Genomic DNA, 49,151 nt, shown 5'->3' on the forward strand with positions numbered 1-49,151 from the left:
GCCTTTGCCAGCGACGTGCCGCGTCGCCGCAGCGAACTGAAGGCGGCGCTGGACGGCGGCGACCTGGAGGCGGCGGCGCGCCTGCTGCACGGGCTGTGCGGCAGCGCCAGCTATCTGGGCGCGTCCGAGCTGCACCGCCTGTGCGGCGAGTTGGAGCGCGCCGCCAATGCCGGCGACATGACAGCCTTGCGCGCCGCGCTGCCGGACCTGATGCAAATGCTGGACAGGTTCGAGGCCGAATCCGCCTGAACCGGGCGCCGCATGGGCAAGGTTATAATCAAACATCTGCAATGGCGGCGTGGAGAATTCGATGAAGGTGCTGGTAGTCGATGACGATGTCGTGGCGCGCATGGTGCTGATGCATCTGGTCGACAGTTCAGGCAGTTTCGAGATTTTTGAGGCCGAGGATGGCGAGGACGCCTGGCGCCAGCTCGAAGACGGCCTGCGCCCGGCGATCACCTTCTGCGACCTGCGCATGCCGCGCCTTTCGGGCATGGAGCTGCTCGAACGGGTCAGGGCCGATGCGCGCCTGGCCGGCATGCCGTTCGTGCTGGTTTCGGCGGCCAGGGAGCGCGAGACGATGGAGGAGGCCACCAGCATGGGCGCCGACGGCTACATCGTCAAGCCGTTTCAGCCCGACCAGGTGCGCGGCCACCTTGCTGCGCTGGTGGGCGTGGGCTGTGTCGACGAACCGCCGGCGGCGACCGTGCTGCGCCTCGGGATCGATTCGTCGCGGCTGGTGCTGTACCTCGGTGGACTGCACAAGCAACTGGTGGCGGCGGGGCCGGAAATCGAGCAGTTGCTGGCCTGTGCCGATGTCGAGACGGCGCGCACGCGTCTTGCGCGCCTGCGCGAAGGCTGCCGGACACTCGGGCTGACCTGTGCCGCGCAGGGTTTCGCCGCGCTCGAAGGCCTGGCGCCGTCGGCGCTGGACGCGGCGCAGGTCGAACGCGCGCTTGACACCGCACGCCATGCGACACTGCTCCAGGGCGAGCGTGCACGCACGGTTCCTGCGGTATCGTAAGCCTTGTCGGGAATGCCCTTGCTGCCCAGTTAGTTTGAATTTAAAGTAGTTGTGAAGTTGCCGATCGTGAGGCTGACACCATTTACCGGGGTGACCATGACCCGTTCGACCGCAGCAGCACTAACCCCCTCGGCCTACGAGGACGGCTTCGCCCGCGCCAACCTGCCGCCGGCGGACCAGTGGCCGGAATTCCTGTTCGAACTGCCGGAGCTGAAATATCCGCTGCAGCTCAACGCCGCCGGCACCTTGCTGGACGGCGCGCTGGCCGCCGGCTGGGGCGAGCGTACCGCGCTGCTGGGCGCAAACGGGTCCTGGACCTACCGCCAACTGCACCAGCAGGCCGACCGCATCGCGCACGTGCTGCGGCAGGACCTGGGCCTTGTTACCGGCAACCGCGTGCTGCTGCGCGGCGCCAACTGCCCGATGATGGCCGCCTGCATCCTCGCCGTGATCAAGGCCGGCTGCATCGCGGTGCCGACCATGCCGCTGCTGCGCGCGCGCGAGCTCTCCGCCATCATCGACAAAGCGCAGGTGAATGCGGTGCTGTGCGCGGCCGGCCTGCGCGCCGAACTGGACGCCCTGGCGGGCAACTGCCCGCGGCTGCTTTCCTTTGACGACGCCAGCGACCCGCAAGGGCTGGAAGCGCGCATGGCGCGCCACGACGCGCAGTTCGAGACCGTCGCGACCGCCCTCGACGACGTATGCCTGATCAGCTTCACCTCGGGCACCACCGGCGTGCCAAAGGGCACGATGCACTTTCACCGTGACCTGCTGGCGATCTGCGACTGCTTCCCGCGCTCCACGCTGCGCCAGCAAGCCGACGACATCGTCATCGGCACGCCGCCGCTGGCGTTCACGTTCGGCCTGGGCGGGCTGCTGCTGTTCCCGCTGCGCGTTGGCGCGTCGAGCGTGCTGCTCGAAAAGCTCGCGCCCGAGACGCTGCTGGCCGCGATCGAACAGCGCCGCGCGACCGTCTGCTTCACCGCGCCCACCTTCTACCGGCAGATGGCGTCGCTGGCCGCGCGCTTTGACCTGTCGAGCCTCACCCGCGCCGTGTCGGCAGGCGAAGCGCTGCCGGTCGCCACGCGCGAGTTATGGCAGGCGGCGGCCGGCGTGCCGCTGATCGACGGGATCGGCGCCACCGAGATGCTGCACATCTTCATTTCCTCCGCCGGCGACGCAGTCCGTCCCGGCGCCACCGGCAAGCCGATCCCCGGCTACCGCGCCTGCATCCTGGACAAGGAAGGCAAGCCGGTCGGGCCGGGCGTGAGCGGGCGGCTCGCAGTCAAGGGGCCGACCGGCTGCCGCTACCTCGCCGACCCGCGCCAGCGCGACTACGTGGTGGACGGCTGGAACCTGACCGGCGACGCCTACGAGATGGACGCCGACGGCTATTTCCACTACCGCTCGCGCACCGACGACATGATCATCTCGGCCGGCTACAACATCGCCGGGGTCGAGGTCGAGGAGGTGTTGCTGCGCCATCCGGCCGTTGCCGAGTGCGGCGTGGTCGGGCGTGCCGACGAAGAACGCGGGCAGGTGGTCGAGGCCCATGTCGTGCTCAAGGACGGCTGCGAGCCCGGCGCGGAGCTTGCTACGCAGCTGCAGGAGTTCGTCAAGCGGCAGATCGCGCCGTACAAGTACCCGCGCTCGATCCGGTTCTGCGACAAATTGCCGCGTACCGAAACCGGCAAGCTGCAGCGCTTCAAGCTGCGCGAGGCCTGACGCCATAATCTGAACGACCGCATCGGGCAGTGATCAAAGCTCATGGCGATGCGCTGGACAGCGCGTGCGCCAAGGTTTTCACGATGGATACGGTTTGGATGGAATGGCTATGGCAAATGGGGAAATACCGGACGCAGCGGCGATCGGTGGCCAGACACCAGGCGGCAATATCGAGCGTCGATTCGCGGCGCTCGAAGCCGTGTTGCCGACCTTGATTGCCAAGGCAGATCTTGCCGACTTGCGCGCCGAAATGCGCGTGCAAACCGAACAGTTGCGCTCCCAGAACGAGCAGTTGCGTACCGAGATGCGGGCGGAGAACGAAAAACTGCGGGCCGAAATGCAGATGCAGGCGCAGCGCCTGGTGGGCAGCACGTCCAAATGGATGGCGGCGACCGTCCTGGGCCTGATCATCGCTTTTGCGGCTTTCTTCCTCGTCCTTGGCAACTTGCTCTTGACCGCGCCGCTCCCGGCTGAATCCGACCAGTCCGATATGCGCCAGCCGACGAGCATCTCGTTTTCCGTACATGGAAAATCAATCGCACACATCGTGCGGGTCATTCGAACGGTTGGCCCAGGAAAATAGCGCTTTCCTTCACGCGCTGGATTCAGCCCGGCGAACGGCCGTTGTTCGGATGGTCATCCAAGCATTTCACCAGATGTACTGGCGTCCGTTGTATTATTTCCGTTCAATAATCCGTTAGGAATTGCAATGCGATTTTTCCCGGTTCGCGCAACACTCGCGATTCTGCTCGCGCTCGCGGCGCCCGTAGTGTTGGGCGCACAAAGCGGGTCCTCGCAGAAGACGAGCGATTTGACCACTGTCGGTTCGCTGTCGGAACTGCCAGTCGACATCCTCGATGAACTTGGCGGTGTTGCCGCAATTGCCGACATCGGCGGCAATTTCAATCCGACCTGCGTGTCGCAGCCAGGCGTGCCGAATAGTCGTCTGGTGCGCGCTGCCATCAGTCCAAAGTTGGCGCAAATCACCGTCGAGCATGGTGGAATCGTCCGTTACGTCGAGACGCTGGAATTCAGAAAGCGCGCCGGCAAGTGGAAACTTGCGCAGCAGGCGAACGAAGCAGGGCGCTGAATGGAATGCGGTCAGAATAACAAAAGGAAGGGCCATGAAGAGAGCAATCCAACTGGCTGTCATAACTTGCCTGGCCGGTAGTGCCGGTGCCCAGGAAATTAAGCCGTATCAGGCGCAGGAAATAAAGCCGTACCGGGCCCAGGAGATCAAGCCTTACCAAGCGCAGGAGGTCAAGCCTTCTCGTCCAGCCAGCGAACCGCCCGGGCGCTCGGAGCGGCAGGGGGCCGCGGGCATGGCCGAGTTGATGGGGGCGTGGCAGTCCAGTGTTAGCGGGGCAGTGTGGACGTCGCCGTCATCGGTGCCCGGCTTTGACACGCTGCACATTTCGCCAGGCGCGCTGGCCGGGCTGCTGGTGATCTACCCGAATGGCACCTACATTTGGAATTCGTACGGGGGGAAGAAGGGACGCTGGACGCGCTCCGATAAGTCAGACTATCCGCTGGTGCTCGAGGATACAGTTGAGAACAAGCGTTGGTATGTCGGGTTGGACCAACGGACGCAGCGTCTCTACATTTGGGATGGCAACGCGATCTCGTATACCGCCAGGCGTCCTGCACAACAGTAAGAGAATAGTCTGGTAAGACAGTAATGCAGGTCGGGTCAAACGGCATAAGCGAATTTGACCTGACCTGCGACGCTCCTATCAAGCATCAACTGTAGCCTGTGCCGCTTGCCTTTCAGTGACATCGATTCGCGGCTCCCGGCGTTTGGACCGCGGTGCGGCCGGCAGCGCCCGTTCGCGCGCAACCAGTGCTGCAACCCGCGTTCCTGCCTGCGTCAGCGAGCTCGACGCCGATTGGTCGAGTTTGAACATGCCGACGGTTTGTGCGAGCGTTATGGCTTGGTCCTGCATGGCTTCAGCGGCCGCGGCCGCCTCTTCGACGAGCGCTGCATTCTGTTGCGTCACTTGATCCATCTGGGTGATCGCCTTGTTGACCTCCTCGATGCCGGCGCTCTGCTCCTGGCTGGCTTCGGCGATCTCGGCCATGATTTCCGTAACACGCTTGATGCTTACGACGATTTGATCCATCGTCGTACCAGCTTCGCTCACCAGCTTGCTGCCATCGTCAACCTTGTTGACCGAGTCATCGATCAACCCCTTGATTTCCTTGGCTGCAGCCGCCGAGCGCTGCGCCAGATTGCGCACCTCGCTTGCGACGACGGCGAAGCCGCGCCCTTGTTCACCCGCCCGCGCCGCTTCGACCGCTGCGTTCAGGGCCAAAATATTGGTCTGGAACGCAATGCCATCAATCACGCTGATGATGTCGGCGATTTTTCGCGACGCTTCGTTGATCGAACCCATGGTATCGACCACCTTGGATACCACATCGCCACCCTTGGTCGCCACGCTTGACGCCGCGATGGCCAGTTGATTGGCCTGGCGCGCATTGTCCGTGTTGCGCTTGACGGCCGAGGTAAGCTCTTCCATGGACGAGGCAGTTTCTTCCAGCGAAGACGCCTGCTGCTCGGTTCGTGACGACAAGTCCTGATTGCCCGACGCGATCTGGGACGCTGCGGTCGAGATCAGTTCCACGCCCGAGCGAGTCTGGCTGATGGTCTTGAACAGGTTGCTATTCATCTGCTGCAGCGCTCGCTGCAATTGTCCCATTTCGTCGTTGGAGGTAATCGTGATGTGGCTCGTCAAGTCTCCGGCTGCGACGGTCTCGGCGGTGGTCACGGCCACTTGCAGCGGTTGAACGATTGAACGGGTAATCAGGAAGGAAAATCCAATGCCGATGAGCGTTGCGAGTGAGCCCAGCGCTGCCATGATGACGAAAGCTTGCCGGGAAGTCGCGCTCAGCTCTTCGCCGCTTTTCTTCATTGTCGCTTCCTGGTACTCCACCATATTCTTCAGCGCGGCCAGGTAGGCGCCTTGCGTTTTGTACTTCTCGCCGTACAGTACGTTTACCGCTTCGTCAAATTTATTGGCTAATCCGAGCTGGACCACCTCATCAGTAAAACTCAGGTAGGCGGCGCGCGTTTCAGTCATCAGTTTGAACAGTTCACGTTCCTGTTCGGTTCGAATGCCATTTTCGATCACCTTGATCAAGTCCCCCATCTGCGCGATGTCCTTGTCGAGCGCAGCCTTGTTGGAGGCGAGCGATTTTTCGTCGGACCTGAGAATGATGTTTCGGACGACGCGCGCAATGTCAATGCTGAGATATGAAAGGGTCTGCGTTGCAGCCGCCTTCGGGTACACCACATTGATGGTTTCGCTTCCGGCTTTTTCCTGACTTTGCAGGCGAGTGATGCCGACAAAGCAGATCAGCATGATAAATACAATGACGACGCCGAATGCCAGCGCCAGCCGTGATCCGCATTTCAGATTTTTCATGGGCTTATAATTCTCAAGTGATCAGGTGGACAGTGCTTCGAGATTCAGTCGGATGACATGGACATGTCATTACGCTTGTGCTTACAAAACCGCCTCGCCCCAGCGCCACCGGGTTAGGGTTCGTGGCTGTGCGAGCTTAATAGGACGGAAATATAGTAGGTATTTCCCTACAGCACAATTCCAAATGCCAAATTTATTGCTTTTCAGTAAAAACAATAGGTAGAAGGAACCATTCAATTCCTCGAGGATTATCGAAGACTCGACTTAATGTTGGTGGAATAGCAAGTAATCCTTCAAGGATTCCTGCGGCGATGAAAGAAGGGTAGTGGGGCGCAAGAACGGCCGGCTATCTCCGCACCAAAGTTCAAGTGACATCGATGAGATGTCAGGACAGGCAGTTTCCCGTTGGGTAAGCTATGATTGTCGTTACAACTTTATTGTTATCTTCGCATCGACGTTCTACTTGCAAACGGCTGTTGCTGTCCAGACACTAGGGTAACCCACTGCCTTAGTCTCCCTAAGCTGCACGACACACTCACTGAACTTCGGATCGATCTGTTCCCACCTGTCAATTGTCCCGCTGGTTGCCTGATCCTTTGGGCTCAACTCATTGCCCCCGTACACGCAAACGAGCCATTTTTGGTCGTGGAGGAAGTTGAACCCTATGTCGAGACCGCCCTTCACCTTCCTAATGTCCGGTACCATTTCCTGTTGGGCATACAGTTCACCGCTTACCATGTAGGCGTTCGACAGGCTGGTCCCTTGAATACGACCTATAATTTTACGGTTTGACGATTCATCAGAAACAGTTATGTTCTTGGTCGGGTATCGGTCGGGGCATTTGAGCACGCCTGCATAGGCTGTTGATGACAGCACGAGAGCTGCAAATAAAAAGCTTCTCATGGCACCAGCACGACATAGAACTCGTCGGCCCTGTTAGAAGGTGTATCAAACCTTGGGAACTTTTGCTTGAATGCGGGGGTAAGGATAGCCATTCCTCGCTCACCGGTTTTTTTCCGCTGCCATTGGTGGTCTGGTCCTCATTCCAGCATTACCGGGGGCGGAAGCGCTTTGCCTTTGCAAGTGGCGATAGCTGTCCACCCACTCGCGCCTCTGTTGTTGGCCTTTTTCTCCCTGATCTCCAAATCGCAAACATCGATGAAGCGGTCCAGCCGCATCCACCAGTTGCGGCCACCGATAACCTGTGCGCCGCTGATGGCCGTTCCATTGACGCGTTTCCCGCCGTACTGGCACACGAGCCACCTGGGCGCTTCCTCGGGAAAGTTGTAGTGAATGTCCGTGCCACCTTTGATCTGTTCAATGTCCCCGTGCATCACACCGTTGCCATGGAGTTCACCAAGGTACATCGTGGCGTTGGACAGGTGAACGGCAGGTATTGCCTTGCTGGGATAGTAGTCTGGACACTTGTAGACCTGCGCAACGGCGGTAGCGCAGGAAAGCATTAAGGCTACGATTATCAATGGTTTCATGGCACGACCACCACGTAGAAATCGTCTGCCCGATTAGATGGGGTGTTGAATTGCGGGTATTGCGATGGTAGGGGGCAAGTACGGATTGTTGCTTAGGTGTGCCTAGGGAACGTTGGCGGCTATCAATACAACCAATGAGTGGAATCAACGGCGTAAGTACTGAAGCTTAGGCGAATAAATAGCATTACTAGGCAACGGTAGCGATTGGAAGGAACGATAGGGGGAAGGGAAAGCTACCGAATCAGGTTTTAGCCTGTGCCACCGCTGGACGTTCAGTAAATAGCTAATATTGACGTAAGTCGTTGAACGTGAAGGGAGTTTCGTAGAGGATTTGGTCCCCCCGACTGGAATCGAACCAGTATCCCACGCTTAGGAGGCATGTGCACTATCCATTGTGCTACGGGGAGGACGCTCGCGCCGCGCGAGGCGGGCACAACGCAGGCAGGGGCCTGCAGTTCGGCGATCGGTCCCTGCACTGGGGCAGGCCGGTATCGTGAACAGACCGCAATTATAGCCGAGGATTGTGCCGGGAATGGAAGTCCCGCCCGTTCACTCGGTACAATGATCGTTTCTTTTCAATTTTTGGACTTGGCCGCACGCATTGGGTGCGCGGCCGGCCCATGTTTTAGACCTCATTATGGCAGTCATATCCCTCACGTCCGCGCAACTCGCGTTCGGCCACGTCGCGTTGCTCGACCATGCCGATTTTTCCCTCGAAGCCGGCGAACGCGTCGGCCTGATCGGCCGTAACGGCACCGGCAAGTCGTCGCTGCTCAAGATTATCTCCGGCCGTTCGCGCCTGGATGACGGCCTGCTCGTCATGCAGCAAGGCTTGAAGATCGCTTATGTTGAACAGGAACCGGCGTTCAATCCCGATGACACCGTGTTCGATGCGGTCGCCGCCGGCATGGGCGAACAGCAGGCGATGCTGGCCGAATACGAATCGCTGACCGGGCAATTTGGCCAGGGCAGGGACGAGGCCGTCATGGAGCGCATGCACGTGCTGCAGGCCAAGCTCGATGCGTGCGACGGCTGGCAACTTTCCAACAAGGTCGCGACCACGCTGGACCGGCTTGGCCTGGATCGCGATGCGAAGATGGGATCGCTGTCGGGCGGCATGCAAAAGCGGGTGGCGCTGGCGGTGGCGCTGGTGGCCAGCCCGGACGTGCTGCTGCTCGACGAGCCGACCAACCACCTCGATTTCAAGTCGATCATGTGGCTCGAGGGCCTGCTGCGCGAATTTCGCGGCTCGCTGCTGTTCATCACCCACGATCGCAGCTTCCTCGACAACGTCGCGACCCGCATCGTCGAACTGGACCGCGGCAATCTGCTGTCTTTCCCCGGTAACTTCAGCAAGTACCAGGAGCGCAAGCGCGAGCTGCTGGCGGTCGAGGAAGTCGAGAACGCGAAGTTCGACAAGTTCCTGGCGCAGGAAGAGGTGTGGATCCGCAAGGGCGTGGAGGCGCGCCGCACCCGTAACGAGGGCCGCGTGCGGCGCCTGGAGGCGCTGCGCGAACAGCGCGTGGCACGGCGCGAGCAGCAAGGCCAGATCAGGCTCGACGTGGCCACCGGCGAGCGCTCCGGCAAGATTGTCGCGGAACTGGAGAACGTGTCCAAGAGCTTCGGCGACAAGGTCGTGGTCAAGGACTTTTCCACGATCATTATGCGTGGCGACAAGGTCGGGCTGATCGGTCCGAATGGCGCCGGCAAGACCACTTTGCTCAAGATTATCCTCGGCGAGGAAACCGCCGACAGCGGCACGGTGCGCCTCGGCACCAGGCTGAACGTGGCCTATTTCGACCAGATGCGCGCCCAGCTCAATGAGGAAGCGAGCCTGGCCGATACCATCTCGCCCGGCAGCGACTGGGTCGAGATCAATGGCCAGCGCAAGCACGTGATGAGCTACCTGGGCGACTTCCTGTTCGCGCCCGAGCGTGCGCGCTCGCCGGTCAAGTCGCTTTCCGGCGGCGAGCGCAACCGGCTGTTGCTGGCGCGCCTGTTCGCCAAGCCGGCCAACTGCCTGGTGCTGGACGAGCCGACCAACGACCTGGACATCGATACGCTCGAGCTGCTCGAGGAATTGCTGGAGGATTACACCGGAACCGTGTTCCTGGTCAGCCACGACCGCACCTTCCTCGACAACGTGGTGACCCAGGTGATCGTTGCTGAGGATCAAGGACTGTGGCGCGAATACGTCGGCGGCTACAGCGACTGGGAGCGCGTCAAGGCTGCGGCTCCGGCACCAGTGAAGAGCGTGGCCACGCCGCCCAAGGCGAGCCCGGCCAAAAGCGGGGATATGTCATCTACCGCACAGAACGCATCTGGCAAAAAGGTAAAGTTGAGCTACAAGGAACAGCGTGAGCTGGAGGCGTTGCCCCAGCTCATTGCAACCCTGGAAGAGGAGCAGTCGGCGATCACGGCCCAGCTGAACTCGCCCGACTTCTACAAGACCGACCCCGCCGAGGCGGCGCGCATCAGCGCACGCTATGCCGAGATCGATGACTTGTTGCTCGATGCCCTGGAGCGCTGGGAGCGCTTCGAGGCGCGCGCCAGGGGAGAGTAGCGCATGAAATAAGGTAAGCAGGCCAGGCGCCTGCGGAAGGGCCGAGGATGGAGAGCCATGACAAAACATGACGAACCGCGAATCGTATCGGCCCCCGTAGCCGGCGCACCAGTCGAAGGCCCATTGCTGGGGCGCGCCGCCTGGGTGCGCGTCCTGCCGTTCGTTACCTACGTATTCTTCATTGTCGCCGCGGACGTGCTCGAACGTCTCGGCCTGTCCAGCGCCGATCTGCGCTGGCTGTATCCCATCAAGATCGCAGCGGTCGCGCTGCTGCTCGCCCTGTTCTGGCGACACTACACGGAACTCAAGCTTAGCCTGCCCGGGCCCAGGGTGGCGCTGGTCGCCGCCGCGGCCGGGGTCGCCGTCCTGGTCCTGTGGATCTCCCTCAATGCCGATTGGATGATCGTCGGCTCACCCTCCGGATTCGACCCCCGCAACGATGGCCAGCTCGACTGGGCCTGGATCGCCGTGCGCCTTGCCGGCGCGGCCCTTGTCGTGCCCGTGATGGAAGAACTGTTCTGGCGCTCGTTCCTGATGCGTTCGTTCGAAGCCGCTGATTTCCAAAGTGTTGACCCAGCGCAAGCAGGACTAAAGAGTTTGGTGGCCACAATCGTCCTGTTCGGGTTTGAACACAATTTGTGGCTTGCCGGCATGGTTGCCGGCGCAGTGTACAGCGCGCTGTATATGCGCCACCGCACGCTCTGGTCGCCGATCCTGGCGCATGCTGTGACCAATGGGTTACTGGGCATCTGGGTCATCGCGACAGGCAGCTGGTCGTATTGGTGATTTCCCGTTCAGAGAAAGACTAAGAAAAACTATGTTCAATTCTCGCCTGCACCCTCTGGCCCTGTTGATCGGGGCGTTTTGTTCCGCCGCCTGGGCGGGTCCGAATGACGCCCTGCACGTGTATGGCGGCGTCGGCTTGGCCCATGACGACAACCTGTTGCGTGTCCCTGACAACCAACCGGCCTTCGACAACACCCGCGGCGATTGGTGGAAGATGGCCGAGGTCGGCCTGCTGTTCGACAAGACCTACAGCCGCCAGCGCATCGAGGCGGTGGCCAAGCTGTCCAAGGTCAAGTTCAACCACTTCAAGCAGCTTGACTACGACGGCAAGGACGCGCAGGCGACCTGGCACTGGCAGCTCGGCAATCACCTGGAAGGCAAGCTGGGGGCGCTGTACAACCAGGTGCTCGCGCCGTACACCGATTTCCACAGCAGCGAGCGCAACCTGCGCACGGAGCGCAAGGAATTCTTCGACGGCGCCTGGCGCTTCCACCCCAGCTGGCGCGCCCGCGCCGGGGCATCCACCGACAAGTACACCTACGAGGCGTCGAGCCAGCGCTTCAACGACCGCACCGAGGATACCTACGAACTGGAGGGCGACTACCTGCCCGCGAGCGGCAGCACGGTCGGCCTGGTGCTGCGCAAGATCAAGGGGCGCTATCCGAACCGGCGCCCGATCGGGCAGGTGTTCGTGACCGACGACTTCACCCAAAATGAGGTCAAGGCGCGTGTGAGGTGGCTGGCCACCGGCGCCACCGAGATCGAGGCGCTGGCCGGCTGGGCGCGGCGCGACCAGCCCTCGTTCGGCGCGCCCACGAGCGGCTTTAACGGCCGCGTCGGCGCGAGTTACAAGCCGCGCGGCAAGGTCCGCTACAACGCCGCGCTCTGGCGCGACTTTGCCCCGATCGAGAGCTCGCTCGTGAGCTATACCCTGAACAAGGGCGCCAGCATCGGCGCGAGCTGGGAAGCCACCGGCAAGATCACGGTCGACGCCAACGCGATCTACGAGCGCCGCCACTACAACGCGCGGCTCGCGCTCCCCAGTTCCGGCGAACTGACCGACGCGATTCGCTCGGCCAGCCTGCAGGCGAAGTGGGCGGTGCGCCCGGCGATCCAGCTTTCGGCCGGTTTCGTGCACCAGTCGCGCACCGGCTCGGTGACGCTTGGCACCGGCAGCTTCAAGTCGAACAGCATCGCGTTCAACGCCAGCGCGCAGTTTTAAAGAGCGACCATGACCGTCAACGATATCCCGCTGATCTCCTTCTTCCAGCGCGTCCTGGACCCGCTGATCATCATGGGCACGCTGTACGTGTCCTCGATGGTGTTCGAGGAGCCGTTCTCGGGATATTCGCTGGTGCTGATGATCCTGGCCTTCTTCATCTCGTCGGCCGTCTACCAGCACATCGACCCCTACCGCACCTGGCGCAGCGGGCGCATGCTGGCGTACGCGCGCGACACCGTGTTCGGCTGGTGCGTGACGATCGCGGTGCTGCTGTTCCTTGGCTCGGCGAGCGGCCTCAAATACTATTACAACGAACGGGTGGTGCTGGCGTGGTTCGTCTCGGTGCCGGTGATCCTGCTGTTCTCGCACATCGCGGTGCGGCGCGCGGCGATCCATCCGTCCAAGGCCACCGAGGTGCGCTCGGTGCTGGTGGTGGGCGCCAACGACGTGGGCGTCAAGTTCGCGCGCATCTGCGACCAGCATCCGAACCTGTTCATGCAGGTGCGCGGTTTTTTCGACGACCGCGCCGACGGCCGCCATCCGCGCCACCTGCCGCATCCGATGCTGGGCAAGATGAACGATATCGCGGCCTACGTGCGCGAGCACAACATCAAGATGATCTTCATCAGCCAGCCGATCTCGGCGCAGCCGCGCATCCGGCGCCTGATCGATGAAATGCAGGACACCACCGCCTCGGTCTACTTCCTGCCCGACGTGTACATCTTCGACCTGATGCAGGCGCGCTTTGACAACGTGGGCGGCATGCCGGTCATCGCGATCTGCGAGACCCCGTTCATGGGCCTGAACAGCACCATCAAGCGCGCCAGCGACATCGTGGTGGCCAGCGCGATCCTGATCCTCCTGGCGCCGCTGATGCTGGCGGTCGCGCTGGCGGTCAAGTTCACTTCGCCCGGACCGGTCATCTTCCGCCAGCGCCGCTACGGCCTGTACGGCGAAAAAATCATCGTCTACAAGTTCCGCTCGATGACGGTGGCCGAGGACGGCGACACCGTGGTCCAGGCCAGGAAGAACGACCAGCGGGTGACCAGCATCGGCGGCTTCCTGCGCCGGACCTCGCTCGACGAATTGCCGCAGTTTATCAACGTCTTGCAGGGGAGGATGAGCATCGTGGGGCCGCGGCCGCATGCGGTCGCGCATAACGAGCAGTATCGCAAGTTGATCAAGGGCTACATGCTGCGCCACAAGGTCAAGCCGGGCATCACCGGATGGGCACAGGTCAATGGCCTGCGTGGCGAAACGGCTACGCTCGACAAGATGGAAGCGCGCATCCAGTACGACCTGGATTACCTGCGCAACTGGTCCCTCTGGCTGGACCTGTGGATCATCCTGAAAACCGTCAAAGTGGTTCTAACGCGCGAGAACGCGCACTGAAAATCATGAAACTGCGCCACGTCCTAGAGCTCTTAAGGCCGCCTTAAACCCGGCCGTTCAATCGAAGCGCCGCTTGCAGGTCGGGTCAGGCTGCGTAGAATAATTGCTGAGTTTGCAACTTTTTGAACGGGGGATGATCGACCCGCGCCCCCGGTCCAACAGGAAAACAACATGAAGAAAGCACTGATTACAGGGGTTACCGGACAGGACGGCTCCTACCTTGCCGAGCTGTTGTTGGCCAAGGGGTACGAGGTGCATGGCATCAAGCGCCGCGCCTCCCTGTTCAACACCGAGCGCATCGATCACATCTACCAGGATCCGCATGCCGCCAACCAGAACTTCTTCTTGCATTACGGCGACCTGACCGACACCTCGAACCTGACGCGCATCCTGCAGCAGGTCCAGCCGGACGAGGTGTACAACCTGGGCGCGATGAGCCATGTCGCGGTGTCGTTCGAGTCGCCCGAGTACACCGCCGACGTCGACGCCGTCGGCACCCTGCGCCTGCTGGAGGCGATCCGCTTTTTGGGCCTGGAGAAAAAGACCCGCTTTTACCAGGCCTCGACCTCCGAGCTGTATGGCATGGTGCAGGAAATCCCACAGCGCGAGACCACGCCGTTCTATCCCCGCAGTCCGTACGCGGTGGCCAAGTTGTACGCCTACTGGATCACGGTGAACTACCGCGAAGCCTACGGCATGTATTGCTGCAACGGCATCCTGTTCAACCACGAATCGCCGCGCCGTGGCGAGACCTTCGTCACCCGCAAGATCACGCGCGCGCTCGCCAACATCGCGCAGGGCCTCGAGCAGCAGCTGTACCTGGGCAACCTCGATGCGCTGCGCGACTGGGGCCATGCGCGCGACTACGTGCAGATGCAGTGGCTGATGCTGCAGCAGGACGCGCCGGAAGACTATGTGATCGCCACCGGCCGCCAGTACTCGGTGCGCCAGTTCGTCGAGATCGCCGCGCGCGAACTGGGCATCGAACTGGCCTGGCAGGGCAGCGGCGTGAACGAGCGCGGCCTGGTGGCGGCGGTGCGCGGCGACAAGGCGCCCGGCGTGGCCGTGGGCCAGCCGGTGGTGGCGGTCGATCCGCAGTACTTCCGCCCGACCGAGGTCGAGACCCTGCTGGGCGATCCGGGCAAGGCCCGCGAAAAGCTCGGCTGGGAGCCCACAACCAGCTTCGAGACGATGGTGCAGGAGATGGTGGCGCATGACCTGGACACGGCGCGCCGCCACAAGCTGCTCAAATCCCATGGTTATGACGTTGCAATTTCATTGGAGTGACGTTTTGAATACCCAGCCCCGCATCTACGTCGCCGGCCACCGCGGCCTGGTCGGCTCGGCCATTGTGCGCACCCTGCGTGCCCAAGGCCACACCAACATCGTGACGCGCACCCATGCCGAACTGGAACTGACCGACCAGGCCCAGGTGCGCGAGTTCTTCCGCTCTGAGCGCATCGACCAGGTCTACCTGGCCGCGGCCAAGGTGGGAGGAATTCACGCCAACAACACTTACCCGGCCGAATTTATATACGACAACATGATGGTGCAGGCCAATGTTGTGCACGAGGCCTGGCGCGCCGGAGTGCAGCGGCTGCTGTTCCTGGGCTCGTCGTGCATCTATCCGCGCCTGGCCGCGCAGCCGATCCGCGAGGAATACCTGATGAGCGGCATGCTCGAGCCCACCAACGAGCCGTACGCGATGGCCAAGATCGCCGGCATCAAGCTGTGCGAAAGCTACAACCGCCAGTACGGCACCGATTACCGCAGCGTGATGCCGACCAACCTGTACGGCCCGGGCGACAACTACCACCCGGAGAACAGCCATGTGATCCCGGCCCTGGTGCGGCGCTTCCACGAGGCCAAGGCCAGCGGCGCGCCCGAGGTGGTGATCTGGGGCAGCGGCAAGCCGATGCGCGAGTTCCTGTATGTCGACGACATGGCCGCGGCCAGCGTCTACGTGATGGAGCTGCCGCGCGCGGTGTACGAGGCCAACACCGATCCGATGCATACGCACATCAACGTCGGCACCGGCGAGGACGTGACGATCGGCGAGCTGGCGCGCCTGGTGAGCGAGGTGGTCGGCTACCACGGCCGCATCGTGTTCGACACCAGCAAGCCGGACGGCACGCCGCGCAAGCTGCTCGACGTGTCCAAGCTCAAGGCGCTCGGCTGGACCGCGAGCACCCCGCTGCCGGAAGGACTGCGGCGCGCCTACGCGGCGTTTCTCGACCGCGCGCCGGAAGAGGCGGCCGCATGAAGCGAGCTCTGCCGCACTGTTAGCTGTCGAACAGATACGGTAACGCGTGCATCCCAGAATGGTGCATGTCGGGGGCGCCGGACCGGGCGGCGCCAGGTCTGATCGGCAACACCACCAATAACAACGCGGCCCGGCCGCACCACCCAACGTCCGAGGTAATTATCTTGAACAACTTCCATCCGGCAGCCAAGACGACACCCACAATTCCCTCCATGCGCACGGGAGCGGCGCTGGTCCTGCTCGCGCTGCTGCTGAGCGCGTGCGGCAACAAAGCCAAGGAAGCCAAGCCCGGGCAAGCACTGGCCAGCGTCAACGGCAGCGAAGTCACGGTCTTGCAGCTGAACGAAGAGCTGCAGCGCGCCGGCGTGCCGGCCTCGCAGCAGGACGCGGCCAGCAAGCAATTGCTGCAGGCGCTGATCGACCGCCAGCTGCTGGTGCGCGAGGCGGAAAAGGAAAAACTCGACCGCGACCCGAAGGTGATGCAGGCGGTCGACCGCGCCCGTGACCTGATCGTCGCCCAGGCCTACATCCAGAAGCGCCTGGGCGGCATGCAGCGTCCCGGCGCCGCCGAGGTGGAGGAGTACTTCAACAAGCACCCCGAGTTCTTCACCAACCGCAAGCAGTTCAACATGAACGAGCTGGTCATCGCCGCCAGCGACATGACCCCGGACCTCAAGGCCGCCGCCGACGGCGCCAGGTCGCTCGAGGAGGTGGCGGTGTGGCTTGACACCCACAAGGTCAAGCACGGCCGCACCCAGGTCACGCGCAGCACGGCCGACCTGAACCCGGAACTGTCGCAAAAGCTGCTGGCGATGCCGAAGGGACAGATATTCATCGTCAAGGAGGGCGAGCGCGCCATGCTCATTTCGATCGCCGAGGTCAAGGATGCCCCGGTCTCGCTGGAGGTGGCCGCGCCGCAGATCGAGCAGTTCCTGGTCAACCAGAAGAGCAAGGAGCTGGCCGCCGCCGAAGTCAAGCGCCTGCGCCAGGGCGCCAAGATCGACTACATCAACAAGTCGCTGGCGCCGGATGCGGCCGCGGCCGCGACCCCGGCCACGGCCAGCCCGGCAGCAGTGGCGCCGGCCGCCGCGGCATCCGACGACGCCGACAAGGCCGCACTCGAGCGCGGCGTGGCCGGCCTCAAATAACAAGTTCGCAACAAGCACAAAGACGGGAGCAAATATGAAACGACTGGTACTTTGGATGATGGCGGCCGTGCTGGCCATGACGGTGCACGCGGCAGGCGCGGCTGAGATCTTGCTCGGGCCGGGCGATGTGGTCAAGTTGTCGGTGTACGGCAGTCCCGACTTGTCGATCGAGACCCGGGTGTCCGAGGGCGGGCAGATCACCGTTCCGCTGCTGGGCCAGGTCGCGGTCTCCGGGCTGTCGGTCGCCGCGGCGGAAAAGAAGGTGGGCGACCTCCTGGAAAAGGGCGGCTACCTGAAGAAGGCCCAGGTCAACATGCTGATCACCACGCTTAACAGCCAGCAGGTGTCGGTGCTGGGCCAGGTCAACCGGCCGGGGCGCTACCCGGTGGACGGCAAGCGCAAGGTGCTCGACCTGCTGGCGATGGCGGGCGGCATCTCGTCCGAGGGCGGCGACATGGTCAGCCTGGTGCGCACCCGCAACGGCACCACCACCCGCGAGACGATCGACGTGATCGACATGGTGCGCAAGGGTGAGCTGAACCGCGACTACGAAGTGTCCGGCGGCGATGTCATCTTTGTCGAGCGCGCCCCGCGCGCCTACGTGATGGGCGAGGTGCAGCGCCCGGGACCGTTCCGCATCGAACGCGGGATGACGGTGCAGCAGGCGGTGTCGGCCGGCGGCGGCCTGACCCCGCGCGGCAGCAACACCCGCATGCGCATCACGCGCCACGATGCCAGCGGCCGCGCGGTCACGATCGACGCTGCGGCCAGCGACCTGGTCCAGGTGGACGACGTGATCACCGTGCGCGAGAGTTGGTTCTAAGCTTGCCAAGGGAGTGCCATGAACGCCCATCAATTCCTGCAGATATTGCGAGCGCGCAAAAAGATCATTCTGTCGATCCTCCTTGCAACGGTCTTGCTGACCCTCGGCTTCTCGTTGTTGCAGCCCAAGACCTACAAGGCCACCGCCTCGGTGCTGCTGAACTACAAGGGAGTGGACCCGCTGACCGGCCTGACCATGCCCGGCCAGCTGCTGCCCGGCTACATGGCGACCCAGATCGACATCATCAGCAGCAAGAACGTGGCCGGGCGCGTGGTCGACACGCTGCACCTGGCCGGGAGCCCGGCGGTGCTGCAGCAGTTCCAGGCCGCCACCGAAGGGCGCGGCAACGTGCGCGACTGGCTGGCCGACCTGTTGCTCAAGAAGCTGGAGATCGTGCCCTCGCGCGAATCGTCGGTGGTCGAGATCAGCTTCAAGGGCGCCGATCCCGGCTTCGCGGCGGCGGTGGTCAACGCGTTTGCCGACCAGTACCAGAAGGTCACGGTGCAGCTCAAGACCGACCCGGCCAAGAAGGCCTCGGCCTATTTCAACGAGCAGACCAAGCAGCTGCGCGACAACCTCGAGGCGGCCCAGGCGCGCCTGTCCAAGTACCAGCAGGAGAAGGGCATCGTCAGCCTCGACAACAACCGGGTCGACGTCGAACTGGCGCGCCTGAACGACCTGTCGGCGCAGCTGGTCGCGGCCCAGGCCCAGGCGATCGAGGGCAATTCGCGCGAGCGCGCCGCCCGCGGCGGCGCCTCGCCGGACGTCACCAACAACATGATGGTGCAGAACCTGCGCGTCTCCCTGGCCTCGGCCGAGGCCAAGCTGGCCGACACCTCGTCGCGCTACGGCCGCAACCACCCGCAATACCAGGCCGCCAGGAGCGAGGTCGACAAGCTGCGCTCGGAACTGAACAGCGCGATGAGCACCGTCTCCTCCAGCGTCGGCGGCAACGCCGCCGTGCTGCGCCAGCGCGAAGCCGAGCTGCGCGCCGCGCTCGCCGAGCAGAAGGCCAAGGTGCTGGAACTGAACCGCACCCGCGACGAGCTTGGCCCGCTGCTCAAGGAACTCGACAGCGCCCAGCGCGCATACGACGCCGCCAGCCAGCGCTTTTCCCAGACCCGCATCGAGGCCCAGTCCGAGCAGTCGGACGTCTCGGTGCTCAACCCGGCGGTGGCGCCGACCGAGCCTTCCGGTCCGCGCGTGCTGCTCAACACGCTCGTGGCCTTCCTGATCGGCACCGTGCTGGGCGTTGGCGTGGCGTTCCTGCTCGAGCTGTTCAACCGCCCGGTGCGTTCGGCCAGCGACATGAAGGACGTACTCGGCATCCCGGTGCTCGGCACCATCGAGTGGCAGCGGGCGCCGGGGCCAAGCCGGCTGCGCGCGCTCGCGCCGCGCCGCCTGCAGCGTCTCAACTAACAGGTCGTTTTTTAGGCTATGTCACCGCTAAGTGTGGGATTTTTAAGCCGCGTCGTTCCCGCGGAGGCGGGAACCCATAGGCCGCGTGCCAGGGCGGCCCAGTATGGGCTCCCGCCTTCGCGGGGGCGACGTGGTTATGCAGAGCCATGCTCGTTTGGATACGACCTCTAAAGGGATACCACAATGAATTCACCCATACTGTCGGCGGTGCCCGCCGACCAAACGGCCGCCGAGACCAGCATGGGCGCCTTGCTGCTCGATTCCGGCAAGCTCAAGCCGGAGGACGCCGAGCGCGTGCTGCGCCTGCAGCAGGAGAGCGGCCTGCGCTTCGGCGAGGCCGCGGTGCGCCTCGGGCTGGTCAGCAATGACGACATCGCCCAGATGCTGGCGCGCCAGTTCGCCTACCCCTACCTGCAAAAAGGGCAGGCCGGCTTTTCGTCCGCGCTGGTCGCGGCCTATGAACCGTTCTCGCCGCAGGTCGAATCGCTGCGCGCGGTGCGCAGCCAGCTCATGCTGCGCTGGTTCGCGCGCGGCCGGCGCGCGCTGGCGGTGCTGGCGGTCGACCCGCAGGACGGCGCCAGCCTGTTCGCGGCCAACCTGGCGATCGTGTTCTCGCAGCTCGGCCAGCAGACCCTGCTGGTGGACGCCAACCTGCGCACCCCGCGCCAGCAGGACCTGTTCGCCCTGCAGCCGCGCCAGGGCCTGTCCGACCTGCTGGCCGGGCGCGCCGACCTGGACGTGATCGAGCGCGTGCCGGCCTTCGTCGACCTGTCGGTGATGCCGGCCGGTACGCTTCCGCCCAACCCGCAGGAACTGCTGGCGCGCGAGGGCTTCCGCCACCTGAACACGCAGCTCGAGAGCCGCTACGACGTGGTGCTGTACGATCTGCCGCCGTTTGCCAGCGGCGCCGACGCGCTGGCGGTGGCCGGGCGCGCCGGCGGCGTGCTGTTGGTCGCGCGCAAGGACCACACCCGCATCGCCACCCTGGGCCGCATGGCCGAGCAGCTGGTGGAGGCCGGCGGCGAGGTGGTCGGATCAGTGGTGGTGGCCCTCTGATGGTGGCCCCGGCCCGCCTCGGCTCGCGCCGCCAGTTTGCGCTGGTGCGCGCAGCGCTGCCCGAGTGGTGGCCGGTGTTCGCCGGCCTGGCGATCCTGTTCGTGCCGACCTTCTACGACCTGTTTACCGGCGCCTGGATCGGCGAAGAGCAGGGCCACGGCCCGATCATCTTCGGCCTGGCGCTCTGGCTCATCTACCGCAAATGGCCCGAGGTGGAGGCACTCGCCACGCCGCCGCGCGCCGCCTGGAGCGGCTGGGCGGTGCTCGCCGTCGGCCTGTTCGCGCACCTCTTGGGGCGCTCGCAAAAGATCCTGATGCTCGAAATCGCCTCGATCATCCTGGTGATGGCGGCGGTGTTGCTGGTCAAGTACGGCACGCGCGCGCTGCGGGTGCTGTGGTTCCCGTTCTTCTTCATGCTGTTCATGGTGCCGCTGCCGTCCGAATTCGTGGCCGCGGTCACGATGCCGATGAAGATGGCGGTGTCGTGGGCCACCGAGCACCTGCTGTTCGCGGCCGGCTACCCGATCTCGCGCTCGGGCGTGATCCTGCAGATCGGCCAGTACCAGCTGCTGGTGGCCGACGCCTGCGCCGGTCTGCAGACCCTGCTCACGCTGGAGGCGCTGGGCCTGTTCTACCTGAACCTGATGCGCCACCCGTCGGCGTTTCGCAACATCGGCCTGGCCCTGTTCATCATCCCGATCTCGTTCTCGGCCAACGTGATCCGGGTCATCAGCCTGACCCTGATCACCTACTACTTCGGCGACGCCGCCGGCCAGGGCTTCCTGCACGGCTTTGCCGGCATGGTGCTGTTCCTGACCGCGCTGACGCTGATCCTGTCGGTCGACGGCGGCCTGCAGTGGTACCTGCGGCGGCGCGCCGGGTCGCGGGAGGTCGCATGAACCGCCACTTTGCCGCCAGCCTGGTGCTCGGACTCGCGATGGCCGCCACCTCGGCCCTGACCGGGGCGCTCACCCCGAGCGAAAAGCTCGCCACCCGGCAGGCCCAGTTCTCGCTCGAGCACATGATCCCCGCCAGCTTCGGTGGCTGGCGCATCGACACCTCGATCGTGCCGCTCAAGCCCGACCCAGAGAGCCAGGCGATGATCGAAAAGCTGTACGACCAGACCCTGTCGCGCACCTATGTCAACGCGATCGGCGAGCGGGTCATGCTGTCGATCGCCTACGGCGGCGACCAGAGCAAGACCCTGCAGCTGCACCTGCCCGAGGTGTGCTACGTGGCCCAGGGCTTCCAGATGCTCGGCAGTAGCGAGGGCCGGCTGTCCACCCGCTTTGGCGACCTGCCGGTCAAGCGCCTGGTCGCGCGCATGAACGAGCGCAACGAGCCGATCACCTACTGGGTCACGATCGGCGACAAGGCGGTCCAGTCCGGCATCGAGCAAAAGCTCCAGCGCCTCGCCTACGGCCTGTCAGGCAAGATCCCGGACGGCATGCTGGTGCGCGTCTCGACCATCCAGTCCGGCGCGCAAGACGCTTACCGGCTGCAGGACCGTTTCGTGAACGAGATGCTCGCCGCGCTGGCGCCGCATGACCGCGCGCGCCTGCTCGGCGCCGAGGCACGACGCTAAATTGGTGCCCGATGGACGACCTGATTTCTTACATCTACCTCTCGCTGCCATTCCTGTTCGTCGCCTTCGTCGCCGTGCTGGCGGTGGCCGGCATGGGCATCGGCCTGGTGTGGACGCGCGCCCTGGTCTACCCCTACCTGGCGATCTTCTTCTGGATGAACTCGACCAGCTACGGCAACCTCTCGCTCTGGGCCACCCCGGGCGTGTACAGCCGCGGCTCGGGGATGCTGTTCTTCCCGCTGGTGCTGTACTACGTGCTGGGCGCCTGGTGCTGCGCGCGGGTGGCGGCGGGCTTTCGGCACCAGCCGGCCGCGCCGTGCAACCTGCGCCCGTGGTTCCTGGCCTGGCTGCTGCTCCTCAGCGGGCACGTGGCCGTCGCGCTGTTTTTGGGCGTCAAGCTGGCCGACGCCCTGGCCCCGAGCGGCTTTTCGAACATCGTCTGGATGGCGCCGCTGGTGTCGCTGCTGCTGCTGGCGTTCCACACCCGCGCCCACGCGGTCGAACTGGCGCGCTTCATCCTGCTCGCCGGACTCGCGCGCGCGCTGTTCGGACTGGTGCGCTGGGCCGCGTTCGGCGGCGACCCGAACAACGTGTACGCCAACATGAACGCGATCCGCATCAAGCTCACTTTCTTCGACATCAATGACAGCCTGCTGTGCGTCGCCGCGTTTGCGATCGCCGCGGTCAACCTGTTCCAGGCCGCCAGGATCGAGCGCGCGCGGCTGTGGGTCGCGCTCGAATGGATGACCCTGTTTTCCACCGCGCTGTGCATCGTGCTGTCCTACCGCCGCAGCGCCTGGATCGGCTTCGTGCTCGCCGCGCTGGTCATCATGATGCGCTTTCCGCTGCGCCGCCGGATCCAGCTGGCATCGGTGGGCCTGCCGCTGGTCGGCGCCGGCCTGCTGTACGTGGCCTTGAAGCGCCTCGGCCAGACCAAGGGCGCCGGTTCCGGCTTTTCCAGTCTGTTCTACGACATTCAGTCGCAGCGCTTCGGCGCCGAAAGCGAGCGCGTGCTCGAACTGAAGCTCGCGCTGGCCGACTTCCTGTCCCATCTGGTGACCGGCATCGGCTCCTGGGGCCGCTACTTCGGCTACCAGCACATCTCGTGGCAAGCCAACCCGGACGGCGGACTGTTCCTGCACAGCGGCGTGCTGCACCTCGCGCTCAAGACCGGCCTGATTGGCCTGGCGCTCCTGGCCGGCACCATCTTCGCCTTCACCCGCGTGGCGTGGCGCGCGCTCGCGACGCTGCCGCCCGAGCAGCTGGCGCTGGCCACCGCCGGCGTGGCCGGCATCGCCTTCATGCTGCCCGACTTTTTGATCGGCACCCCGATCCCGCAGGTGCGCACCACCCAGATGCTGGCCGTGTGCCTGGCGCTGCCTTACGTGGCGCTGGCGGCGGGCGCGGCCAGCGCGCCGGCGGTAGCCACCACCCGCATCAACCTGGTGCCGGCCTGATGAACCTGCGCCTGGTCAGCAATGCCTGTTCGAACCTGCTGGGCGCTGCCATACCCGCAGTGGTTGCGCTGGCGACGGTGCCGCTGGTGGTCAAGGGGCTGGGCGAGGCCGGTTACGGCCTGTACTCGCTGGTCACCGCGATCGTCGGCTACTTCGCCGTCATCGACATCAACGTCACCGCCGGCTCGGTCAAGTACGTCGCCGGCTACGCGGCGACGGGCGACCGCGAGCGCATCAGCGAAACGATCTGCTTTGGCCTCTTGGTCTATATCGGACTGGGCCTGATCGGTGCGTTCGGCCTGTACTTCGGCGCCCACGCCCTGGTCACCCGCGTGTTCTCGGTTCCGGCCGGCCTGGTCCCGGTGGCGGTCGCCACGCTCAAGGTCGCCGCGCTGGGCTTTTTGGTCGGCCAGTTGCAAAGCTACCTGCAAAGCGTGCCGCAGTCGTTGATGCGCTTCGATATCTCGGGCCGCATCGAGGTCGTGTTCGGCACCGTGGTGCCACTGCTCACCGTGCTGGTGCTGATGGCGGGCTATGGCCTGTTCGAGGTGATCGCGCTGCGCGTGCTGGCAAGCAGCGTGAACTGCGCGATCCTGTGGCGCGCGATACGCGGCCTGCTGCCGGACCTTGGCTGGCGCACCCCGCGCGCGGCCATCCGGCGCGAGCTGCTCGGCTTTTCGGCCTATTCCTTCCTGTCGCGCTTTGCCAGCCTGTCCTACGCCTACGCCGACAAGCTGATCATCGGCGCCCTGGTCGGCGTCACCGGGCTCGCCTATTTCACGGTCGCCAGCACGCTGGCCAACCGCGTGCTGGCGCTGACCTTCCGCCTGTCCGGTGTGTTCTTTCCGGCCGCCAGCGCGCTCGCCGCCAACGGCCAGCTCGAGCGGTTGAAATGCCTGTACCTCAAGGCCAGCCGCTACGTGGTGTACATCAACGCTGCGGCGCTGGTGCTCCTGGCCGTGTTCGCCGAGCCGATCCTGCGCTACTGGATGAATCCCGACTTCGCAAAAAATGGCGCGCTGGTCCTGACGGTGATGGCGCTGTCGCAGTTCGTCGACTCGCTCACCAACCTGCCTTCGCTGGTCAATGACGGCATGGGCCATCCGCGCGTGTCGGGCATGTTCGCGCTGGCGCGCGCGCTGTTCGGGCTGCTCGTGGTGTGGCTGGGCGTGGCCCGGTACGGCATCGATGGCGCGGCCTGGGGACATCTGCTGTCCTCCAGCGTGCTCACGCTGGCGTTCCTGGTCGCGGTGCATGGACGCACCGTGCCGGTCGCGCTGCGCGATCTGGCATGGCGGGCGTATGCCCCCAGCGCGGTTGGGGTGGCGCTGATCGCGCTGGCAGCTGCCACTACCCGCATTTGGCTCGCGCCCGGCGTGCGTGACCTGGTGCTGCTGGCGCTTCTCACCATGGCGCTGCTGTTCGCCTACGGCGCGCTGTTCGTGATCGAAAAGGATGACAAGACACTGGCCTGGGCAAAGGTCAAGCTGTTGTGGGAAAGGTAGGGGAGGGGAATGCGCATTTTGATGGTGTCCGAGGACCTGCCGGGCAAGCAGATCGGCGGCCTGGGCAAGCACGTGGTCACGCTCGCCAACGCGCTGCTCGATTGTGGCCACGAGGTCGATGTCATGGGCCGCGAGGGCGAGCTCGACCCTGCGGGGGCAGCCAGCCAGATCGGCTTTGGCGGCCGCTTCATCCCCGGCTTTGGTTTCAGTCACGTGGGCTGGAAGGAACTGCAGCTCGGCTTTTTCAATCCGCTCAAGCGCCCCTGGTTCGCGCGCCGGATCGCGCGCGCCATCGCCGCGCGCGCCGGCAGCTACGACGTGGTGCATTACCACGGCCACCTGCCGATGGTCGGGCGCTACCTGCCGCCGCAGGTCAATTTCGTCCAGACCCGCCATGACCAGGGCAGCGAATGCGTGCTCCACCTGCGCTTCAAGGACGGCGCCGTGTGCCGTGCGACCGCCAATGCGGACTGCGCGGCCTGCATCCACCCCAGTCCCGGGCCGCTGCGGCGCACGCTGTCCGGCGCCGCGGTCGGCCGCTACCGCGGCGAGACCGCACAGGCCTTCGCGCGCCACAAGACGATCTTCGTGTCCGACTTCCTGCGCCACGCCTTCCTGCGCACCGTGCCGGACGCCGACCTGGCGCGTGCGCGCGTGATCCACAACTTCATCCGCTATCCCTATCTGCGTGAAGTCGCGGCCGCATCAGGCCAGGTGCGCGCCGGCGAAGTGCTGCTGGTCGGGCGCATCGATACCGGCAAGGGCTTCGGCGAATTCCTGGCCGAGATCGAGGGGCGCCTGCCGCCGCACGCGCGCTTGAGCATCATCGGCGACGGTCCGCTGCGAGCGCAACTGGAGGCGCGCTACGGCGGGGAACAGGTGCGCTTTCTCGGCTGGCGCGACTACGACGAGGTGATCCGGCGCCAGGCGGCCAGCCACCTGTGCGTGATCCCCTCGGTGTGGGAGGAGCCGTGCGGCACCACGGTGCTCGAGGCGCTCGCGCTGGGCAAACAGTGCGTGGCGCTGGCCACCGGCGGCACGCCTGAACTGGCGGCCTACCAATATTACGACGGCCAGTTGCAGTTGGCAGCGGACATGCCGGACCTGGTGGACCGGCTGTTGCAAGAGCTGGCGCGCCCGCCGGTCACGGTGGAGCTGCCGCCGAGTTTTCCATTGGATGTCTTTCGGACCATCCCCACCATCCTGGAGTGTTATGCAGAACAAGCCTAAATTCTCGATCATCACCTGCACCTGGAACAGCGCCGCCACCCTGGCCGACACGCTCGACTCGGTGCTCGGCCAGACCTGCCGCGATGTCGAGCACATCTTTGTCGACGGCGGCTCGACCGACGGCACGCTCGACATGATCGCCGCCTACCCCGGCAACAAGCGCGTGCTGCGCGATGTCGGGGGCGGCATCAGCCGCGCCATGAACCAGGGCATCCAGGCCGCGCGCGGCGACTATATCGCGCACCTGCATTCGGACGACTACTATGCGGCGCCCGACGTGCTGGCGCAGGTGGACCAGTGCTTCGCCTCGCAACAGGTGGACTGGGTGTACGGGCAGGTGCAGGTGCTGCGCGACGGGCGCTTGATCGCGCCGTATCCGCTGCAGCCGTTCACCTACCGCGCGTTTGCGGCCGGGCGCGCCTGGGTCGGCCATCCGGCGGTGTTCGTGCGCAAGCGCGCGTTCGAACGGGTCGGGCTGTTCGACGAACAACTCAAGTATGCGATGGACGTCGACCTGTGGCTGCGCCTTGGCGCGGTGGCGCGTCCGGGCGCGCTGAACCGTCCGCTGACGGTGTTCCGCGAGCATGCCGGCAGCCTGTCGACGAGCAACAAGATCAAGGCCCGCCAGGAAGAATTCCGGGTGCGGCGCCGCTACCTGCACAAGGCCCCGCTGGCCTTCGGGATCTATTGCTTGCGCTACCTGAAACGCATGCGCGACCTGCGCGCCGCCCCCGCCCCGTGAGCGAAATGGCATGGTTTCATGAATGTCTTTTCAACCCAAAAACAAGCTTTAGCGATTGAGAAATGTCGTTCCTGAAACCTTGATTTTTTGTCGTTGGATTTCTGCGATGTCTGTGAAAAATCTTTGATTTCTGTGGGGAATTTTCTTGAGGCCAACTGGGATTGCTGTACCATAATCTTCAGTTGAAACGCCGGTTTTTCCCCCGCCGGCGGCCCCAAGAAGGTCGCGCGCTCGCGCAACAAGTTCCTGCAATCCCAGTCAAATATTTCTCGGAGCATCTACATGAAAGTTCACCGCCAAGGGATAGCCGCGCTGGCTGCCCTGTCGTCGCTGCTATTGTCGCCGCTCGCCCGCGCCGACTGGGCACAGTCCAGCGACCCGCTGGTGGTCCAGCCGGCGCCGGCCAACGGCCAGGCCCAGGCGCAGAATCCGCCGGGCTTCGCCTGGGCCCGCTACCCTGCGGGCGCATCCAGCTATGAAATCGAAATCACCCCGGCCGGCGGCAGCCCGACCAAGGCCACCGTGACCCGCAACTGGTACCTGCCGAGCAAGGCGATGGCGCTGGGCGACTACACCTGGCGCGTGCGCCCGGCCGGTTCAAACGATTGGAGCGCCGCGCGCGCCTTCTCCATCACCAGCCGCTCGACGGTGTTCGAAGTGCCGGACAACGACACCCTGCGCGCACGCATCAGCGCCAAGCCGCGCCCGCGCTCGCTGCCGCCCTCGTTCACCGCGTTCTCAAGCTGGAACACCGCCAAGCACAACGACCTCGACCCGTACAACAGCCGCCTGATCAACGAGATCAAGCTGCAGATGGGCGCGCTGCCCGACCTGGCCGACTCCCGCTGGCCGATCGTGATCACCTCGCCGCTGACCGCCGCCATGGCCTCGCAGCAGACCGAAATCCGCCAGCGCGTCAACGAAGCGACCCGCCAGCTCGAGGCGGCCGCCGTCATGTGGCGCATCAAGCGCGAGTCGATCTACCTGGACGAGGCATTCAAGCGCGGCGACCAGCTGGCCGCGCTCAACCCGAACGGGCCCACCAGCTATGTCAACCAGGACCAGGCCGACCGCCAGATCGCGCTGTCCATGATCAAGGCGGTCGACATCCTGGCCGGCGATCTGGACGCCACCCGCAAGGCCAAGTGGCTCGACGTCGTGCGCAACCGCACCAACCAGATGTTTGCCGACCTGTCGGGCGATAACGGGCGCCTGGACCAGTATCCGTTCGACTCGCACGGCAACACCGACCTGGTGTTCCTGACCCTGATCTCGTCGCTGTCGCTGGGCGATATCGCCGACGCCCAGAAGTGGTTCGACTTCGCGTTCCGCGCCTACGCCAACAACCCGTCGCCGTGGTCCGGCCCGGAAGGCGGCTACGCCCAGGGCACCGCCTACGCCGAGTACTATGCCGGCTACCTGATCGCGCTGTGGGACCCGCTGTCGCAGGCCACTGGCGTGAACTTCTACGCCAAGCCGTGGACGCTAGGCTTCCTGGACTTCAACATCCAGTTCGTGCCGCCGGGTTCCCGTGTGCACGCCTTCGGCGACGGCTCCGACACCAAGCCCGACATCCGCGTGTTCCGCGCCTTCGGCTCGCGCATGGTCTCGCCGCGCGCGGCCTGGTACGTGGCCAACCTGGGCGGCCTGGAAGACTCGCTGTCGATGCTGCAGGCCCCGTATCCGCTGCCGGTGTCCGACACCAAGGTCCAGAGCCCGCCGTCGAACTCGTCCTACTACCCGAGCACCGGCTGGGTCTCGATGCACAGCGACATCGGCTCGCCCGGCCGCACCTCGTACTACTTCAAGTCCAGCCCGTACGGTTCGTTCAACCACAGCCATGGCGACCAGAACGGCCTGCTGCTGTCGGTGGCCGGCCAGCCGCTGCTGGTCAAGGCCGGCTGGTACGACTGGTACGGCTCGCCGTACTGGACCGACTGGTACCACCAGACCCGCTCCCAGAACGCGGTCACGTATGACGGCGGCAAGGGCCAGGACGTTTCCGGCTACCGCGAGACGCTGCAGCACAATGGCAAGGTCATCAGCTTCGCCGCCCAGCCCAGCTACGACTCCGCCGAGGGCGACGCGACCGCGGCCTATGCCGGCGCGCTGACGATGGCCCGGCGCCAGGTCTGGCACCTGCGCAACGCCAACAACGCGCTGTTGGTGCGCGACAAGCTGGCCGCGAACGTGCCGCACACCTACGAGTGGAACTTCCATTCCCCGGTGGCGATGACGGTCGAGAGCCCGACCAGCGTCAAGATCGCGGCCGGAGGCCAGTCGGTGTGCGTGCGCTCGCTGAACCCGAACGCGACCTTCGCCAAGTGGAGCGGCCCCGCGCCCAAGAGCGGCGTGACCGAGGACCATGGTGCGTTCTACCTGGCCAACGACGGCAAGTCGACCGCCGAGTTCCTGACGCTGCTCGACGTCGGTTGCCGCCGCCCGACGGTGAACATCACCACCACCAACGGCGTGCGTACCGTCACCGTCGGCAGCCAGTCCGTTACCCTCAACTAAGCAATCCATGTCCCCGCCGCGCCCGTGCTAGACTCGGGCGCGGCGCCGGTGCCCCGATCGGCCGCGCGCCACCGCGAAAACGGTGAGTGCGATGAAACAGGTATTCCTGATCCACGCGCACAAAGACCTCGGGCATCTCAACCTGCTGGTCGAACAGTTGCGCGATGACGAGTTTTCGATCTGGGTGAACCTCGACCGCAAATCCGCGATCGACCCGGCGCGCCTGCACCCGGCGGCGCGCTTGGTAACGCGCCGCATCGCGGTGCGCTGGGGCAGCATTTCCCAGGTCGCGGCCACGCTCAACTCGCTGCGCGAGATCGTCGCCGCCGTGCCGGCCTTCGACAAAGTCGTGTTCCTGTCGGCGCAGGACTTCCCCTTGCTTTCCAACGGCGCGCTCAAGCGCGAGCTGGCCCGGGTCGCGGGCCGCGAACTGCTTGAGACGGTGCCGATCGGCCACGCCGGCTGGCCGGTCGCTTTCCGCTACCAGTATTTTCATTCTGCAAGCAGGGGCGCGGCGCCGCGCCTGGCCTGCGCGCTCGCCAACCGGGCGCTGCGCCTGTGCCGGCGCACGCGCCGCATCCCTGGTGGCATGGCCCCCTACGGCGGCTCGTCGTGGTGGGCGTTGTCGCGGGCATGCCTGCTCGACCTGCTGGGCCGCATCGACGCCGACCCGCGCCTTCTGCGCTTCTTTCGCACCGTGCAGTGTCCGGACGAGATGTTCTTCCAGACCCTGGTCATGAACTCGCGCTGGCGCGATCGGGTGCTGCCAAATAATTTCCGCTACATCCAGTGGCCGGAGCAGGGCGCGCGCCACCCCAAGGTGCTCGACGAGGGCGATTTCGAGGCCATCCGCACCTCCGGCGCCCATTTCTGCCGCAAGCTCGACAGCAATTTGAGCGCGAACCTGCTGCCGCGCCTGATCCGGCTGAAGCAGGGCGCCTGACGGCGCGCTTCCTTGATCCAGTCTCAGGTACCGGGGCTGGGCGCCGGTTAGCATCCTTGAAAGGGCGTCCTCGGCAACCGTGCGCGCGGACGAGTAAGCTAGAATCGTTCGGCACCCGTTGTTGATTCGATAAGGCCACTCATGCCTCAGAAGCCGCTTTCGATTGCCTTCATCATCCGCGATCCGCTCCCGCCGGCCCGCGCCGACGTATCGACCCTGTTCGGCGACGAAATGCCACGCTACGGTCTTCAGACCGACCTGGTCGGCCAGCTTGGGCCGCACGGGGGCAGCGCCTGGCACGCCGGCGCCATGCATGCGGTCGGCAGCCTCACGAGCCGTTTCGCCGCCGTGCTGGCGCCGCTGTGGGATCTGCTGGGCCTGCTGCGCGTGCTGGCCAGGACCCGCCCGGATTGCATTCAGGTGCGCGACAAGATCGCCAGCGGGCTGCTCGGGCGCTGGGCCGCGGCGCTCTTGCGCGTGCCCTTCGTGTACTGGATGTCGTTCCCGATCGTCGAGGGCTTCGAGGTGCGGCGCGACGAGATCGGCGAGCGCGGCCGCGGCCTGCGCTGGCTGGCGCACACGCTGCGTGCGCGCGCCTCGCGCCACGTGATCTACCGCATGGTGCTGCCGCACGCGCGCCACATCTTCGTGCAGAGCGACGCCATGGCCGACTGGCTGGCAAGCCAGGGCTTCGCGCGCGAACGCATGACGGCCGTGCCGATGGGCGTGGACGCCGAGCAGTTCGACCGCGACAGCATCAAGCCGGTGGCGGACCCGCGCCTGGATGGGCGGCGCGTGGTGCTGTACCTCGGGCGCGTGGCCCAGTCGCGCCGTTCCGACTTCCTGCTCGATGTCGCCGACAGGCTGCGGCGCGCGCAGCCCGACGTGCTGCTGGTGATCGCCGGCGACGCGCCATCGAGCGACGAAATGGCATGGATGCGCAGCGAGATCGCCGCGCGCCAGCTTGGCGAGCACGTGCTGCTGACCGGCTGGCTGCCGCAGGAAACCGCGCTTGGTTTTGCGGTGCGTGCCGAGGTCGGCCTGTCGCCCATTCCGCGCGGTACCCTGTTCGACGTCTCGTCCCCGACCAAGCTGGTCGAGTACCTGGCGCTGGGCATCCCCAGCGTCGCCAACGATATTCCCGACCAGCGGCTGGTGATCGAGCAGAGCGGGGCAGGGCTGTGCGTGCCCATGGAAGCCGAACTGTTCGCCGCCGCCGTGCTCAAACTGCTGAACGACCGGCAGCTCGCACAACAGTTCGCCTTGCGTGGTCCAGCGTACGTAAAAACGCATCGCACGTATGCTATTCTGGCTCGCAATGTTGCCAAAACATACAAACAAATCCTGCCGCAACGCGCCTGATCCGACGCCAATGTGGATGTATTCGCTGAAGTTTTCGCTGCGTTCGCTGGCGCGGGAGCTGCTCCGAAATATCTGGGGCCGTCTCTTCGTCTACCCGGCGCTGCTCGCCAACGAACGCTCGCACGAAGCGCTGGCCGCCTACGTGGCGCGGCGCGCGCGCAAGCTCGGCATCGACCCGGATGGCGTGGCCAAAGCGCCGCTGCTGACCAAGGCCCAGGTCAAGGCCGACCCCGCGCGCTTCGTGCGCCCGCGCAGCCTGGGCACGCTTTGCAGGAACACCATCCGCACCAGCGGCACCTCGGGCTCCCCGCTCACGCTGGTGCAGACCCTGGGCACCGTGGTGCGCGAAGAAGCCTTCGTGTACCGCCAGCTGCGCTGGATCGGCTATCGCCACGGCCAGCGCCGCGCCTGGATCCGCGGCGACATCGTCTGCGCGGAAAACCCGGCGGATGGCCGCTACTGGTGCCGCGACTGGATCGGCAACATGCTGATGATGTCGTCCTACCACCTGTCCAACGCCACCATCGGCAGCTACATCGACGCGCTGGAGCGCTTCGACCCGGTCGTCATCCAGGCCTACCCGTCCTCGATCGCCGCGCTGGCCAGCTGGCTCAATGCCAGCGGCCGGCGCTACCAAGGCGGTTCGCTCAAGGGCATCATGACTTCGTCCGAGACCCTGGAGCCGGCCGTGCGCGCGGCCGTCACCGAGGCCTTCGGCGTCACCGTCTACGACTGGTACGGCCAGGCCGAACGCGTGGCCGCCCTGGGCACCTGCGAGCACGGCAACTACCACCTGCTGCCGGACTACGGCATGGTCGAATTATTGGATCGGCCGGACGGCAGTTGCGAGCTGGTTGGCACCAGCCTGAACAACCCGGCCATGCCTCTCGTGCGCTACCGCACCGGCGACACCGTGGTGCCGGGCGACGCGCCTTGCCCGTGCGGACGCGTCTTCCCGCTAGTGAAGGCCGTTATCGGCCGCCAGGAAAAGATCATCACCCTGCCGGACGGGCGCATCATCGCCCGCCTGGACCGCGTGTTCCAGGGCATTGATCGCCACCTGCTCGAGGGGCAGGTGCTGTACCGCGGCGATGGCAAGTTCACGCTGCGCGTGGTCGCCGGCGACGGCTTCGGCGCCGCCGACGAGGCGGCCCTGATCGACCAGTTCCTGCTGCGCGTGCCCGGCGTGCAGGTGGCGGTGGAACGAGTCGACGCGATCGCCCGCGGGCCGAACGGCAAGTTCGAGTTCATCGCTGTGGAGGCGTGAACCGTGCACAGCAGTGGGAAACGAATGCGGTATGATCAGGATTGCAATGTTCACGAGATGACAGGTGCTGCCGAAGATGCTGCCGGATGAAGCCGAAACCACACTACTGAACGAGGTGCGCGTGAACGCCGCGGCGCCCCGGGTGCTGATGGTGGGCACCGCGCTCGAAGGCCGCGGCGGTGTGGTGGCGGCGGTGTCGGTGCTGCGCGAGGCTGGCCTGTTCGAGCGCGAGGCAGTGCGCTACCTGCCCACCCATGTCGACGGCGGACGGCTTGCCAAGGTGGCGCGTGCTATCTCAGGGGCCTGCGGCACGCTGTCCGCCTGCCTGCGCGACCGGACGATTATCGTCCACGCCCATACCTCCTCGCGCGCCAGCTTCCTGCGCAAGTCGCTGGTGCTGCTGATCGCGCGCGCGGTCGGCTGCCAGACCATCCTGCACCTGCACGGCGGCCTCTTTCGGCAGTACGCCACGCAGGAATCGCGCGCGCTGACGCGGCGCTGGATCCGCCATACCTTTGAACGCAGCTCGCGCGTCATCGCATTATCAAGCGGCTGGGCCCAGTTCCTGGGGGAGATCGCCCCCAGGGCGCGCGTGACCGTGGTGCCCAACGCCGTGCCGCTGCCCGCGCTGCCCATGATCTCGCGTGCGCGGCCCGGCCGCATCCTGTTCCTTGGCCGCCTCGAACCGGCCAAGGGCGTCGACGAACTGCTGCAAGCGCTTGCCATACTGGCCCCGCGCTTTCCCGAGGCGCACCTCGCGCTGGGCGGGGAAGGGGACGGGGAGCGGGTGCGCCGGCGCGCGGCCGAACTCGGGATTGCCGATCGCGTGGAAACGCTCGGCTGGATGGATGGCGTGGCGCGCGATGCCGCGCTGCTTGAGAGCACCGTGTTCTGCCTGCCCTCGCATGCGGAGGGCCTGCCGATGGCGATGCTGGAAGCCATGGCCGCTGCCAAGCCGGTCGTCGTGACCAGCGTCGGCGGCATCCCGGAAACCATCATCGACCACGACAACGGAATCCTGGTGCCGCCGCGCGCGGTCGCGCCGCTGGCCGCTGCGCTGGCCGAGGTGCTGGGCGATTGCGCCCTGCGCGAGCATCTCGGCCAGCGCGCGCGCGCGACCATCGAGCAGTGCTACAGCACCGCCATCGTGACGCAACAACTGGCAGCGATCTATCGCGAACTGGAGGGAGCGCGATGAACGCGACGGCACGCATGGCCTGGATGGTCAACCGCCTGCGCTGCATGTCGGTGGCGGAGGTCGGGTACCGTATGCAGCAGGCGGCGGCAAGCCAGGCCGCGCGGATCCTGGCCCGCCGCCCGCCGCCACCGCCATTGCCGCGCACCCGCACGTTCGGCCTTGGCGGCGCACCGCAACTGGCGCAGGCCGACATCGACGCGCTGCTGGCCGACGCCGAGCGCATCCTGGTCGGGCACGTGGTGCTGTTTGCCGGGCGCAGCTTCGATGTCGGCCCGATCCCGGACTGGAACCGCGATCCGGAAACCGGCGTGCTCGGCCCCGCGGTCTTTGCCGGCGATATTACGATCACCGACCGCAACCAGGTCGGCGACATCAAGCACGTGTGGGAACTGAACCGCCACCTGCACCTGGTGCGCCTGGCCCAGGCCGCGGCGGTGACAGGCCAGGCGCGCTGGCTGCGCGCTTTGGGGCAGCAGCTGCGCAGCTGGTTTGAGCAGTGCCCGCCGCAGATCGGTCCCAACTGGACCAGCTCGCTGGAACTGGGCATCCGCCTGATCAACTGGGCGCTGGTGTGGCAGCTTGTTGGCGGCGAGCGCGGTGCGCTCTTTGACGGCGAGGACGGTGCCAGGTTGCGCGCCGATTGGCTGGACAGCATCCACGCGCATTGCAGCCACATCGCGCGCCACCTGTCGCGCCATTCGTCCGCCAACAACCACCTGATCGGCGAACTGGCCGGGCTGTATGTGGCAGCCTCCATCTGGCCCTGCTGGCGCGCCTCCGCGCGCTGGCTGGAGCAGGCGCGCCGCGAACTCGAACACGAGGCCCAGGCCCAGTTCACGCGCGACGGCGTCAACCGTGAGCAGGCCTTTGCCTACCACGTGTTTGCCAGCGAATTCCTGTTCGTCGCGGGCCTCGTCGGACAAGCCTGCGGCACCCCGTTCTCACGCGCCTACTGGGCGGTGCTGCAGCGCGCGCTGCGCTTCGTGCGCTCGGTGCGCGACGTGGCCGGCAACCTGCCGCAGGTCGGCGATGCCGACGACGGCATCGTGTTCTGCCTGGACGCATTTGGCGCCGACCGCGCGACCCAGCTGCTGGCATTAGGCGCAAGCGTGTTTGGCGGCCAGGCGAGCGAACACCCCGGCGTGCGCTGGCTGCTGCATGCGCTGCCCGGGCCGCGTCCCGCGATCGACCACCACGAGCCGGAGGATGCATGGGCCTTCCCGGAAGGCGGCTACTTCGTGTTCGGCGCCGATTTCGGCAGCGCGCGTGAGATCAAGGGCCTGCTCGATTGCGGCCCGCTCGGCTATCTCGGCATCGCGGCCCATGGCCACGCCGACGCGCTTTCGCTGGTGCTGTCGGTGGCGGGCGAACCGTGCCTGATCGACTGCGGCACCTATTCGTACTGGCAGGAGCAGAAGTGGCGCGACTATTTTCGCGGGACCTCGGCCCACAACACAGTGCGCATCGACGGCCTTGACCAGTCGGTCGCGGGCGGGCGCTTCATGTGGCTGAAAAAAGCCAGGGCCAACATCGAGCGCATGCCCAGCTCCCCACACGAATTCGATTTTCGCGGCTCGCACGACGGCTACCTGCGCCTGCCCGATCCGGTGCGCCATCTGCGCAGCGTGCGCTTCGATGCAGGAAGCAGCACGCTGGTGGTGCGCGACGAATTCGCTGCCAGGAAGCCGCACCGGGCCGAGATCTTCTGGCATTTCGCGCCCGGCCTGGACGTGCGCCTTGACAGCAGCGCCCTGCACGTGCGCGGCAAGGCGTTCGCCATGCAGGTGCACGTCGCCGGTGCGGGCCTGGCGCTGGAGCTGGTGCGCGGTGCGGAAAACCCGCCGCTGGGCTGGGCTTCGCGCAATTATGAATCGCGCGAGCCGTGCGACGTGTTCAAAATTACGGCACTATCGTCCGCCGTACCCATCGAGTGTAGGTTTACAATAACTTTATTTTAATTATCGGGACGTCCTCACATGCTGATTTACCTGGTCGCGGGCGCAAGGCCCAACTTCATGAAGATCGCACCGATCGTGCGTGCGCTGCAGGAGCAGCAGGTGCTCTCGTTCAAGATCATCCACACCGGCCAGCACTATGACCGCGAGATGAACGATGTGTTCTTCGAGGAGCTGGGCATCCCGCAACCGGACGTGTTCATGGCCGCCGGCGGCGGCAGCCATGCGCAGCAGACCGCCAAGATCATGGTCGGCTTCGAGGAGCTGTGCGTGGAAGAGCGCCCGGCGGCCGTGCTGGTGGTCGGCGACGTCAATTCGACCCTGGCCTGTTCGATCGTCGCCAAGAAGCTGGGCATTCCCGTGGCCCACGTCGAAGCCGGGCTGCGCAGCGGCGACATGGCGATGCCGGAAGAAATCAACCGCCTCGTCACCGACAGCATCTCGGACTGGTTCTTCGCCACCGAGCCGGCTGCGGTCGAGCACCTGCGCCGCGAAGGCAAGGCCGACTCGAAAATTCACTACGTCGGCCACGTCATGGTCGACAACCTGCTGTACCAGGCCGGCAAGCTGGCCCATGCCGACACCGGCGGTTTCGAAACCGTCCCATTCAAGGCCCGGGCGCTGGAACAGTATGGGCGCTACGGGGTGGTCACACTGCACCGGCCAAGCAACGTCGACGAGCCCGCAACGTTTGTGCGCATCGCCGGTGCGCTCAAGGAAATCGCGGCCGACCTGCCGCTGATTTTCCCGGTCCATCCGCGCACCCGCGCCAACCTGAACCGTTTCGGCATCGACCTGGGCCCCAACGTCACGCTGGCCGGCCCGCAGGCCTACATGGCCTTCCTCCACTTGTGGAAGGATGCGGCGGTGGTGCTGACCGACAGCGGCGGGTTGCAGGAAGAAACGACCGCGCTCGGCGTGCCGTGCGTGACGATCCGCGAAAACACCGAGCGCCCAGTCACCATCGAGCAAGGCACCAACGTGCTGGCCGGCACCGACCCGGCAAAGATCGTCGCCGAAGTGCGCAAGGTACTGGAGGGCAAAGGCAAGCAGGGCCGCCGTCCGGAATTGTGGGATGGCAAAGCGGCAGAGCGCATCGTCGCAGTTCTGGCTAAGGAGATCGGATGACCGAACGCATCACACTGATGGGCTGCCAGATCGATAATCTGTCAATGGAAGACACGCTTGGCAGGATCGAGGGATTCATACAATCGGGCAAGCCCCATCAGCACGTGGTGGTCAATGTCGACAAGCTGGTCAAGGCCAGCCGCGATCCGGAGCTGCGCAGGATCATCAACGACTGCGCGCTGATCAATGTCGACGGCATGCCGGTCGTGTGGGCCTCGCGCCTGCTCGGCAAGCCGCTCAAGGAACGCGTGGCCGGGGTCGACCTGTTCGAGGCGCTGATGAAGCGCGCGGGCGAGAAGGGCTGGCGCGTGTTCCTGCTGGGCGCGCGCGAGGACGTGGTGTCAATGGTCGCCGAGACCTACCAGCGCAGGTATCCGCGCCTGGTGCTGGCCGGCTACCGCAACGGTTACTGGCAGGGCGAGGCCGAGGAGCAGGACGTGGTACGCCACGTCCGCGACAGCCGCGCGGACCTGCTGTTCGTGGCGATCAGCTCGCCCAAGAAAGAACAATTCCTCGGCCGCTACCAGGCCGAGATGAAGATCCCGTTCGCGATGGGCGTGGGCGGGACCTTCGATGTGGCGATCGGGCGCGTCAAGCGCGCGCCCAGGTGGATGCAGAAGTCGGGCCTGGAATGGTTTTACCGTTTCCTGCAAGAGCCGCGCCGCATGTTTCGCCGCTACTTCATCGACGACATGGCCTTCATCTGGCTGTTGATCAAGGAAGCGGCGCGGCGCTGACAGGAACAGCGTCGCAACTGGAAAGAGGAGCCGCCGGCGGCCATCCCAGTCGCTGGCGCGAGAATAGGCGTAGGGTGCGCACCTGTGCGCACGCGGTCAACGCCAGCGGGCCCGCGGCGGTACCGCATGACGCGGCGCCTGCACCGCGCATCCACCTAGCGGCACGACCGACACATCGGACTTAAAGCGAGATACGACAATGAAGATTTTGGTTACAGGCGGCATGGGCTACATCGGCTCACACACCGTCGTCGAATTGCAAAACGCGGGCTACGACGTGGTCGTGCTCGACAACCTGTCCAACGCACAAGCGTCGGTGCAGGACCGCATAGAAAAGATCACGGGCAAAAGCTTCGTGTTCGAGCAGGCCGACATCCGCGACCGCGCGGCGATGGAGCGCATCTTCGGCGCACATCAGATCGGCGCGGTGATCCACTTCGCGGGTCTGAAGGCCGTGGGCGAATCGGTATCCCAGCCGCTGCGCTACTACGACAACAACGTCTCGGGCAGCGTGGTGCTGTTCGAGACGATGGAAAAGTTCGGCGTCAAGACCCTGGTGTTTTCCTCGTCGGCCACGGTGTACGGCGACCCGGCCTCGGTACCGATCCGCGAGGACTTTCCGTTATCAGCCACCAACCCATACGGGCGCAGCAAGCTGATGATCGAGGACATCCTGCGCGACCTGTACAAGGCGCAAGCCGACTGGCACATCGCGCTGCTGCGCTACTTCAACCCGGTCGGCGCCCACGAAAGCGGCCTGATCGGCGAAGAGCCGAGCGGCATCCCCAACAACCTCGTGCCCTACATCGCGCAAGTGGCGAGTGGGCAACGCGAAAAGCTCTCGGTGTTCGGCGGCGACTACCCGACCCCGGACGGCACCGGCATGCGCGACTACATCCATGTGGTCGACCTTGCGATAGGTCATGTCAAAACACTCGACAAGCTAGCGACAGGCCCGGGTCTGGTTACGTACAATCTTGGCACCGGGCGCGGCAACAGTGTGCTGGAAATGGTGCGCGCATTCGAGGCAGCCTGCGGCAAGACCATCCCCTACCAGATCGTCGCCCGCCGCCCGGGAGATATTGCCAAGTGCTATGCGGACCCGAGCCGCGCGCGCGACGAACTGGGCTGGACCGCCAAGCGCGATATCGCGCAAATGTGCGCCGATTCCTGGCGCTATCAGTCAACAGCGAAGTAAGAGGTTGTTTCAAATGAGCAGGGCAAGGCGCGGCGACGAAGACCTGCAGTTGCACGGCAAGGAGCCGCAACGCAGCCATGCTCATTTTGGAGCGACCTCTAGCACAAAGGACGGTCTGATGAAAGCAATGATTCTCGCGGCAGGGAAGGGCACCCGTGTGCGCCCGCTTACCTACGACCTGCCCAAACCGATGATTCCCCTGCTGGGCAAGCCGGTAATGGCTTACCTGGTCGAACACCTGCGCAGGCACGGCGTGACCGAGATCATGGTCAACGTCAGCTACCTGCACGAAAAGATCGAAGAATATTTCGGCGAGGGCGAGCAGTTCGGCGTCCAGATCGGCTATTCGTTCGAAGGCTACATGAAGGACGGCGAGGTCGTGCCCGAACCGATCGGCTCGGCCGGCGGCATGAAGAAGATCCAGGAATTCGGCGGCTTTTTCGACGACACCACGATCGTGCTGTGCGGCGACGCGCTGATCGACCTGGACCTGAAGGCGGCATTGCTCGAACACCGCCGCAAGGGCGCGCTGGCATCGGTGATCACCAAGGAAGTGCCGTGGGACAAAGTATCGAGCTATGGCGTGGTGGTGTCCGACGCGGACGGGCGCATCACCCGTTTCCAGGAAAAGCCGGAGCGCGACCAGGCGCTGTCGAACTACATCTCGACCGGCATCTACATCTTCGAGCCGGAGGTGATCGACCTGATTCCGTCAGGCGTGCCGTTCGACATTGGTTCGCAGCTGTTTCCGCTGCTGGCCGAACGCGGCATGCCGTTCTACGCCCAGCGCCGCCCGTTCAACTGGCTCGACATCGGCAGCGTGACCGACTACTGGGAAGTGCTGCAAAACGTGCTGACCGGCGAGGTCTACAACATGAATGTGCCCGGCATCCAGATCGAGCCGGGCCTGTGGGTGGGCTTGAACACCAGCATCGACTTCAATTCCACCACCATCGTCGGCCCGGTCTACATCGGCTCTGGTGTAAAGATCGAGTCCGGCGTGACGATCGTCGGCCCGACCTGGATCGGACACGGCAGCCACATCTGCGAAGGCGCAGAGATTGTGCGCAGTGTGCTGTTCGAATACACTCGCGTGCTGGACAATGTCGTCTTGAACGAAATGATCGTTTTCAAGGACTACAGCATTGACCGCGCCGGCGAAATGAAGCACGCGTCGGAGTACTCGTCGCACGAATGGCTCAATGCACGCGACCGGCGCCGCAGTAGCCGAAAAGCATTGGCAAACGAAAGTAATTCAAAAATAGAGAAAGCGAAAGCCGCATGAAAATCTACCCAGTCATCCTCTCCGGCGGTGCCGGCACGCGCTTGTGGCCGCTCTCGCGCGCGGTCATGCCCAAGCAGCTGTTGCCGCTTGTCTCAGACAAGACCATGCTGCAGGAAACCGCGCTGCGGGTGTCTGGCTGGCCGGGGCTGATGGCGCCGCTGGTCGTCTGCGGCAACGAGCACCGCTTCCTGGTGGCCGAGCAACTGCGCGAAGCGGGCGTGACGCCGCTGGGCATCCTGCTCGAGCCGGTCGGCCGCAACACCGCTCCCGCGGTCGCGGCCGCCGCGCACTACCTGAAGGCACTCGATCCCGAGGCGGTGATGCTGGTGCTGCCCGCCGACCACGTCATCCTCGACAACGAAGCGTTCAAGGCTGCCGTCGAGCGCGCGGCCGACCTGGTCTCGCGCGGGGCGCTGGCGACCTTCGGCATCGTGCCGCAGTCGCCGGAAACCGGCTACGGCTACATCCGCCGCGGCGCGCTGGCCGACGGCGCGAGCGATTGCTACCAGGTCGAGCGCTTCGTCGAAAAGCCGGACCGCTCCACCGCCGAAGCCTTCGTCGCCGACGGTGGCTACTACTGGAACAGCGGCATGTTCCTGTTCATGGCCGCCGGCTACCTGTCGGAGCTGGCCAAGTTCAATCCCGAGATCGCGTCGGCGGCCGAAGCGGCGATGCGCACCGGCTACCGCGATCTCGATTTCTGCCGCCTGGACGAAGCCGCATTTGCCGCCTGCCCGTCCGATTCGATCGACTACGCGGTCATGGAGCGCACGCGCGATGCCGTGGTGGTGCCGGCCGACATCGGCTGGAGCGATGTCGGTTCGTGGTCGGCGCTGTGGGAAGTGCAGCGCCGCGACGAGAGCGGCAACACCCAGCGCGGCGACGTCTACCTCGATGGCGTGTCCAACTCGCTGGTGCGCGCCGAAAGCAGGATCGTGGCCGTGGTGGGCGTGGAGAACCTGGTGGTGGTCGAGACGCCGGACGCGGTGCTGGTGGCGCACAAGGACCAGGTCCAGCGCGTCAAGCACATCGTCGACCACCTCAAGTCCAAGGAGCGTACCGAGCACCTGCACCACACGCGCGTGTACCGTCCGTGGGGCTACTACGAAGGCATCGATGCGGGCGAGCGCTTCCAGGTCAAGCGCATCACGGTCAAGCCGGGCGAAAAATTGTCGCTGCAGATGCACCACCACCGCGCCGAGCACTGGGTGGTGGTCTCGGGCACCGCGCGCGTGACCTGCGGCGAGACCGTCAGCCTGCTGTCGGAAAACGAATCGACCTACATCCCGATCGGCATGAACCATCGCCTTGAAAATCCGGGCAAGCTGCCGCTGCACATCATCGAAGTGCAGTCCGGCAGCTACCTGGGCGAAGACGACATCGTGCGTTTCGAGGACATCTACAAGCGCGCATAAGCGCCTCGTGGACACGGGCGCCTCGCGCCCGGCCGTTGTTCAATAGTGCGAGCGGCAGCACATGCATGGGCATACAATGAACCGACGGGTTGAGAATTCGATCGCGGAGGTATGACCATGAAAACCATCATTGCAGCAGGCACCCTGGCCTGCGTGCTGGCCGGCTTCAGCGCGCAGGCATACGCCCAGGCCACGGGCACGGGCAGCAGCCTGCTCGATGACAGCGGGCGGCGCCAGCTCGAACGCTGGCTGGGGCGAGGCGAATTCACCTTCAACAACGTGTTCACGCTGCAGCCTGGCGACACCTCGCTCGATTTCCACGCCGCCGTCGACGGCAAGGGTGAAACCTTCACGCTGCTGCAGGTCACCAACCAGCTCGGCGATACCTACCTGGTGGGCGGCTACAACCCGCAAAGCTGGTCATCCACCGACGGCTGGCACGTCACCGACCCCGACTACCTGCGTACGGCCTTCCTGTTTAACATGACCGTGCCCGCCGTGTACCGGCAGGTGCCATCCACCTACATTCTTCCCAGCCAGGGCTCGCGCCAGACCTACAACGCCGCCGATCACGGCCCCACCTTCGGCGCCGGTCCGGACCTGTTCGTCAACAGCGCGCTCGATACCGCCATTTCCTGGCAGCTCACCTACGGCGACCCGCTTGATGAGGGCAAGAGCATCATTGACCGCAGCACCGGCGGCCAGTTCGTGCGAATCAATGCCATGGAGCTGTACACGCTGGCGCCGATTCCCGAGCCGGAGCAGGCAGGCATGCTGGCGGCCGGACTGGCGCTGCTCGGCTGGCGGTTACGGCGGCGCCGTTCGCTTGTCGAATAGAAGTCCTGAAAATCGGCATGGCCGCGTTGCTACGTAGGGTGGGCAGGTTTCCCGCCCACGCGTTCAACGGACACGGAAACTGTTCGGATATGGGCGATCATCGCTGAACGCCCACGCGTTCAACGAACATGGAACCTGTTCGGTATGGCCGATCATCGTTGAACGCGTGGGCGGGAGACCCGCCCACCCTACGAAACCCATCCGGTGACAACGCGATTTGAAATGGTCTATCGGGCAGGCTCTGCGCTTGCGGTCGTGGCATGATAACGGCAGTGTCCGTCAACCTTGCCATCGACAACCACTTCATGACACCGTTCTCGCGCCCATACCTCTACCTGCTGTTTCTCCTGCTCGGCAGCGCCGGCAGTGCATCCGCCCAATTCGTGTCCGCCGGCCCGCTGCAACCCCGACAGCTAGCAATCGTCATCAATGACGACGAGCCCAACAGCGTGGAGGTCGGCGATTACTACCGCAAGCGCCGCAACATTCCGCCCGAGAACGTCGTCCACGTGCGCATCCCCGGCAAGCCGCGCAGCTTGTCGCCCGAACGCTTCGCCCAGCTCAAGTCGCACATCGACGCAGCCCTGGGACCACAGGTGCAGGCCGTGCTGATGATCTGGACCGCGCCCTACGCGGTTGAATGCAATTCCCTCACCGGCGCCTACACGCTCGGCTTCGATCCGGCCCAGTGCGCCAAGACCTGCGCGGCCGGCCGTCCCAGCGCCTACTTCAATTCCGGCACGCGCCGCCCGTTCAGCGAACTGGGGCTGCGCCTGTCGATGCTGCTGCCCACCGAATCGGTGCAGCAAGCCAAGGCGCTGATCGACCGCGGCGTGGCCAGCGGCTTTCGCGTGGTGCCGGCCAGCGCCTACTACCTGACCACGTCGGAGACCTCGCGCAACTCGCGGGCGCAGTTCTTTCCACAGGCAGGCAAGATTGCGGCCAGGAAGCTCACCACTAAGCGCCTCGCATCCGATGCGCTGGAAAACGTGCACGACATCATCATCTACCAGACCGGCATGGCCCAGGTCGCCAAACTGGAGACCCTCGGCTTCGTGCCGGGCGCGCTGGCCGATCACCTGACCTCGCTTGGCGGCGACCTGCTGGGCGAGGGCCAGATGAGCAGCCTGCGCTGGCTGGAGGCGGGCGCCACCGCCAGCTATGGCTCGGTCAGCGAACCGTGCAACTACTGGCAGAAATTCCCCAATCCCGCCGTGCTGCTCAAGCACTACGTGCAGGGCGACAGCGCGATTGAAGCCTACTGGAAGAGTGTCGCCTGGCCGACCCAGGGGCTGTTCATCGGCGAACCGCTGGCCGCGCCGTACCGGGCACGATAGCGGACGCGGCAACCGAGGGCGCCTGATACCGTAGGGGGCGCGCGGCCGGCGAGGACCCCTGCGCACGCGGTACGTGTGCGTGCCAACGCCAACGATATTCATCCGTACCGCGTGCGCCCGGGTGCGCACCCTACATAGGCGGCCCGCGCAACCGCCTGTCCCGCACCCCATCCCGTCGAGTCCGCTTGGTCCACACGGACTAATCCTTGGTCATCATGTTGTCAATTTGCGCATTTAATATGGTTTTGCTAATGGAAATTTTCCTTTTGCTAACAATCGCGCGACAACTTTCTCTCGGGATATCTCATGAAAATGCTTGTTGGATCGATTCATCCGCCTGTGCGGCTGGCCGTGCTGGCGGCATTGCTGGCCGCAGCAGGGGCGGCGCTGGCGGCGCCCGCCGGGCCGTCCGACCTCGTCATCAGCCAGGTCTACGGCGCCGGCGGCAATAACGGCGCGGCCTGGAACCGCGACTTCATCGAACTGTTCAATCGGGGCAGCACGACCATCAACCTGAACGGGATGAGCGTGCAGTACCAGTCCGAGACGGGCACCACCTGGCAGGCCACCAAGCTGCCGGACTTCGCGCTCAAGCCGGGCCAGTACTTCCTGGTGGGCGGCGCCACGAACAACGCTGCCATCGGCGCCGACATCGGCGCGCAAGACCAGACGGGCAGCCTGAACCTGTCGGGCACCACCGGCAAGGTGGCACTGGCGCGCGTCGGGACCGCGATGACCACGCCTGACGGCGGTAACGACGTCATCGACATGGTCGGTTTCGGCGGCGCCAACCGCTTCGAGACCGCGGTCGCTCCCAGCCCCTCTACCGTCAATTCGATCCAGCGCCAGCGCGAAGGCTGCGTCGACACCGACAACAACGCCGCCGACTTCTTTGCCGCGCCGGTGGTCGGCCCGCGCCGCACCAGCACCCCGTTGCACCTGTGCGGCGCGCCTGAGCAAAAGCCGATCGTCCCGAACTGCCCGGCGGCGGCGTGGGCCCGCATGAACAACGCCACTTCGGCGCTGCTCACGGCGTCCGACGAGGACAGCATTGTCAACGCCGCCTCGATCACCTCCGCCGCGGTCCCCGGCATCACGCTCGGCGCCTTCACGCCCGCCGCCGCGGTTGGCGGCACCGGCTCGGTCAGCCTGGAGGTCGATGCCTCTGTCGCACCCGGCATCTATCCGGTCGTGGTCCGCTTCGCCAACAACGACGCGCAGAACGCGAGCTGCACCGTCAGCGTCAAGATCGCCGGCGTCCACACCGTCCCGCAGATCCAGGGCTCGGGCCCGACCAGCCCGTACAACAACACGGCCCAGTCCACTGAAGGCGTGGTCACGCACAAGGTGGCGGGCGCCTTCTACATCCAGGACCCGGTCGGCGACGGCGACCCGACCACCTCGGACGGTATCTACGTGTTCGGCTCGGCCGGTGGAGCAATGGTCGGCGACCTGGTGCGCGTGACCGGCACCGTGACCGAGTACACGCCGAGCGGCGCGCCGCGTTCGCTCACCGAGATCAAGGACCTGCTCGAGGTGACCCGCCTGGGCAGCGGCTACACGATCGCCCCGACCAACATCGAGCTGCACAACGCCGATTTGGCGCGCTACGAAGGCATGCTGGTGCGCGTCACCACCCCGCTGACGGTGAACCAGAACGCCTTCCTGGCCGACCGCGGCGAGCTGGTGCTCTCCTACGGCCGGCGCGAAGTGCCGACCAACCGCTACCGCCCCGGTACGCCGGAGGCGAGGGCGATGGCAGCTGCCAACGACGCCAACATCCTGGTGCTTGACGACAACATCTTCACCACGCCAGCCACGGTCCCGTACCTGGGCGAGGACGGCACCGTGCGCAGCGGCGACACCGTGACGGACCTCATCGGCGCGCTGGACTACGGTTCGATCGGCGGCAGCGGCGCGGCATTCAAGCTGCAGCCGACCCAGACCCCGACCTTCACCCGCACCAACCCGCGTGAACCCGCACCGCAGCTGGCCCCCGGCAACCTGAAGGTCGCTAGCGCCAACGTGCTGAACTTCTTCACCACCTTCACGGACGGCACCGACGCCTGGGGCCGCACCGGCCAGGGCTGTGCGCTGGGCAACAAGGTCTTGGCCAGCAACTGCCGCGGCGCCAGCAACATGGAGGAGTTCGTGCGCCAGCGCGACAAGATCGTGGCTGCGCTGGTTGGGATGGATGCCGACGTGGTGGGCCTGATGGAGCTGCAAAACAGCGGCGACACCACGGTCGGCTACCTGGTCGACCAGCTCAACGCGGCCCTCGGCAGCACCGTCTACGCCTATGTGCCCCAGCCCCCCGCCACCGGTACCGACGCGATCCGCGTCGGCATGATCTACAAGCCGGCTTCGGTGAGCCTGGTCGGCGGCGCGCTGTCGGACGGAGCCTCCGTCAACAACCGCCCGCCGATGGCCCAGACCTTCAAGGCCAACAACAACGGCGCCAAGTTCTCGCTGATCGTCAACCACCTGAAGGCCAAGAGCGGCTGCAGCGGCGCCGGCGCCGGCGACACCGACAGCGGCGACGGCCAGAGCTGCTGGAACAAGACCCGCGTGCAGCAGGCGCAGCGTCTGCTCGACTACTTCATCCCGCTGGTCGTGGCAACGAGCGGCGACCCGGATGTGCTGGTGGTGGGCGACATGAACGCGCACGGCTTTGAGGATCCGATCGACCTGTACACCACCAATGGCCTGGTCAACGAGATCGAGCGCTTCGTGCGGCCGCGCGACATCCCGTATTCGTACGTGTTCGACGGCCAGAGCGGCTATCTCGACCATGCGCTGGCCAGCACCTCCCTGGACAGCCAGGTGGTCGACGTCGCCGAATGGCACAACAATGCGGACGAACCGACCGCGCTCGACTACAAGCAGCAGGACCTGTACGTGAATGGTCCGTACCGCGCCTCCGACCACGACCCGGTGGTGCTCAGCCTGAACCTGACGCCGCTGTTCACCGACATGACCGGCAGCGTGAAGATCGCGCAGGGCGGCCTGACGGTGAACCGCTTCACCGGCAAGTACAGCGGCACGGTCACCTTCACCAACACCGGCACTGCGCCAATCAACGGACCGCTGCAGTTCGTGCTGGCGGGCCTGGGCGACGGCGTCACGCTCGACAACAAGAGCGGCGATATGAACGGAGCGCCCTACATCACGCTGCAGAACGCTTCGCTCGCGCCCGGCGCCAGCGTCAGCGTGACGACCACGTTCTCCAATCCGTCCAAGGTCAGCATTGTCTACACGCCGAAGCTGTACAGCGGCACGTTCTAAAGGAAAATCGCATGTTTAACTTGAAAACACTGTTCTCCCGCGCGCTGCTGGCGCTGGCGCTGGCAGGCGGTTGCGGCGCGGCGTACGCCGGCCCCACCTACCACGTCTCGGTCAACACCTCGTCCCTGAGCGGCACCAGCGGCTATCTCGACTTTAGCTTCAACGCCCTGGGCAACGCCCCGACGGCCACCGCAACCGTGAGCCACTTCCTTGGCGCCTTCGGCAGCGACGTGATGTACGAGGGAGACGCCAGCGGCGACGCCTTCTCCACCATGGTGCTTGGCAACAGCGGAGGGTTCAACGACCTGCTGCAGGCGGTGGCCTTTGGCGGCCTGTTCAGCTTTGACGTGAGCTTCGACGTAGCGCCGGGCGACATCGGCAGCACCTTCGGGATCGCCCTGGTGAACGCTGCGCTCGACGGCTACCTGGGCGTGGACGGCAACATCGTCACGTTCGACCTGATGCCGGGGGAACCGGACACGGTGTCCGTGGTTGAAAGCTTCGCGGCGGTGACCACCGGCACCCCGGAAACCAATGTGCCCGAGCCCGGCTCCATGGCGCTGGCCGCGACCGGCCTGCTGCTCCTGGCCCTGACGCGGCGTCGCATGGCGCGCTGACCGTCGCTTAGCTGTCTCGACACACCTGTCCGGCAACGGCAGGTGTGTCTTTTTTTGGCAACGCTGCGGCCGCTGCGTTGCCTCCGCACTGCAAACGTACACAAGGGAAGGGCGGATTTAGTCGGCAAACCTATTAAAGACCAAGGCAAATTATATTGTTCTCAGGACCACGTTTCGTGCATATTCGAATCTTATCTTGCAGACAATGAATGTAGGGTTGCCTGAAAGGAATAGCCTGATGTCCGCCGAAGTCCTTGTTGTCGATCCCGACCGCGCCACCCAGCAGTTGCTGCGGCTGAATCTCGGGCAGGCCGGCCATGCCATCGCCTGCTGTGCCGACGCCGAGTCGGCGCTGGTGCTGCTCGACGAGCAGCTGCCCGACATGCTGTTGCTCGAGTGGGACCTGCCGGGCCAGTCCGGCGAAGCGCTGGTGCGCCGCCTGCGCGCGCTGCCGCGTACGCGCGACCTGCCGGTCATCATGGTGTGCGCGCGCAGGGGCGAGCTCAATACCGTGCTGGCGCTGGAGTCGGGCGCCGACGACTACCTGGCCAAGCCGTTCAGTCCGCGCGAGCTGATCGCCCGCATCCATGCCGTGCTGCGCCGGCGTGCTCCGCACGTTGGCCCGGGCGCGGTGCAGATGGCCGGGCTGCGGCTCGATCCCGGCACCCGGCGCGTCACCGCCGGCGCGCGCCAGATCGCGCTCGGGCCGGTCGAGTTCCGGCTGCTGCACTACCTGATGCACCATCCGGAGCGGGTCCATACCCGCTCGCAGCTGCTCGACCAGGTATGGGGTAACCACGCGATCCTGGACGAGCGCACGGTCGATGCCCACGTCGGGCGCCTGCGCAGCGCGCTGCAGCCGAGCGGGCACGGGGAGCACATCCAGACCGTGCGCGGCGCCGGCTACCGCTTCGTGAGCGCCGGCGCGCGTTCGCGCCGCGGCCGGCAGGCGACGCTGTAGGCGGGGCATGCAGCCGGTCGTCATCCCCAGCAAGCTGGAACAGGAGTACCTGCTGCGCGCGCTCGAGGCGGGCGTGCGGGTGCGCACGCTGCGCCAGCTGTTCCTGTGGGCCCAGGGCGAACTGCAGGCGCTGCTGCCGCACCAGGCGCTGGTCTGCCTGCGCCTGGACGGGGGCGGCGCCGTGCGGCGCCTGGAATGCCTGCACGGCGCGCTGCTGGCACCTGGCGCGATGGCGGTCCTGTACGATCCCGGGC

General features: G+C 65.2%; 41 protein-coding genes, 1 tRNA gene and 1 pseudogene. 39 read left to right on the forward strand and 4 right to left on the reverse strand.

Annotated features, from left to right (window positions below; translation table 11 throughout):
• The 6 genes from E4O92_RS00705 to E4O92_RS00730 all read left to right on the forward strand — a co-directional run.
• Window positions 1-249 (forward strand): Hpt domain-containing protein (locus E4O92_RS00705; RefSeq protein ID WP_135187826.1); only part of this gene is annotated, 249 nt, incomplete at its 5' end.
• 61 nt (window positions 250-310) lie between these two features.
• Window positions 311-1,024, forward strand: a complete 714-nt coding sequence (locus E4O92_RS00710; RefSeq protein ID WP_135187827.1) for a response regulator — start codon at window positions 311-313, stop codon at window positions 1,022-1,024.
• Window positions 1,025-1,120: 96 nt separating this feature from the next.
• Window positions 1,121-2,749, forward strand: coding sequence for an AMP-binding protein (locus tag E4O92_RS00715; RefSeq protein ID WP_135187828.1), 1,629 nt, complete (start codon window positions 1,121-1,123; stop codon window positions 2,747-2,749).
• 64 nt (window positions 2,750-2,813) lie between these two features.
• Complete coding sequence (locus E4O92_RS00720; protein ID WP_135187829.1) at window positions 2,814-3,332, forward strand: CCDC90 family protein; 519 nt, start codon at window positions 2,814-2,816, stop codon at window positions 3,330-3,332.
• Between the two features lie 126 nt (window positions 3,333-3,458).
• Window positions 3,459-3,839, forward strand: a complete 381-nt coding sequence (locus E4O92_RS00725) for a hypothetical protein (RefSeq protein ID WP_135187830.1) — start codon at window positions 3,459-3,461, stop codon at window positions 3,837-3,839.
• Between the two features lie 34 nt (window positions 3,840-3,873).
• Window positions 3,874-4,404 carry a hypothetical protein gene (locus tag E4O92_RS00730; RefSeq protein WP_135187831.1) on the forward strand — a complete coding sequence of 177 codons (531 nt, stop codon included), beginning with the start codon at window positions 3,874-3,876 and terminating at the stop codon, window positions 4,402-4,404.
• Between the two features lie 78 nt (window positions 4,405-4,482).
• Here the strand turns inward: E4O92_RS00730 and E4O92_RS00735 are convergent, their stop codons facing one another.
• The 4 genes from E4O92_RS00735 to E4O92_RS00750 form a co-directional block, all read right to left on the reverse strand.
• Window positions 4,483-6,174 (reverse strand): methyl-accepting chemotaxis protein, encoded by a 1,692-nt coding sequence (locus E4O92_RS00735; RefSeq protein ID WP_135187832.1) that lies wholly within the window; start codon window positions 6,172-6,174, stop codon window positions 4,483-4,485.
• A gap of 459 nt (window positions 6,175-6,633) precedes the next feature.
• Window positions 6,634-7,077, reverse strand: a complete 444-nt coding sequence (locus tag E4O92_RS00740; protein WP_135187833.1) for an STY0301 family protein — start codon at window positions 7,075-7,077, stop codon at window positions 6,634-6,636.
• Between the two features lie 137 nt (window positions 7,078-7,214).
• Entirely contained in the window at window positions 7,215-7,664 is a 450-nt protein-coding gene (locus tag E4O92_RS00745; RefSeq protein WP_135187834.1) for an STY0301 family protein, read from the reverse strand.
• A gap of 332 nt (window positions 7,665-7,996) precedes the next feature.
• Window positions 7,997-8,071, reverse strand: a tRNA-Arg gene (locus E4O92_RS00750).
• Window positions 8,072-8,301: 230 nt separating this feature from the next.
• Between E4O92_RS00750 and E4O92_RS00755 the strand changes: the two genes are divergently transcribed.
• The 33 genes and pseudogenes from E4O92_RS00755 to E4O92_RS00915 all read left to right on the forward strand — a co-directional run.
• Window positions 8,302-10,227, forward strand: coding sequence for an ATP-binding cassette domain-containing protein (locus tag E4O92_RS00755; protein ID WP_135187835.1), 1,926 nt, complete (start codon window positions 8,302-8,304; stop codon window positions 10,225-10,227).
• 57 nt (window positions 10,228-10,284) lie between these two features.
• On the forward strand, window positions 10,285-11,013 hold the full coding sequence (locus E4O92_RS00760) for a CAAX prenyl protease-related protein (protein WP_135187836.1): 729 nt from the start codon (window positions 10,285-10,287) through the stop codon (window positions 11,011-11,013).
• A 31-nt stretch (window positions 11,014-11,044) separates the two neighbouring features.
• Window positions 11,045-12,235, forward strand: a complete 1,191-nt coding sequence (epsL, locus tag E4O92_RS00765) for an XrtB/PEP-CTERM-associated polysaccharide biosynthesis outer membrane protein EpsL (protein WP_229482859.1) — start codon at window positions 11,045-11,047, stop codon at window positions 12,233-12,235.
• A 9-nt stretch (window positions 12,236-12,244) separates the two neighbouring features.
• Window positions 12,245-13,627 (forward strand): undecaprenyl-phosphate glucose phosphotransferase, encoded by a 1,383-nt coding sequence (locus E4O92_RS00770; RefSeq protein ID WP_135187837.1) that lies wholly within the window; start codon window positions 12,245-12,247, stop codon window positions 13,625-13,627.
• Window positions 13,628-13,798: 171 nt separating this feature from the next.
• Window positions 13,799-14,914 carry a GDP-mannose 4,6-dehydratase gene (gmd, locus tag E4O92_RS00775; protein ID WP_135187838.1) on the forward strand — a complete coding sequence of 372 codons (1,116 nt, stop codon included), beginning with the start codon at window positions 13,799-13,801 and terminating at the stop codon, window positions 14,912-14,914.
• Complete coding sequence (gene fcl, locus E4O92_RS00780; protein ID WP_167759660.1) at window positions 14,889-15,890, forward strand: GDP-L-fucose synthase; 1,002 nt, start codon at window positions 14,889-14,891, stop codon at window positions 15,888-15,890. The genes gmd and fcl overlap by 26 nt, the downstream gene beginning before the upstream one ends.
• Window positions 15,891-15,955: 65 nt before the next feature.
• Window positions 15,956-17,038: an EpsD family peptidyl-prolyl cis-trans isomerase gene (locus E4O92_RS00785; protein WP_307721731.1), complete on the forward strand. Its 1,083-nt coding sequence runs from the start codon at window positions 15,956-15,958 to the stop codon at window positions 17,036-17,038.
• 34 nt (window positions 17,039-17,072) lie between these two features.
• The gene (gene epsE, locus E4O92_RS00790) at window positions 17,073-17,861 is read left to right on the forward strand and encodes a polysaccharide export protein EpsE (RefSeq protein WP_135187840.1); all 789 of its coding nucleotides are present in this window, start codon (window positions 17,073-17,075) and stop codon (window positions 17,859-17,861) included.
• 18 nt (window positions 17,862-17,879) lie between these two features.
• Window positions 17,880-19,280 carry a chain length determinant protein EpsF gene (gene epsF / locus E4O92_RS00795; protein ID WP_135187841.1) on the forward strand — a complete coding sequence of 467 codons (1,401 nt, stop codon included), beginning with the start codon at window positions 17,880-17,882 and terminating at the stop codon, window positions 19,278-19,280.
• A 183-nt stretch (window positions 19,281-19,463) separates the two neighbouring features.
• Window positions 19,464-20,336: a chain length determinant protein tyrosine kinase EpsG gene (gene epsG / locus E4O92_RS00800; RefSeq protein WP_135187842.1), complete on the forward strand. Its 873-nt coding sequence runs from the start codon at window positions 19,464-19,466 to the stop codon at window positions 20,334-20,336.
• Window positions 20,336-21,235, forward strand: a complete 900-nt coding sequence (gene xrtB, locus E4O92_RS00805) for an exosortase B (protein ID WP_135187843.1) — start codon at window positions 20,336-20,338, stop codon at window positions 21,233-21,235. Before epsG ends, xrtB begins: the two co-directional genes overlap by 1 nt.
• Window positions 21,232-21,921 carry an exosortase-associated protein EpsI, B-type gene (gene epsI, locus E4O92_RS00810; protein ID WP_135187844.1) on the forward strand — a complete coding sequence of 230 codons (690 nt, stop codon included), beginning with the start codon at window positions 21,232-21,234 and terminating at the stop codon, window positions 21,919-21,921. The genes xrtB and epsI overlap by 4 nt, the downstream gene beginning before the upstream one ends.
• 11 nt (window positions 21,922-21,932) lie before the next feature.
• Complete coding sequence (locus E4O92_RS00815) at window positions 21,933-23,378, forward strand: O-antigen ligase family protein (protein ID WP_135187845.1); 1,446 nt, start codon at window positions 21,933-21,935, stop codon at window positions 23,376-23,378.
• Complete coding sequence (locus tag E4O92_RS00820; RefSeq protein ID WP_135187846.1) at window positions 23,378-24,883, forward strand: oligosaccharide flippase family protein; 1,506 nt, start codon at window positions 23,378-23,380, stop codon at window positions 24,881-24,883. The genes E4O92_RS00815 and E4O92_RS00820 overlap by 1 nt, the downstream gene beginning before the upstream one ends.
• 9 nt (window positions 24,884-24,892) lie before the next feature.
• On the forward strand, window positions 24,893-26,113 hold the full coding sequence (locus tag E4O92_RS00825; RefSeq protein ID WP_135187847.1) for a glycosyltransferase family 4 protein: 1,221 nt from the start codon (window positions 24,893-24,895) through the stop codon (window positions 26,111-26,113).
• On the forward strand, window positions 26,097-26,855 hold the full coding sequence (locus E4O92_RS00830; RefSeq protein WP_135187848.1) for a glycosyltransferase family 2 protein: 759 nt from the start codon (window positions 26,097-26,099) through the stop codon (window positions 26,853-26,855). The genes E4O92_RS00825 and E4O92_RS00830 overlap by 17 nt, the downstream gene beginning before the upstream one ends.
• Before the next feature lie 282 nt (window positions 26,856-27,137).
• A complete protein-coding gene (locus E4O92_RS00835; RefSeq protein WP_135187849.1) occupies window positions 27,138-29,372 on the forward strand; it encodes a heparinase II/III domain-containing protein in 2,235 nt (744 codons plus the stop codon).
• Window positions 29,373-29,463: 91 nt separating this feature from the next.
• Window positions 29,464-30,315: a beta-1,6-N-acetylglucosaminyltransferase gene (locus E4O92_RS00840; RefSeq protein ID WP_135187850.1), complete on the forward strand. Its 852-nt coding sequence runs from the start codon at window positions 29,464-29,466 to the stop codon at window positions 30,313-30,315.
• A 141-nt stretch (window positions 30,316-30,456) separates the two neighbouring features.
• Window positions 30,457-31,677: a glycosyltransferase family 4 protein gene (locus tag E4O92_RS00845; protein ID WP_135187851.1), complete on the forward strand. Its 1,221-nt coding sequence runs from the start codon at window positions 30,457-30,459 to the stop codon at window positions 31,675-31,677.
• Window positions 31,678-31,693: 16 nt separating this feature from the next.
• Window positions 31,694-32,944 (forward strand): phenylacetate--CoA ligase family protein, encoded by a 1,251-nt coding sequence (locus tag E4O92_RS00850; protein WP_229482861.1) that lies wholly within the window; start codon window positions 31,694-31,696, stop codon window positions 32,942-32,944.
• Window positions 32,945-33,008: 64 nt separating this feature from the next.
• Window positions 33,009-34,142, forward strand: coding sequence for a glycosyltransferase family 4 protein (locus tag E4O92_RS00855; RefSeq protein WP_229482863.1), 1,134 nt, complete (start codon window positions 33,009-33,011; stop codon window positions 34,140-34,142).
• Window positions 34,139-36,100 carry a heparinase II/III family protein gene (locus E4O92_RS00860; RefSeq protein WP_229482865.1) on the forward strand — a complete coding sequence of 654 codons (1,962 nt, stop codon included), beginning with the start codon at window positions 34,139-34,141 and terminating at the stop codon, window positions 36,098-36,100. Before E4O92_RS00855 ends, E4O92_RS00860 begins: the two co-directional genes overlap by 4 nt.
• A gap of 18 nt (window positions 36,101-36,118) precedes the next feature.
• A complete protein-coding gene (wecB, locus tag E4O92_RS00865) occupies window positions 36,119-37,225 on the forward strand; it encodes a non-hydrolyzing UDP-N-acetylglucosamine 2-epimerase (protein ID WP_135187853.1) in 1,107 nt (368 codons plus the stop codon).
• Window positions 37,222-37,962 (forward strand): WecB/TagA/CpsF family glycosyltransferase, encoded by a 741-nt coding sequence (locus E4O92_RS00870; RefSeq protein WP_135187854.1) that lies wholly within the window; start codon window positions 37,222-37,224, stop codon window positions 37,960-37,962. Before wecB ends, E4O92_RS00870 begins: the two co-directional genes overlap by 4 nt.
• A 199-nt stretch (window positions 37,963-38,161) precedes the next feature.
• Window positions 38,162-39,160: a UDP-glucose 4-epimerase GalE gene (galE, locus tag E4O92_RS00875; protein WP_135187855.1), complete on the forward strand. Its 999-nt coding sequence runs from the start codon at window positions 38,162-38,164 to the stop codon at window positions 39,158-39,160.
• A gap of 118 nt (window positions 39,161-39,278) precedes the next feature.
• A complete protein-coding gene (locus tag E4O92_RS00880; protein WP_135187856.1) occupies window positions 39,279-40,445 on the forward strand; it encodes a nucleotidyltransferase family protein in 1,167 nt (388 codons plus the stop codon).
• Complete coding sequence (locus tag E4O92_RS00885; protein ID WP_135187857.1) at window positions 40,442-41,860, forward strand: mannose-1-phosphate guanylyltransferase/mannose-6-phosphate isomerase; 1,419 nt, start codon at window positions 40,442-40,444, stop codon at window positions 41,858-41,860. Before E4O92_RS00880 ends, E4O92_RS00885 begins: the two co-directional genes overlap by 4 nt.
• 117 nt (window positions 41,861-41,977) lie before the next feature.
• Window positions 41,978-42,697: a PEP_CTERM-anchored TLD domain-containing protein gene (locus E4O92_RS00890; RefSeq protein WP_206076788.1), complete on the forward strand. Its 720-nt coding sequence runs from the start codon at window positions 41,978-41,980 to the stop codon at window positions 42,695-42,697.
• A gap of 272 nt (window positions 42,698-42,969) precedes the next feature.
• On the forward strand, window positions 42,970-44,034 hold the full coding sequence (locus E4O92_RS00895) for a TIGR03790 family protein (protein ID WP_229482867.1): 1,065 nt from the start codon (window positions 42,970-42,972) through the stop codon (window positions 44,032-44,034).
• A 306-nt stretch (window positions 44,035-44,340) separates the two neighbouring features.
• Window positions 44,341-47,319 (forward strand): ExeM/NucH family extracellular endonuclease, encoded by a 2,979-nt coding sequence (locus E4O92_RS00900; RefSeq protein WP_229482869.1) that lies wholly within the window; start codon window positions 44,341-44,343, stop codon window positions 47,317-47,319.
• An 11-nt stretch (window positions 47,320-47,330) separates the two neighbouring features.
• Window positions 47,331-47,936 (forward strand): NF038129 family PEP-CTERM protein, encoded by a 606-nt coding sequence (locus tag E4O92_RS00905; RefSeq protein WP_135187859.1) that lies wholly within the window; start codon window positions 47,331-47,333, stop codon window positions 47,934-47,936.
• 238 nt (window positions 47,937-48,174) lie between these two features.
• Window positions 48,175-48,897: a winged helix-turn-helix domain-containing protein gene (locus E4O92_RS00910; protein ID WP_135187860.1), complete on the forward strand. Its 723-nt coding sequence runs from the start codon at window positions 48,175-48,177 to the stop codon at window positions 48,895-48,897.
• A 7-nt stretch (window positions 48,898-48,904) separates the two neighbouring features.
• Window positions 48,905-49,151 (forward strand): annotated as a pseudogene (locus E4O92_RS00915) (helix-turn-helix transcriptional regulator); the annotation flags it as partial.

Origin of the sequence: Massilia horti, from assembly GCF_004614195.1 — a bacterium.
Classification (GTDB): Bacteria; Pseudomonadota; Gammaproteobacteria; order Burkholderiales; family Burkholderiaceae_D; genus Telluria; species Telluria horti.

Bases quoted from the DNA above. Each gene is read 5' to 3' on its own strand.
- E4O92_RS00785 (WP_307721731.1), top strand. From the start codon at position 15,956: ATGTCGGGGGCGCCGGACCGGGCGGCGCCAGGTCTGATCGGCAACACC.
- E4O92_RS00845 (WP_135187851.1), top strand. From the start codon at position 30,457: ATGCCTCAGAAGCCGCTTTCGATTGCCTTCATCATCCGCGATCCGCTC.
- E4O92_RS00885 (WP_135187857.1), top strand. From the start codon at position 40,442: ATGAAAATCTACCCAGTCATCCTCTCCGGCGGTGCCGGCACGCGCTTG.
- E4O92_RS00860 (WP_229482865.1), top strand. From the start codon at position 34,139: ATGAACGCGACGGCACGCATGGCCTGGATGGTCAACCGCCTGCGCTGC.
- E4O92_RS00735 (WP_135187832.1), bottom strand. From the start codon at position 6,174: ATGAAAAATCTGAAATGCGGATCACGGCTGGCGCTGGCATTCGGCGTC.
- E4O92_RS00820 (WP_135187846.1), top strand. From the start codon at position 23,378: ATGAACCTGCGCCTGGTCAGCAATGCCTGTTCGAACCTGCTGGGCGCT.
- E4O92_RS00830 (WP_135187848.1), top strand. From the start codon at position 26,097: ATGCAGAACAAGCCTAAATTCTCGATCATCACCTGCACCTGGAACAGC.
- E4O92_RS00770 (WP_135187837.1), top strand. From the start codon at position 12,245: ATGACCGTCAACGATATCCCGCTGATCTCCTTCTTCCAGCGCGTCCTG.
- E4O92_RS00890 (WP_206076788.1), top strand. From the start codon at position 41,978: ATGAAAACCATCATTGCAGCAGGCACCCTGGCCTGCGTGCTGGCCGGC.
- E4O92_RS00870 (WP_135187854.1), top strand. From the start codon at position 37,222: ATGACCGAACGCATCACACTGATGGGCTGCCAGATCGATAATCTGTCA.
- E4O92_RS00900 (WP_229482869.1), top strand. From the start codon at position 44,341: ATGAAAATGCTTGTTGGATCGATTCATCCGCCTGTGCGGCTGGCCGTG.
- E4O92_RS00835 (WP_135187849.1), top strand. From the start codon at position 27,138: ATGAAAGTTCACCGCCAAGGGATAGCCGCGCTGGCTGCCCTGTCGTCG.
- E4O92_RS00725 (WP_135187830.1), top strand. From the start codon at position 3,459: ATGCGATTTTTCCCGGTTCGCGCAACACTCGCGATTCTGCTCGCGCTC.
- E4O92_RS00815 (WP_135187845.1), top strand. From the start codon at position 21,933: ATGGACGACCTGATTTCTTACATCTACCTCTCGCTGCCATTCCTGTTC.
- gmd (WP_135187838.1), top strand. From the start codon at position 13,799: ATGAAGAAAGCACTGATTACAGGGGTTACCGGACAGGACGGCTCCTAC.
- E4O92_RS00840 (WP_135187850.1), top strand. From the start codon at position 29,464: ATGAAACAGGTATTCCTGATCCACGCGCACAAAGACCTCGGGCATCTC.
- E4O92_RS00905 (WP_135187859.1), top strand. From the start codon at position 47,331: ATGTTTAACTTGAAAACACTGTTCTCCCGCGCGCTGCTGGCGCTGGCG.
- epsF (WP_135187841.1), top strand. From the start codon at position 17,880: ATGAACGCCCATCAATTCCTGCAGATATTGCGAGCGCGCAAAAAGATC.
- E4O92_RS00850 (WP_229482861.1), top strand. From the start codon at position 31,694: ATGTATTCGCTGAAGTTTTCGCTGCGTTCGCTGGCGCGGGAGCTGCTC.
- E4O92_RS00910 (WP_135187860.1), top strand. From the start codon at position 48,175: ATGTCCGCCGAAGTCCTTGTTGTCGATCCCGACCGCGCCACCCAGCAG.
- wecB (WP_135187853.1), top strand. From the start codon at position 36,119: ATGCTGATTTACCTGGTCGCGGGCGCAAGGCCCAACTTCATGAAGATC.
- epsI (WP_135187844.1), top strand. From the start codon at position 21,232: ATGAACCGCCACTTTGCCGCCAGCCTGGTGCTCGGACTCGCGATGGCC.
- epsE (WP_135187840.1), top strand. From the start codon at position 17,073: ATGAAACGACTGGTACTTTGGATGATGGCGGCCGTGCTGGCCATGACG.
- E4O92_RS00730 (WP_135187831.1), top strand. From the start codon at position 3,874: ATGAAGAGAGCAATCCAACTGGCTGTCATAACTTGCCTGGCCGGTAGT.
- xrtB (WP_135187843.1), top strand. From the start codon at position 20,336: ATGGTGGCCCCGGCCCGCCTCGGCTCGCGCCGCCAGTTTGCGCTGGTG.
- E4O92_RS00715 (WP_135187828.1), top strand. From the start codon at position 1,121: ATGACCCGTTCGACCGCAGCAGCACTAACCCCCTCGGCCTACGAGGAC.
- E4O92_RS00740 (WP_135187833.1), bottom strand. From the start codon at position 7,077: ATGAGAAGCTTTTTATTTGCAGCTCTCGTGCTGTCATCAACAGCCTAT.
- E4O92_RS00825 (WP_135187847.1), top strand. From the start codon at position 24,893: ATGCGCATTTTGATGGTGTCCGAGGACCTGCCGGGCAAGCAGATCGGC.
- E4O92_RS00760 (WP_135187836.1), top strand. From the start codon at position 10,285: ATGACAAAACATGACGAACCGCGAATCGTATCGGCCCCCGTAGCCGGC.
- epsG (WP_135187842.1), top strand. From the start codon at position 19,464: ATGAATTCACCCATACTGTCGGCGGTGCCCGCCGACCAAACGGCCGCC.
- E4O92_RS00710 (WP_135187827.1), top strand. From the start codon at position 311: ATGAAGGTGCTGGTAGTCGATGACGATGTCGTGGCGCGCATGGTGCTG.
- E4O92_RS00880 (WP_135187856.1), top strand. From the start codon at position 39,279: ATGAAAGCAATGATTCTCGCGGCAGGGAAGGGCACCCGTGTGCGCCCG.
- E4O92_RS00745 (WP_135187834.1), bottom strand. From the start codon at position 7,664: ATGAAACCATTGATAATCGTAGCCTTAATGCTTTCCTGCGCTACCGCC.
- epsL (WP_229482859.1), top strand. From the start codon at position 11,045: ATGTTCAATTCTCGCCTGCACCCTCTGGCCCTGTTGATCGGGGCGTTT.
- galE (WP_135187855.1), top strand. From the start codon at position 38,162: ATGAAGATTTTGGTTACAGGCGGCATGGGCTACATCGGCTCACACACC.
- fcl (WP_167759660.1), top strand. From the start codon at position 14,889: ATGACGTTGCAATTTCATTGGAGTGACGTTTTGAATACCCAGCCCCGC.
- E4O92_RS00755 (WP_135187835.1), top strand. From the start codon at position 8,302: ATGGCAGTCATATCCCTCACGTCCGCGCAACTCGCGTTCGGCCACGTC.